The following is a 44144-nucleotide window of genomic DNA, read 5'->3' as shown; positions in this document are numbered from 1 at the left end:
ACATTTTCAGGTGAAAGCTATAGACTTACTAACGCTTTATCAAAATCCCATTAAATAGGTTTAAATTGGGTGGCAAAACTCTGCATTTTTCATTGCATTTTTCTGCACTTTTTTATTGCAAAATACACTAAATGAGCGAATCCAAAATCTAACTAATGTTTTTAGTATTTTACCTTTTCAATGAATCTGTATTCTATTAAGTTCAAGCATCAAAATTCAGTACTATTTATGAACTCATCCAGCCACCATCAACGCATAAAATATGTCCATTTACATAGTTAGACGCTTCTGACGCTAAAAATACAACAGCACCTTTTAAGTCTTCAGGTGTTCCCCATCTGCCTTGTGGAATTCTTGAGGTAATATACTGATTCCGTTCTTGATTTGCACGCAGCTGTGACGTATTATCTGTAATCATATATCCAGGAGCGATAGCGTTTACATTCACTCCCCTACTACCCCACTCATTTGCCAAGGATTTCGTCAGTCCTGCTACTGCGTGCTTACTCGCCGTATATGCAGGTACTCTCAACCCTCCCTGGAACGATAACATAGATGCAATATTTATAATTTTCCCAGAACCGTTTTCAAGCATATGCTTCCCTACTTCACGACACAATTGAAAAACAGAATGCTGGTTAACTTTAATCACTTCAAACCAATCATCATCAGAGAAGTTCTCAGCATCTGCTCGACGAATGATTCCTGCGTTATTGACTAAGATATCAATTTTGTTTGTTAATGATAATGCCTCAGACACTAACTGTTCAGCGGCATGATCGTTGGACAAATCAATTTTCACTTCATAAAAAGTTCCGCCAAATGATTCTATTTTCTTGCGTGTGTCTGACATATCACTCATTCCTGCCCCTATTACGACTGCGCCCATTTCAGCTAATCCTATGGCCATTCCCTGACCTAATCCACGGCTTGCTCCTGTTAATAAAGCAACTTTACCTCTTAAAGAAAAGAGAGATTCCATTCTGCTATCACCTCTGTACAATATGTAAACTACTTCTATAGCATATCTAGATCCATTATAAAGCGTAAATAATGAAACTTCATTAGGAGAGCTTCCCACTTCATCAAAAAGCGAAAATAATGAACAGCAGCAGATATTATAAATGTACGCTTTCCGTTATTATCCAGCATTTTTGATCAAATTGAACGATAGACAAATGGAACCCCTCCGTCATAAAGCATTCTTTTGCTGCTCAATAATTTCAAAATATACGAATAGACGATAATAATAAGATTGTGCTGAAAATTCTTACTGAAAATATCCCTTTTGCATATTAATTTATTATATTATAAAAAAATCCTTATCTGGTTAACGATTCTTACAATAATGTGATCTATTTTTACGTCTTTAAATAATTGAAAGTCTCTCTATTCTTATTGCTTCTCCGCTAAGAATGAAGTAAACTTTCCGTAACTTAATTAAATTATTTAACTAAGTTTGAATTTTCTTCTCTTAGGAGGCATTATGAAGGTTACAACTAATCTATCTCAAGTGTTTCAGTCTATTTTCGATACAGCCAGTACACCTAGAGTCTTTTTTGCTCCAGGAAGAATTAACTTAATTGGAGAACATACCGATTACAATGGCGGGCATGTATTCCCTGCCTCTATCTCTTATGGAACATATGCTCTTGCAGTAAAACGTAATGACGAAAAACTCCGCTTCTATTCTATGAACTTTAAAGAAAAAGGTATTATAGAAGCAGACTTAAAGGATTTAACATTCAAGGAAACTGACAACTGGGCAAACTATCCGAAGGGTATGCTTCTATATATGAAAGAAGCAGGCTTTGAGATCAACCAAGGAGCCGATATTTTGTTTTATGGAAATATTCCAAATGGAGCTGGCCTCTCCTCTTCTGCTTCAATTGAACTTGTAACTGGCGCATTATTCGATGGACTGTTTGAATTAAACATGGAACGAATTTCTATGGTGCAATTAGGGCAAAAAGTTGAAAATCAATACATAGGTGTTAACAGCGGAATTATGGACCAATTTGCTATTGGTATGGGCAAGAAAAATCATGCGATTTTATTAGATTGCCAAACGTTAAAATACAAATATGCACCAATCATTTTGAAGAATCATGTCATTATCATTATTAATACGAACAAACAACGAACGTTAACTGGATCTAAATACAATGAGAGACGATATCAATGTGAAACTGCTTTAAGTGAATTACAGGATAAATTAGCAATAAAAAGTTTAGGTCAGCTATCTCCTGAAGAATTTGAGGAAAATAAACATCTCATTTTGGATGATATCAATAAAAGGAGAGCTAAACATGCGGTTTATGAAAATGCCAGAACGATAGCAGCTCTTGAAAAGCTTCAACAAGGAGACCTTCATAGCTTTGGTCAATTAATGAATGAATCACATCGTTCATTGAGAGACGATTATGAAGTAACAGGACTTGAGCTTGATACAATTGTGCAGGCTGCTTGGGAACAGGAAGGAGTCATTGGTGCGCGTATGACTGGTGCAGGTTTTGGAGGCTGTGCGATTGCAATTGTTGATTCTTTTAAAGTAGATTCCTTTAATGAAAATGTAAATGCAATTTATCGTGAAAAAGTTGGCTATGATGCAACTTTCTATACGGCGACCATTGATGATGGTGTAAAAGAAATGACAGAGGAGTGCTAATCATGAGTGTATTAGTATTAGGCGGAGCAGGTTATATAGGATCACACGCCGTTTATCAGTTATTAGACGCAGGTGAACATGTTGTTATTATTGATAATCTTGAAACCGGACACAGAGAAGCCGTACATCCAAAGGCTGTCTTTTATAAAGGAGATATGAGAGATATTGAGTTTCTTCGCTCTGTATTTGAGAAAGAATCCATTGATGCGGTCATTCATTTTGCCGCTCACTCACTTGTTGGTGAATCGATGGAGGATCCAATTAAATATTTTGATAATAATGTGTTCGGGACGCAAGTATTGCTCAAGGTTATGGTTGAACATAACATAAAAAAAATCGTCTTCTCTTCCACCGCTGCTACTTATGGTGAACCAGAAACAGTGCCAATAACCGAAACCGTTCCAACAAACCCAACAAATACGTACGGTGAAACGAAACTTACCATGGAAAAATTAATGAAGTGGACAGAGCAGGCACATGGCATTCAATACGTTTCCTTACGTTACTTTAATGTAGCTGGTGCAAGGGAAACGGCTGAAATCGGCGAAGATCATCGTCCTGAGACTCATCTGATCCCAATCATTTTGCAGACTGCTTTAGGTCAAAGATCGCATATGACCATCTTTGGGGAAGATTATGATACTCCTGATGGAACTTGTATCCGTGATTATATTCATGTTGAAGATCTTATAAATGCTCATCTATTAGCGTTGCATTACTTAAGAAATGGTGGAAAAAGTGATATTTTTAACCTCGGCAGCAGTCAAGGATTTTCAGTAAAAGAAATAATTGAAGCAGCACGAAGAGTAACAGGTAAAGATATTCCAGCTCAAATAGGCGCACGCAGAACCGGAGACCCTAGTATTCTTATTGCTAGCTCTGAAAAAGCAAAACAAAAACTAGGGTGGAATCCAACTCGTACTTCCATTGAAAAAATAATTGAAGATGCATGGAGATGGCATTCTGCCCATCCAGAAGGGTATAAAAAGGATGTGTCGAAATGATTTATTCCTATATTGCTAGTCTTATAAAAAAAGCACTTGAAGTTGAGTTAATCGAAACAAGAGATCAAAATTATGTCCAAAACCAAGTATTAGGCTTGATTGGATTGGAAACTTTTCCCGATGAAGTTGAAGTTCTTGATGATTCAATCCCTAACTTGTTAGATAAAATAATCAATTTTGCGATTAAAACCAACATTATTCAAAATGTTTTTGACGAAAAGGAAATACTTTCTGCAAACATCATGAATTGCTTTGTTCCAAGGCCATCTGTCGTCAATTCAACCTTTCATCAGAAGTATAAAGAATCACCTGAATCCGCTACTAATTATTTTTTTAATTTAAGTAAAAACAGTAACTATATCCAGTTGAACCGGATCGCGAAAAATATCTCTTATAAGGCAGATACGGCGTACGGTCAAATGGATATAACGATTAATTTATCCAAGCCAGAAAAAGATCCTGAGCAAATTAAAAGAGAACGTGCAATGAAACAAATTGGAAACTATCCGAAATGTCTGCTTTGTGTGGAAAACGAAGGATATACAGGGAGAACCGGATACCCTGCCCGTGCAAATCATAGAATTATAAACATCCCGCTTGCAGAGGAAAACTGGTATTTACAATACTCGCCATATCTTTACTATAACGAGCACTGCATATTATTTTCCGAAGAACATCGAGTCATGAAAATCGACCGAACAGCTTTTGAAAGATTACTAAACTTTATAGCAAAGTTCCCTCATTACTTTATTGGCTCCAATGCAGATTTACCTATTGTTGGTGGCTCTATTTTAAGTCATGACCATTATCAAGGCGGAAACTATGAATTTGCGATGACTCGTGCCGAAGATGCTTTCTCGTTTCAAATAAAACGCTATCCTGACATGAAGGCAACTGTTATTAAATGGCCAATGTCTGTAATACGTTTGAAATCATCTAATATAGATACTCTTGTAAATGCAGCCGATCATATTTTACAGAGCTGGAAGATGTATTCGGATGAATCGGTTAATGTTGTAGCCTATTCAGGGAAAACACCTCATAACACGATTACTCCTATTGCTAGGAATCGTAATGGCGTTTTTGAGTTAGATCTTGTTCTGCGCAACAATCGTACAACGGATGAGCATCCACTTGGAATATTCCACCCACATGCAGATGTACATCATATTAAAAAGGAGAATATCGGACTCATTGAAGTAATGGGATTAGCGGTTTTACCGCCAAGATTAAAGGACGAGCTAAATGAAATTCGAGAAGCCCTCCTAGGTAATTCAAGTCATATTGAATTCTATCATCAAGAGTGGGTTGAACAGTTAAAGGAAAAGTATGGGGTACTAGCAGACCGAGAGGAAGCAGAAAACATTCTTCGGCAAGAACTTGCGCAAAAATTCGTAAGGTGTCTTGAAGATGCAAGTGTATTCAAGTCACGAGATGCTTTTGAACGATTCATTATCTACTTGAACAATACGGAGGTACCTTCATGCTATCAACAAGCGAAATAAACGGTAAATGGAAGGAGTACAGGCTATCAAACAAGAATGGAATATCAGTTAGTGTTCTTGATTATGGCGGGATTATTACAAAATTAATGGTACCTGATAAGAACGGTAATCTTGAGAACGTCGTACTAGGTTTTAAAGATTATCAAGAGTATGAATCGAATCCGTTTTATTTCGGGGCCATTATCGGAAGAGTTGCAGGTAGAATTCAGGGTGCTTCATTTTCCATTGAGGATAAAGCCTACCATTTAGAAGCGAACAATAATGCCAATCATCTGCATGGTGGACCTAAAGGCTTTCACCAAGTAATCTGGAACGTGTATCCGTTTGAGAATGAAGATGCTGTTGGACTTACTCTCACTCATACAAGTGCTGATGGTGACAGGGGATATCCTGGAAATGTAGATGTTTCGGTAACGTACACATTAAATAATCATAATCAGCTGATTCTTGATTATGCAGCATCAAGTGATCAAACCACTCCTTTAACCTTAACGAATCATTCTTATTTTAACTTAAGTGGAAATGCAAAGGAAAACATAACGAACCATTATGTTAAAATGGATAGCAGTAAGTTTGCGGAGTTAGATCATACGCTAATTCCAACTGGAAAATTAATAGATGTAACTGGAACTCCTTTTGATTTCCGTAAATATCAAAAAATCGGAACCGGTTTTAATTCATCCTTCGAACAAAATAGCTTGGTTGGAAATGGCTATGACCATTATTTTATATTTGATCATGCGTCTGAACATCAAGTTATAGTGGATGAACCGCACAGCGGACGAATTATGAAGGTAAAAACAAACCAACCAGGTATGGTTATGTACACTGCAAATAATATGGCTGAAGGATATGTGTTATTAGAGGGAACAACTAAAAAATACCAAGGTGTTTGTTTTGAAACCCAAGGCTTACCAGCGTCATTACACCACCCTGGATTCCCAAGCATCCTTTTAATGCCCGGGAAAAAATATAAGAAACAAACCGTATTTACCTTGAATATCATTAATGAATGATATAGAACTTGTCGATTAAAAATTAGGCTAAACCTTAAAAGGTTTAGCCAATTGAAATTGGATCAAAAAGTTCAATTAAGAGAAGTGATACAGCACCTAATAAAGTTGCATCTTGGCCCAATCGTGTGACAACGATCTCAGTCTGTTTTGCTTCATTCGTCAATGCTCTTTGCTGGATTGTATGAAGAACTTCAGGCAGTATAAACTTTTCACTTCCCATAACTCCCCCGCCTAGTACAATTTTTCTCGGGTTAACCAAATGAATGAGGTTTGTCAATCCAATTCCAATAATTTCTCCAGTTCTTTGAAGCAAATGAATACAAGATTCATTTCCTTCCTGAGCTAACCTGAAAATTTCTTCACCCGTTAATCGCTGACATTCCTTAATCTCTGTGGCAGCACGTTCTGCAATCGCTTCACCACTTACCAAGGTTTGTAAGCAGCCTTTATTCCCGCATTCGCAAGTTTTGCCGTTAATATCAATAATCATATGGCCTAATTCCCCAGCAATCCCTTCTGCACCATGAAATAGTTTTCCATTTAACACAATCCCGGCCCCTACTCCACGTCCGATATTAACAGCCACCATGCTTTCAACGTCACCGTGTCCTCCGAACCATGATTCACCTAACGCCATTGCCCGTGCATCATTTTCGATCTTTACTGTTAAGTTAAACTCTTCTTCTAAAACTTCTTTCAAGGGTATATTTCTCAGTTTCAAGATTGGCGCTACAAGAGAAGTCCCTGTTTCGACATCCACTGCACCGTGCATAGCGATTCCGATGCCAATAATTTTGTCTTGCCCAACTTCCATTGTATTGTATAAAGCGTATATATTTTCCTTTAATAGTGAAATAAATTGTTCATTTGTTAATGGTCTATTGATGGGGCCAGAAGCACGTTGATAAACCTTACCTGTTAAATCAGACAATATACATTCAATTTTTTGTGGCCCTGCATCAACACCAATGACGAAAAAAGAATCGGAGTTAATATGCAACATCGTTGGTTTCCGTCCCCCAGTCGATTCACCGAGCGTACTTTCTCTAACCAAACCTTGCTCCATTAATTCTTTCACAATGCTGCTGACTGTTGGAGGTGTTAAGTTAGTTTCTTTTGCAATTTGTGCTCTTGAGATTGGTTCACATGTGCGTATTTTATTGAGGACGATGGATTTATTAACCGATTTCATTAATTGAAATGTACCACGCTGCATGTAAAGCCTCCATTTAATTAGGTAATATGTGTTATTTTAACATACTTAATTAATTTAATTATAATTAAGTATGTTATGCACAGTAATGTGGAGGCCAATAGTACTGAAATAAAAGAGCAGCAGGACTCCCTTATTTAGGGCCAGCTGCTTCTTTTAAAACTATCTGCGCGACGCACTCAACGTGCCCCGTCTGCGGAAACATATCGACCGGCTGGATCTCAAGTGTTTTATACCCTCCATCTTCTAAAATACGCAAATCTCTTGCTAAAGTGGAAGGATCACACGATACATACACAACCTTCTTTGGTTTCATTTTTATGATGGTTTCTAATAAAGCTGCATCGCAGCCCTTGCGCGGTGGGTCAACGCAGAGTACATCTGCCCGAACACCTTCCTTATACCATTTCGGAATCACTTCTTCAGCTTTTCCGACCGCGAATTCGGTCTTTTCTTGGAGGCCGTTCAGCTCCGCATTCTTTTTTGCGTCTTCAATCGCTTCTGGCACGATTTCAACACCATACACTTTTTTAGCATTTTCAGCAAGAAAAAGAGAAATAGTTCCGATTCCACAATAAGCATCGATAACAGTCTCTTCACCTGTCAGTCCGGCATATTCGAGCGCTTTTCGATATAAAACTTCGGTTTGTTCCGGGTTTACTTGGTAGAAGGATTTTGCCGAGATAGCAAATTTAATATTTCCAATCGTATCGTAAATAACTTCCCTTCCCCAAAGTACACGTGTTTCATCTCCTAATATAACATTGGTCCGTTTTTCGTTGATATTTTGTACAACTGATTTCACACCATCAATATTATTCGTAATCTCTCTCACAATCTGCTTTCGATTCGGAAGATCCTTCGTTCGGGTGACTAATACCACCATTACTTCCCCTGTAGCATGCCCTACCCTTGCCATAATGTGACGGAGCGTTCCTGTATGCTTTTGTTCGTTATACGCTTGAATCCCGTGTTCACTGCATATTCGTCTAACAGCTTGAATGACCTCGTCATTCTTTTCTTTTTGGATAATGCAGCGATCCATATTGATAATGTCATGGCTCCTTTTTTGGTAGAACCCCGCAATTAATCCGCCTTCTCTCTCACCTACAGGAACTTGCGCTTTATTGCGGTACTTCCATGGATCCTTCATCCCTAAAACCGGATGGACTGGGACATCTGGCAGCTTTCCTATTCTTGCCAAGACATCACGAACATGCTTTTCTTTTGCTTTTAATTGACCTTCATAGCTTACATGCTGAAGCGAGCAGCCCCCGCAGAGATGGTACACTGGACATGGGGGTGCTACACGATCTGGACTGGCTTCATAGATCTCAATCAGACGCCCAAAGCCGTAGCCCTTTTGTACCTTTGTAACCTTTACCTTTGCTTTTTCTCCGGGAAGGGCTTGGGCAACAAATATCGGAAAACCTTCCACCTTAGCAACTCCGGCGCCTTCATGGGTTAAATCCTCAAAAACAACATCAAGATATTCATTTTTCTGAACCGGCACTTGCTGTTTACTCATCGTAATCTTCCTTTTATGTAAAATCAGGCGAAAAACCCCGTATCAGCTATTTAATATGTTTAGTTTAAACAAACGTTTGATTAAAAATCACGCAACCCATTGTACCATATAAAGTCACGAACATTCTATTTTCAGCCTCTCCCCCATTATAACCGAGACTCCATAAAAAAAGACAAAACTCGGGCAGTGCCTGTCACCACCCGATGTTTGTCGAATTAGCCATTAAAGCAGACGCAACCAACAATAATGAGAAGGATAAACAATACAACGATTAACACAAATGTGTTATTGCCGCCATAAGCTCCTGCTACGTTGCCGTTGTATCCATAGTTTCCATAACCACACCACATAGAATGTTCACCTCCCCAACCATTTCTACACTATCGTACGCATTATTTGGACAATTTGCGTCGGACAAACGTTGAATTTTCCCAAAAATAATAGGAAATTTTCATTTCGATTACCGCAGTTTGCAAACTTAGCCCGATCTGTGTATCTTGTTTCCCATTTATACGAAAGAAACCCACCCTAAAGGTGGGCCTTCTTCGAGGGGAGTTAGGAGTTCACGTCGTATAAGGCGGTGCAAGCCTTACTTTTTTTGATACCCGATCTTTACACAAAGGAGATGCCCCAAACCAATTATCACATTACAACCAGCGGTAGTTCGGTATTGGCATATACTATTAAGAAGAAAAGAACCACGAATTATAAACAATAAAAAGAGTGTTACGGTCTCGTTCAACTGGCTCGTATTTTTCAACACCCCTCTAAACGAGCTCACTATATCCTATTTTCATTTGGTACAAAGTGACCGAGACAAGCGTGGAAAAGTACAAAAATAGGCTAGCAGCCATTTTTCCAGCAAGAAGATAAATGATATGAAAGACTAAATAAATTGAAATATCTATCCGATTTCATTTGAACAACTCCGTGCTATACTTGGATGGAAGAAATCTTTGAAAAGGGGATATATACCTTGAGATTAATTGCACCATGGCTTCGTCATCTTACTGGAAAAACTCTAGTCTTAATGGCTCTTAGTGCTGTATTATTAGTCAGCTGCTCGACGATCGTATCAAGTCCTTCAAATGATCGGCCTGAAAATCTATTAATTGCAAAAGTAACCCGAGTTATTGATGGTGATACAGTAGAGGTCGAATTAGAGAGCGGTAAAGAAGAAACGGTAAGATTTATTTTAGTCGATACACCTGAAAGCAAAGGGAAATATGCGGGAGAGCCTCAGCCCTTCGGAAAAGAAGCTGAAGCTTTTACAAAGCAGCATTTAGAAGGTAAATCAGTTGGCTTAGAGGTAGGGGTCGAAGAGCGTGATCGCTTTGGGAGATTGCTAGCATATATTTGGGTGGATGACACTATGTTTAATGAAATATTGTTACGTGAAGGTTTAGCCCGTGTTGCGGTTTATCCGCCTAATACGAAGTATGTCGATCATTTTCGTGATATTGAAAATCAAGCTAAGCTTGAAGAAAAAAACATTTGGTCGGTTGAGAACTATGTATCAGAAGATGGATATGAAGATAATGTTACGTATGAAGAAACCGAAAACCCTGGCAGTTCAAACAGTCCTCAATCCAATGTTCAGGATCTTGATTGCAGTGATTTTTCAAATTGGGAAGAAGCGCAAGCTTTTTTTAAAGAAACCGGATCCGGAGATCCTTTTCGGCTAGACGGGGATGGCGATGGTATTGCTTGTGACAGCATCCGCTAGGCAAAACTGTCGAAAATAATTATTTCTTAGGAAATAAAAGATAAAAATTAGTTGAAACGTCGAATTATTGCTTTAATCATTTCAAGAAAAGCCTGCTTTACGAAAAAATAAAAGCAGGCTCGTATTTACTTTTTCCACTCTAGCACTTCAATCCGGTTTCCAAATGGATCATACATATATATTCGGTTAGCCCCTGGCAATCTATCATCTTTCATATACTCAAGCTCGTGTTTATCTAAGTGTTTGATAAATAACGCCAGATCCGAGATTACAAACGCAGGGTGTGCCTTTTTAGCCGGAAGGAACGGATCCTCCACACCAATGTGAATCTCAATCGTCCCCGTCTGGAACCAAACCCCGCCATTTTTCTTTAATTCCTCAGGTTTTTCCTTTTCCATAAATCCTAATATTCCATTGTAAAATTGTCTTGCCTGTTCCTCGCAGCCTTTAGGTGCAGCCAGCTGAACATGATCAATGCTTTCAAATTGAAAAGTCATTTTATCCCCTCCCATTCTTACTGTAATAAAGATTGACGGAAGTATATAGTATGGATTTATTATAGGAAGTGATAATCATTTCTTATTTAATTGCGGGATTGGACTCGATAGATTCTCTCCTGTTAACTAAACATAACCAAAAAAATTGCCTCCCAAACAGGAGGCCCAAACCATGTATATTATAGGGGGGATACATTGGTATTCTTACTTTTCCCCTTTTCCCTTTAATTTATACTAGTAATCTTAAATTTTTTTACAATCCTGTTAAATTAACCTTACTTCCTACTCTTTATCTCCATCATTGACATCCCCTGATGCAGCCATTTCCTCTGTTGTTTCTTTCATGGTAAAGCCATAGTCATTGAGTCTTGAAAGAGAGCGGTTTTTACCTGTAATGTTTTCTAACAGCTCCTTTACATCTATGCCAGATGAAGCCTTTAACGTTTCTTGTAAACTAGACATAAGGTTTGTCGCATAGCCTGTTACTTTATTGGCACCGCCATTGGAACCGCTGCTGCCTGTATCAACAACTGTGATTTTATCGATATTGGACAGCGGGCTGGCAACTTGTTTTGCATACTCTGGAATCATACGAATAATCATATCTAAAATAGCCGCTTGACCATAATATTCGAAAGCCTCGGCAATCTTACGCTTTGCTTCGGCTTCAGCCAGACCTTTTAGGCGTGTAACCTCTGCTTCGGCTTCCCCTTGTGCCCGTTCCGCTTCAGCTTTGGCAATCCCTGCAATTCGAACCTTTTCAGCTTCAGCTTTAGCCATTGCTTCGATTCGGTATTTGTTGGCATCCGCCTCTGCGATCTCTTTTAGCTTATTGGCTGCAGCAGCCTGCTCAACAGCATAACGGTCTGCATCGGCTTTCTTTTTCACTTCCGAGTCGTACTGGCGCTCACGTCGAAGAATTTCTTTTTCTTCCAGCTCAATTTGCTTTTGTCTCTCAATGATTTTGACTTGCATTTCTTGTTCTGTTACTTCTTGTCTGGCTCTTGCGGTTTCGAGATCATATGCTTGGTCGGCCCGAGCTTTCGCAATATCCTGCTCTCTGCGGAAATCAGCCATTTTCATCTGATTGATTTTTTCAGCTTCGGCAATTTCAGTGGCTCGTTCAAGCTCAGCTTTTTTTGCATCTTTATCGGCTTCCGCCCGTTTAATGCGGGTTTCCTTTTCAGCCTCTGCTGTAGCAATATCAGCATCCCGCTTAACTTGAGCAATTCTCGGTTTCCCTAATGATTCTAAATACCCATTTTTGTCTCTTACATCCTTAATTGTAAAAGATACGATAACAAGACCCATTTTCGCTAAATCTTGGGAGGCCACGCGCTGGACCTCTTGCGAGAATTTTTCTCTGTTTTTATAGATTTCTTCTACGGTCATAGACCCTAAAATGGAGCGAAGATGACCCTCCAGCACTTCTCTTGCTTCATTTTCTCGGTCTTGTTTCGTTTTTCCAAGAAACTGCTCAGCAGCCGTTGCAATCTCACTGATGGATCCGCCAATTTTTATAATCGCGGTTCCATCCGCCATAACTGGAACACCTTGCTCTGTATATACTTCTGGTGTACTCACATCTAATTTGCTAGAAAGTAAGCTTAACGGTTCTGCCTGTTGAAAAACCGGTAATACAAAGGTACCTCCGCCCCGAACAATTTTTATTTTATTCCCAGATTCATCGACATGCACATTTTTACTGCCTAAATAACTTCCAGTTACAATCAGAGCTTCGTCCGGTCCTGCTGTTTTATATTTTGATACAAATACACCAATTAGTGCTAAAACCAGAAATACGGCAACCCCTATGACAATCCATAGTATAGTTGTCATCTTCCATTCCCCCTACTATAAAATTTCATCAAAGGATTCATGCGGAGTAACATACAGTACTCCAGATTTCACATCGATCACCAGGACCTGACTCCCCTCAGGTATAGGAAGATCATCAAAGCTTGCTGCTGGTTTGGCGATATTTCCGCTATTGCTTTCAATCACTACTTCTCCATAACCGTCCTTGGGTACTGAAAGAATCACCTTGCCAATTCTTCCTTTTAACGATTCCTCCGTGTATACCAGTGATTCCTCTGCAGATGAAAGAGGAATCAAGACAAAGACATTTAAGAGCGTATCTAATAGAATGGCAATTAGGATAGAAATTGCGATGATTAATATGCTGTTAAGGGGAGTGAGTATCTCCCATAAGTAGCCACTAGCTGAAAAAAAAGTGAAAAAGGCTAAAAGTAATGTGGGGTTCAAAAAACCAGTCGCTTCCGTCAATCCCTCTAGAACATCGCCAAACAATATATACAGAACCGTAATGAGCCCAGAAATAATGAGTGCAGCTAAATAGATTGATTCAATGGGTGCGCCAAACAGTTCCATACTCCTTCATCCTTTAACTTGATTTTTTATCTTCTTGCAGCCTTTCTTTTAACCGCTCCAATTCTAATTCCACTTCACTTTTACCTGTTATTTCATTTAATTCCTGGTCTAATGATTTATTCATCATTTGCAAATCCTCACTGGTTTCTGCTTCTGCTTCTTGGCGCAGGACTTTTTCTTCCATACGCTCAAAACCCTTTTTTGCACTAGCTGTATTCGTTGTGGATAATGCACGATTGATGGAGGTTTTAGCTTTTGCTGCTTCCGCCCGCGCCTTTAAGGAGTTTCGTTTTAATTCCATTTCGCGGTATTCATTTTTCATGATTTTTAGCTTTTCCTTGAGGTCGACGACTTGGTGGAGTGCTTGAGTGTGAAGGTCTTCTAATTGTTGATGCTCTTTAGTGAGGTGGCTCTTATCTTCTAGAGCCCGCTTGGCTAAATCTTCGCGGTTATTTTTCAATGCCTCAATTGCTTGTAGTTCACGCTTTTCGATGAGTTTTTTCGTTTCTTCTACTTTCCGTGCCAGGAGTTTTTCTTCTCCCATCATTTTTGCTGTAGCCTTTTCAGCCTCGACAATCTCATGATTCATTTCCCTCATGTACTGGTCAATCATGTGAATCGGATCTTCTGCCTTGTCAATCAATGCATGGAGCTCAGATGCCACCACCGTTTTCACCCGTTTAAAAAGTTCGAACATGAAAATCCCTCCCTTTATAATGGCGAAAGCCAGCTGCTTTCTTCCTCTTTTACATACGAACGGGTTTTAGAAATAGTTTCATAATTTGGCAATTTTTTAAATCATATCCAAGAGAATATAAGAGTGCGGGATGCAGGAAAAATGCACCAAACTAGTGTATGATAAAAAATGGAAATAAATGCTTATACCAATAGATTTATCTCGTTCCCCTTCTAAAGCAAGGAGTCAACATGGAGAAACTATTAAAAATGATTCAATTCACATCTTGGCGGAGGCTGTAGCTGGTGATATTCCTGCATTTGAAGATGAAGCAAAAAAATGAACAAGTATGAAAATAAACGAGTGGCGAAATCGGGGGAGAATTGTTCTTTGGCAGGAATACGAAGAGAAAACCAGTTTTGAAGCAAAGATTACGATGTATTGGACAAGCTCGAGGTTCAGATCCAGCATAACGAAATAGACCTTTCCAGCTGGCTAGAAATCGAGCATGAAATGAGTTTTCTAATGGATCGCCCTGTTGAATTTGAACTTGTATGAATGGAGTTTAAAAATCTGATCGAAAAAGAGTCGGAAATAAAGCTGAGAGTGGCCAGGATAAATACGATATCTCGATTAATGGAAGGATTATAGAAAGGGGGAGTCTGTCCCCCCTATATGTATCAAAGGCTTGTGACAATTAATCTAGCTTCAAGCAATACACAGGTTCATCATGGTGGCCTTTCTCAATCTCTCCAGTTGGTTTAAAACCACGTTTTTCATAGACCTTGATCGCTCTATCATTATTATAAATCACTGATAAATAGATTTCTTTACAGTTATACATCTTAACCATTTCATCAATGACGGCATTTAAAACAGGAAGACCATAACCTCTGCCCTGAAATTGATGTCCAATCATTATACTGATTAATTCATATCTTTGATGCTCTTTTCTATAACCAAAAGACGTAAATCCTATTAAAGTTTGATTGTCGTATATTGCTCTTGGAACAAAACCATAAACATAACAAGCCCCCAGGAAAAAGGCATTAGACCCTACCCATCTCTCGAAGATTTGAATTTGCTGATCTTGATCCTGATCTGATTTTAAATTAATTACATCCCAAAATGTATCTTCTGTTACCTCAAGTAATTTTATATGCAGCTTTCATGCACCTCTCTATTTTATAGTTTATATAAAAACGTATAACTTTTCTTTTCATATCCCATTTTATCTGTATAAAAACGGTGGGCATCGACTCTTTGCAAGCCGGAAGATAGATACACACAAGAGCAATCATTTTCTCTGGCCAGGTCATGAATGAAACGAAGCAGCGTCTCACCATATCCTTTTGAACGTTCCGTCGATTTCGTAACTAAATCATGGACGTACATATTCCGAAGGTTGTAAAAGTTAGTGCATATTTGGACGCCTGTTACCGCTTTAATACCACCTTCATCCTCTAAAGCATATAATTGAAATCCCTGTTTTTTCATTTCCCCATACAATGAGAAAAAATCTTCTTCTGAAAGATGTGTACGAAGCTCCTTCAGGACAGGAAAAGCTCTCTTGAGTTCTGCTTCGGATTGACATTGAAAAATAGTTGTCATTGCCAGCTCTCCATTTCTATTTTTCTTTCATTATACATGAACAGCAGAAGGAGAGAGCCACTTTTAAACTAAAAGACTTAAAATCCAGGGAATTTCTGGAGTTTAATTAAACGTTTGTTTAATATTCTATATTCCTAAAGTTTAAGCAAAAGACTTGTGACCATTTGATGTTTTCGTATCCGATCTGTTTATAAAATTGGTGCGCCTCTTTTCTTTGACCGCCGGAACGCAGTCTTACTTGCGAAAATCCATAGTCCCTAGCCCAGTCTTCACATTGTTTCATTAATTTCGCGCCAATACCTTGTCTTCGCGATTGCTGATCGACAACTAGTCCGCCAATTTCGGCGTACTCTAACCCGATTAAAAGCTTTCCAAAAACATGGACCCAGCCTCCAAGCTTATTTTCCCCTGTCTCATACACAAACACAGCATGCTCCGGGTTATCCAGCAGACGTTCTAGACGTGATCTTCCTTGTTCGACCGAAACCGGATATCCCAGCTGTGAGGATAACCTTACTATTTCGGTTACATCCTCGAGCTTTGCTCTTCTAATCATTTTCATCCCCCACTTCTTTTATTTTTTATTAATACTCGCTAAATCTTTGATTTAATCGTTTTAATCGAATTTTTAAACAAACGTTTGTTTAAAACACAGGCTGGATAAAAAAATACCCCGTCCAACGACAGGGCTACATTTTTATACACGATCTTCTTCTCTGATCTCATCATACGGTACAAAAACCTCAATGTGGCGGTATAGATTGACGAATTCCGCTGGTACTTCTCCGCCGTATTCACCGTCGAGATTTAATAGCAATTTTTGCTCAGATGTGACCTTAATCCGATTTGCTTTTGTGTAAATAACGTGATCATCATTGATGTGATCCCCTCTTACGGCTAAAGTAACAAGCCTAACGAACTCAGCAAGGTTGGTTTTTTTCAAGATCAGCAAGGTGAACATACCGTCATTCAGGGACGCATCCGGGGCTAGCTTTTCAAAGCCTCCAACTGAATTCGTATTGGCAATTAGAAAAAGCATGATTTCCCCTTCAAATTCTTTACCGTCATATTCAATGCGGGTTTCTGTTGCCTTAAGTGATGGCAGCATCTCAATTCCTTTAAGGTAATATGCAAGCTGACCTAGTACAGTTTTTAATCGGCTTGGCACATCATAGGTTAATTCGGTTAAACGGCCGCCACCAGCGATATTGATAAAATATTTATTATTCATTTTGCCAATATCAATCGGGATGGTCTCCCCTTTCACGATGATATCGACTGCACGCTCAACAGATCTTGGGACGCGGATAGCCCGTCCGAAGTCATTTGTAGTTCCAACCGGGATAATGCCTAGCTTTGGCCGGTATTCCTTTTCTGCTAGACCGTTTACCACCTCGTTGATTGTGCCATCGCCTCCAGCTGCAATCACCACATCATATTTTCGCTCTACTGCGATCTCAGCAGCTCTTGTGGCATCGCCTTCTCCTGTAGTGGCATGGCAGGACGTTTCGAATCCCGCTTCTTCTAACCTTTGCAGAACTTCAGGCAGATGCCTTTTAAATATTTCTCTTCCAGATGTTGGATTATATATAATTCTCGCTCTTTTCATCTTCTCATCATCCTAATTTATTTGCATTGTAATTCCACTATTTAACATAATAACGATGGACGACGATGAAAGCAAATATAATTATATTTACAATAAAACACGGTTAAAATTTAGAGAATATATTCTTCTGTTATGTGCCGGGTATTTAGGGTGTTTGCTGAACATTCAGTGATGATGCGTTCACAATATATATCTGCTTTTTGGCATTTGTTTCTCCAAGAGATACATTTTTCCCATGCACTGTCTCAACGTCATATTCCTCTCCCATTTTTTCCTTCTGTGGCTGTTCTTCTTCAATCTTTAGCTCTTCTATATTACTTGAGACATCTTCGACACCAGTGGCTTCCATCGCTATAAGTTTATCTTTCTCTAAAAATAAAGAAACATAATTGCTATCTTTTACAATCCAATTACTTGCCATTGTACGGGGTTTTAATGTAACAGGAGCATAATCTCCCATTACTTCAAGCTTGAGATTCTGTGGAATCAGGACAGTTGCCTCCATTGATATATAGGCAGAAAAAGGTTCGGATGGCGCTGCTGGTTCCATAAGCGTAACATACAAAGTGTCTCCTTTGATTGTAGTGGAAAGATAGTCATCAACAGTTTCCACTCTTCCATCCTTTTTGCTAATCTCTCCTGTATAAGACCCAAATATCGAAAAGCCGGAAGAATTTGTAGACTCAATGGTTAATGATGTCTGGCTTGAATTTTGTATGACCACACGTTTGATTTCCTCTTGTAAAACCTCGTCATAGGCCGGCAATTCTAGAGTCTGATGTTCCCGGAAAAGCATGGCCTCAACCGAATCGGCAACTCCTATTTGTGAGAGGATCGTAAACGCGAGCCCAGTCATTCCCAATATACCGATTAAAAATATGCTTAAAACATCATACTTTAACATTTCCTTTCCAGACTTTTGCAGCCATAGATAGAGAATAACCTCAATCCCTAATACAATAAATATAAATGGCCACCAGCTAACTAAAATCTTGGTTATATTGAAGTCTGCAAATTGGGTAACAAGGAGAGCAATCCCTAAAAACAGCAGGGATGCTCCCATTGAAAATGTTCCAACTCTCCAGGTCCTCATTCTGTACCCTCCTCTTTCTTTTTACCGAATAAGAGCTTGATCCCTCCAGCAATAAGCAGTATACAAATGACCGTTGTTTGGAAGTATTGGTGGAACCAGAAGTAAAAATCAATCTGAAAAACTCTTTGCAAATAAGGAGCCAAACCAGGAAGCAGTATATTAGCCACAAAGTAGTAGAGACCGATCAAAATTAGTCCTGCCCCAACCCATTTCTGATAGTTGACAAAATAAGAGATAATTGGAGTATCTTCCTGAACCTCATGCGACCGTGAAGCTTTTTGCAGCCCATCAAAAAAGCTATAAAACCAAATAATCGGGATTAAAAACAGGAAGATGCCTAATCGCAGGACGTCTAATATATAAATCGCAAACAGGAAAGCTGCCATCAGCTGAATCCCGCGCCTTTGTAAACCTAAATAAAGGTGGCCCGCTCCCGGAAAGATTGAAAGGAAGGTCGCAATCGCCTTGCTCTTCTTCCCTTCTTCCCTTCTGTTCTCAAAATCCTCTAAAATGGTCCGGTCTACAAGTTCTTCACCACGGCGTTTTTTCTCTAATAACTGCATGGCATCAAAAAATCCGTAAAACCAGATAACCGGAAGGAGCAGCAGAAAGATAAGAAACTCACCACGATGAGAAAGGAAGGAAACAAAGAAAACCATAACGCCAAGTCCCAGGAATGCAGCAAGTAATGTAATTCCTCGATTCATCAGACCGAGCTGAAAATGCCCTAGTCCCGGTACAAAGGAAAGAATAATCGTGTAAAAGCGTTCAGAATCTGAATTTCGAGAAGGAGAGATCCCTTCTTCTTTTTGTTGATAGATTTTTGATGCTGTAATGGCTGTGTCAATCAGATTGATGATATAGAGCACGAGTGCTCCGCCAAATCCAAGAAAAATAAACTCGTTAATCCACGTGATCTCATTTAATATTACTCCTAAGACTGGGCCGCCAAAGACCCCAGCCATATAGAAAAGCCCTCTTAAAAACTTTCCTAGGTAGAGTAACCCCCCACCCGGGAAAAAGCCTAATAAAAATGCAATCAAAGGGTTTTTCACTTTTCCTTCGCCTCCTTGTTATCTTCTTCCCACTCATCCAGCCAGGATAAGGTTTTATTCATAACCGTTTCCGTGATGGAAGGTTCTTTTGCCTGCGCATTATTTTCAAATTTCTCTATTACCCCATACATAGACTGAAAGACGCCGCTAAACGTTAAAATGAGCGTAAAGCTGGCAGCTGTTGCATAATGAAACCAAACGGATTGGACGAACGATTTTTGCTTTTTATTTTTAAAATCGGTAATTTGGTCATTTCTTTCACTTTGTCTAATTTCTTTCTCAATCAGTTTCATCACATCATCCGCAAAATGTGAACTGGATAGGTTCGGCAGAGTATCTTCATGGAAAGAGATGGCTTCCGAATACAGTTCTAAACAGGCTTCACAATTAAATAAATGATCCTCATATAAGGCCCTTGTATCATCGGGAATTTCACCCTTTACATAGTTCAACCACTCTTCATACGAAAAATGACTCATACAAAATCGTCCTCCTTCCAGTTTTCTTTCATCCACTTGCGTGCTCTGTATAGCTTCATCTCAATCGTCTTCGTTTGGACATTCATCTCATCTGCTAATTCCTGATAGCTTTTCTCCTGTATGTAAAAACCATAAACCACATCGCGATAGCTGGTTGGGATTTCATCCAATCTGGAACGAATTAGAGCCAGGTGCTCTTCTCTAAAAAACACCTTCTCTACACTTTCATTTGAGGGAGCCTGATAATCCTCATAAACTGAGACTGATGCTTCCTCCCGTTTTCGGTAAGCTTTTCTTTTCATATCAATGGCATGGTTGGTTGCAATACGTGTAATCCATGTTTTAAATCCCTGATCCTCATAATGGGGGAGAGAAAGAAAGATTTTCAAAAATATTTCTTGGGCTGCGTCTTCCGCATCCTTTTCGTTACGTAAAATCCCAAAAGCTATATGGAAAATGTACCCCTGGAAGTGCTCTACAATCAGTCGAAAAGCATGCTGGTTGCCCTTTTTTACCTGATTTATTAAGTTTTGAACTTCTATGTCTCTCCCCCCTTTCTCTTCAAACAACCATACACACTACTTTAATAAACGAGCCAGAAAAAGAAAACCCTACAAGCTTTTAAAAAATAAAACCTCGTTTCCTTGAAACAGGAACGAGGTTAGTAAAATAATTATTCAATTAGGACTCTTGTTAATTTTCCTTGTTTGACAGATTGGAACACAGCATCCATCACAAGCTGCTGCCGATGTCCATCTTCAAATAATGGAAGGTCTGGATTTTTCCTTTCATCTGTCAAATATTCATACATCGCTTGAATAAAGGCATTAAAAGCATGATAGTAACGAATGGCCGGATTTTGAATCGCAATTGGAATGGGCTCCAGCTCTAGCTTTATTTCCTCTAGATTCGAATCTTCTTTGCCTACTAACAGTTTTGTATCATTGATTATATGTATAGTCCCTTTTGTGCCATAGATTCGCAGAGAAGAGCCCAGGCCATGTCTGACAGGTGTAACTGCCTGTAACGTAAAACTTGTTCCTTTCTCTGTTTCTCCGACAATTGTAAAGAGATCATCTGTCGTTCGTTTTTCAATGGTTTCTCCGTTATCATTCTTTAACTCTGGTATGGTTGTTCTAAGTCGGCCGAATACCTGTAATATCGTGGACCCTGTGAACCAGTGAACCGCATCCACCATATGAGAACCAAGAGCCCCAAACATACCGCCATATGACTTTTTATCCCCGAGCCAGCCCAAAGGTTTGGTTGTTAAAGGTATGTAGCTCGCTATACTGGATTCAAAATCAATGTGAATAATATCGCCGAGCACACCTTCTTCAATAAGCCTCTTTGCCTTTTGTCTTGCGGGCTGGAATCGCCACTCAAAATCTAAAAATCCGTGTCTGCCCCAATGCTTTTTCAGCTGAATTAATTGTCTTGAATCATCAGCGTTCGTCACAAATGGTTTCTCACAAAGAACATGATGATTGGTTACAAGAGCCTCTTTGGCCATTTCATAATGCTTTGCTGGAATAGAAGACACTACCACAAGATCGAGTTCTTCCTTCCGAAGCATCTCCTGCCAGCTCGTATACGCGCTAGTAATTCCCGTTTTATTTGTAATTTCCTCTTCTGTTTGCCCCGAAACCGAGCTGATCGCCTGGACTTTGTAGCCAGGATGCACATTAAAAATAGGTGCCTGAACGAGGCCACCAAAACCTGTACCAATAATTCCAACTTTAAATTCCTTCATACAATCCCTACTCTCAGAAGTATTTGAGGAAATGAATGTTATCTATTCGTTAATCAATATAGGATAATTTTCTAGTGATTATACCATATCGACAATCTTCCCGTTTACGCCTGCTTGACAGCCCGGTAATGTTTGTAACAATCGAAGTGGTTGATTTACGGGCAGGTTTTTGGAGCTAAGGTCAATTAGATCACAGTCATGCAACAATCTTGTGTCGTACTTAACAATTCCTTAACTATTTCACCGTGCCTCGCATACCCCGAGTTCACTGGAAATATGTCGAATTAAGTTTGATAAAAAAATCACAAGTTCAAGCCATTTATCATTATTCATTTTGGGAATCTTACAGTATACTAAAGATAAAATAGTCGTAATGGAGAGTTTTCATGAAGAAAAAGTACATCTGGTTAGGGCTCCTTGTAGCCGTTATTCTTTTTTTAATCCCATATAGTGTTACGTTAGTACTTGCCCTTCTGACTGCAATATTTTTGGAATATTTAGTCAGGTGGTTCACGAAACTGTTTAGGTGGAAGCGATTTTATTCGGTTTTATTAACGTTCATTTTGTATCTCGCCTTTCTCGCAGTTGCCAGCTTTTTTATTGTACATACGCTATTTTCTCAATTAGTTGGGCTAAGCGAAAAAGCTCCTGCTCTCTATGACGAGCTCTACAATACCGTAATTCTTCCGACTATGAGTAAATGGGAAACATTCGTCGAAACACTGCCGTCCGAAATACTTACCTCAATAGAAGCAGCGATTAAAAATGGTCTTGAATCATTAAGTCAGGTATTTGAGCTTCTTCTTGAAAATATCTTAAGCTTTGCAGCCGGTGTCCCAAGCTTTATGATTGAGTTTTTAGTGTACTTGATTGCTCTCTTCTTAATCAGCTTGGACTTGCCGAATCTGTTAGAGTCTGTGAAACGCCATTTAACCGATGAAACTTATAGTAAAGTAAGCCTTGTTTTTGGCCAATTAACTCAGGCGGCGGTTGGGTTTATCAAGGCGCAGGTTATTTTAAGTGCCGTTACATTCATGCTTGCCTATGGGGGTTTGTGGTTATTAGAGGTACCTTATACTGCATTAATTTCACTTTTGATCGTAATTGTCGATATCCTCCCGATTCTCGGAACCGGCTCAGCTCTCGTCCCGTGGGCCATTGTTTCTATTATCCAAGGCAATAGCGGACTCGGGATAGGCTTAATCGTTCTTTTCCTCGTTATTACAGTGGTAAGGAGAATACTAGAGCCAAAAGTCTTATCAACAAATTTAGGAATTTCGCCATTAGCCGTTCTCGTCAGTCTCTACATTGGTTTAAAACTAATCGGAGTTGCCGGTCTATTCCTTGGTCCAGCGGTTGTGATCGTATATAAAACGATTAAACAGGCAGGATTTCTCAATACGTCCTATAAAATATAAAAAGATTAGACTCCATAAAAATGGCCGCCAAGGATTTGGCGGCTATCTTTTTAATCATATTCGTAAAGCTACCTTACTTAAGCTCTCCCAAAAATTGTGCAAGTCTATTCCATGTTTGTGTTATTCCTGCGATTACTCCCATGTCGATTACTTTTTTGAGGTTTTCCGGTGAATCATAATGGGTTCTGCTTACAAGTAAAGTCTTTCCTTCTTTTTCCTTAAAAGTCATCGTAATTTGTGCGGCAGGCATCTCTTCAGCTATATTACCTTCTTCATCGGAGAAATAATCAACATATACAATTTGTTCTGGTTCCACTATTTCTTGGAAAACTGCTTTACCCCATGACTTTATTTTCCCATCAGGCGACTGCATACAATAGTGCCATACTCCACCTGGACGAAAATCGATGTTGCAAACTGGGAGTGTCCATCCTTCAACGCCAAACCAGCCTCAATAGACGTATTAATATCATTTTTTAGCTTGGCTTCTGCCATATCTTTTCTACCTCCTATTGATTTGTTAAAAAGTTTTTGGCAGGATTCAGATTACTGGTTACTACTTTTTCTCTCCTTCCTTTCTTTTCATTTCCTGCAGGTAATCATCTAAGCGGTCGAATCTCTCGTTCCACAAGCGGCGGTATGAATCAAGCCAGACTTCCATCTCTTGAAAAGGTTCAGGCCGTAATTTGTAATACCGCCGATTCGTAACTGCATGTACCTCAACAAGTCCAGCATCACTAAGAACACGAAGATGTTTGGAAGTTTGCGGCTGATTCAGGCCGAGACGATTTGCAATTTCCCCCACAGTCAAGGGGCCTTCACGCAAAAGTTCAACGATGTGTAGTCTGTTTGGTTCTGAAAGTGCACTAAAAGTTGAGTTCATGGTTATAATATAACCAATTAGGAATATTCCTGTCAAGGAATATTTTGATAATTTTTTTAACTTTTTGATATTGGCAAGGAAAAGAGAGTCAATATATAAAAAAAACCGCCTTCCCTAATTGAAGAAAGCGGCTTATCCTAAATTGCTTAATCTTATAAAACTTTATCTTGTAAAGTAGTCAATATACTATAGGAAACCTCATCCCAAAGTGCAGCATCCTCTACATAGCTTTTCGTTAATTTCCTGAAAGACTCCTTTTGTTTTTCTGTGAAGGTTGGATCTTCTTTGTCTGGAAGGCCTGCCCTTACCTCATCTACAAGCTGCTGCAGCTTCGGTGCCCGCGGGCCCCAGACAGCTTTTTCAGAACCTTTATTGTCAATAAAAATAAAAATTGGAATCGCACGTGACGTTCCATTTGTTAAATACTGGTCCATCAATTCTAGGTTTTGGTCACGTAGAAGGAAGCGAACATCTATCTTTGCTCTCTCTGCAATTTTCATAAGAATTGGAACGTTTAACATTGCGTCCCCGCACCAGTCTTCTGTCAATACGATGGCTCTTAGCTGCTTCTCTTTTAATTGATCAATCAGTTTTAAATCGTCTTTCTCCAGTTGAAACCTTTCCAGAATCGAGAGCATGTTTTCCTTATTAACCTTCATTAATTCCTTATACTGTTCAAACGTTAGCCCCTTATCAAACCATTGTTCTAATGCCATTTTAGATCACCTCAACCTTTATGTACTTGCTATAAAATTTACCAAAGATACTATCAAAAAGCGAAAAATCAGCTTAGAAAAAAGAGACTGCTCGCGATCAAAAACGAGCCGTCTCCATACAAAGCATTTTATCTTTTATTGATTTCCTCGACTAACAGTTTATTAACTAATGGCGGATTTGCCTGTCCTTTCGTCGCCTTCATAATTTGACCTACCAAGAAAGCTAACGCTTTTTCTTTTCCATCCTTGTAATCTTGAATGGACTGAGGATTGTTGTCTAAAACTTCTGCAATAATCTTTAATAGCGTGCCTTCATCAGAGATTTGGACAAGTCCTTGTTCTTTCACAATCTTTTCAGGATCTCCCCCGTTTTCAATCAATTCTTTAAAAACCTTCTTCGCAATTTTAGAGGAAATCGTGCCATTTTCAATTAATTTAATCATCCCTGCAAGACTTTCAGGCGTTAGTGCAACATCCGCTAACTCTTTGCCTTCTGCATTTAGGTAGCCTGACACCTCACCCATCAGCCAGTTAGACGCTTGTTTCGGATCAGCGCCTGCAGCGATTGTCGCTTCAAAAAAATCAGACATTTCCTTCGTAATCGTTAGCACCTGCGCGTCATAGGCAGGAAGCGAAAGCTCTTCAACATATCGCTTTTTCCGCTGATCAGGCAATTCAGGAATTTCAGCACGGATTCTTTCTTTCCATTCATCATCGATAAAAAGCTCTACAAGATCTGGTTCCGGGAAGTAACGGTAGTCCTCTGAACCTTCCTTCACCCTCATTAAGATGGTAGTGTTGGTCGCCTCATCATATCGGCGGGTTTCCTGACGGATTTCTCCGCCAGCCATAACAATCTCTTTTTGGCGGTTTGCTTCATATTCTAATCCTTTTCTGACAAAGTTAAAGGAGTTTAAGTTTTTGAGCTCTGTTTTGGTTCCAAATGCCTTTTGCCCGACTGGACGGATGGAAATATTCGCATCACAGCGAAGACTGCCTTCCTCCATTTTACAATCGGAAACCCCTGTGTATTGAATGATTGACTTTAATTTTTCTAGATAGGCATAAGCTTCGTCAGGGGTGCGAATATCTGGTTCGGATACAATTTCAATTAATGGAGTCCCTTGGCGGTTATAGTCCACAAGCGAATATCCATTTGGCGAATGGTTCAGTTTTCCCGCATCTTCTTCCAAATGAAGTCTTGTAATGCCAATCTTCTTCTTTTGTCCGTTCACTTCAATCTCAATCCAGCCATTTTCCCCAATCGGTTTGTCAAATTGAGAAATTTGATATGCTTTTGGATTATCTGGGTAAAAATAGTTTTTCCGGTCAAACTTTGTTATAGTAGCAACTTCACAATTTAACGCCATCGCTGCTTTCATTGCAAACTCGACGGCCTTTTTATTCAGTACAGGCAAAACACCTGGGTAACCAAGCTCAATCACGCTCGTATTGGTGTTTGGCTCGTCCCCAAAGTTGTTTGGACTGCTTGAAAATATTTTCGACTGTGTTTTTAATTCAACGTGTACTTCTAAACCTATTACCGTTTCAAAGTCCATGACTTTCCCCCCTTTACAGCGCTGGCTTTTCTTTATGATAGGTTGTGGCTTGCTCAAAGGCATGAGCTACCTTATAAACAGTCGCTTCATCAAAGTGCTTTCCGATAATTTGCAGGCCTAATGGAAGTCCATTTGAAAATCCGCAAGGGACCGAGATTCCAGGTACACCCGCCAGGTTAACCGGAATTGTTAAAATATCATTGGCATACATCGTTAACGGATCATCTACTTTTTCACCAAGCTTAAAAGCCGGAGTTGGTGTAGTTGGTCCAATAATCACATCATATCTTTCAAAAACATCTTCAAAATCCTTTTTAATTAAAGTCCTTACCTTCTGCGCTTTTTTATAGTACGCATCATAATATCCGGAACTTAAAGCAAAGGTTCCAAGCATAATCCGGCGCTTTACTTCATCTCCGAAGCCCTCTGCTCTAGTTTTTTTATAAAGCTCCATGAGATTATCAGCATTCGGGGAACGGTAGCCGTAGCGAACCCCGTCAAATCTGGCAAGGTTGGCTGATGCTTCAGAAGAAGATAATAAATAATAGGTCGCGATTCCGTATTTTGAATGTGGGAGTGATACCTCCTCCCAAGCAGCACCAAGTCCTTCTAGCACTTTTAAAGCATCAAGCACCGATTGTCGTACTTCTTCGGAAACGCCTTCACCAAGATACTCTTTAGGAACAGCAATTTTTAGGCCTTTGATATCTCCGGTAAGTGCACTTGAAAAACGCGGAACCTCAACTTTCGCTGAAGTCGCATCCATTGGATCAAGCCCTGCAATTGCTTCTAATACATAGGCATTATCCGCAACGGTACGTGTTATTGGCCCAATCTGATCCAAAGAGGAGGCAAAAGCGACCAGTCCGAAACGTGATACACGTCCATATGTAGGTTTCATCCCAACAACTCCACAAAATGAAGCGGGCTGACGAATGGAACCACCTGTATCGGATCCTAATGCATAAGGAACTTCCCCTGCCGCTACTGCAGCTGCAGAACCTCCAGATGAGCCGCCTGGGACTGCCTCTAAATTCCAAGGGTTCCTTGTTTTCTTCACACTTGAATTTTCCGTAGAAGATCCCATTGCGAACTCATCCATATTTAGTTTTCCTACTGTAACAGCCCCTTGTCCTTCGAGCTTGTCCATTACGGTTGCATTATAAATCGGATCAAAGTTTTCCAGAATTTTACTTGCGCAGGTTGTGCGGAGACCTTTCGTTACGATATTATCCTTAATGCCGACCGGGATTCCAAAGAGGACATTGCCTTGGCCCTGTTTAATATGGGCTTCTAGTTCTTTTGCCTTTTCCTTCGCCTTTTCTTCATTTAAGGTTACAAAGGCTTCTACTTTAGAATCAACTTCCTCGATTCTTTGAAAAGATTGAGAAACTAAGTCTGAAACGGATATTTCTTTTTTATGTAAAAGCTCATGTAAATCTGCTAATGTATGATCAAATAATGACATCTTCTCATCCCCCCTAGTCTAAAATGGATGGTACTTTAATTTGGCCGTCTTCATGATCAGGGGCATTTTTCAGTACCTCCTCGCGCGGAAGTCCTTTTTCAGGAATATCTTCCCTCATAACATTCTTCATATCTAAAACATGGGATGTCGGTTCAATATTCTCTGTATCTAATTCATTTAATTGCTCAGCATAACTGATAATAGCATCTAATTGTTTTGTAAACATTACAGCTTCTTCTTCGGTAATTTCCAATCTGGCTAAATGGGCAACATGTTTTACCTCATCAAGTGAGATCCGAGACATACCATCTTCACCTCCATAAGAATTCGAACTACTTCACAATAATATTGATTCTATCAATTTTCAATAGGTCAGGCAACAATCGGACACAAGGTGTACCAGTTGTGCAAGGAAGTTTGCCGCAGCAAGGAGCCATTGTTAATTTTTCCAAGCATAGATTCATTCCAATCATAGCAATTTAATACCATGAAAAGAAAATATCGACTTTTTGCTTTGTCACTATTATCAATGGGAATGACCCTGTCAGCCTGTGCACATAATCAAACCGATCAGGGAGGAGGAAATCAAGGGCAGCCTATTTTTTATCAGCCAGAAAACAATCAGCAGGCTACAGGAAGACAAATTTGGCTCAACTTTGAAGAAGCAAACCCTCGCGGACAAGCAGGTGAAGCCCCTAACTTGGAACTGCAGCGCGGACCAGTGAAACTGATTGAAAGAGAAGCTGTTGAATGGACTAACCGCGAACGGCAGAGACACGGACTAAAGCCCTTAAGTTTAAATGAAAAAGCCTGTGACATTGCACGCCTAAAATCACAGGATATGCGGGATACACAATATGTTGCCTATATCAGTCCAACCTACGGAACACCCCTTGAAATGATGAGGAATTTCCACTTACAATTTCGAATTGCTGCGGCTAATCATGCTGCCGGTCCAAAAACAGCAGAGATGGCTGTACGGGGATGGTTGGAAAGCCCTGAGCATCGGCAGCACATCCTGAACCCCGAATTTACTGAAATTGGGGTTGGCTATGTGGAGGGCGGAGCATTGGGAAGCTACTGGACACAGCTGCTGATTGATCCGAGGTAATGGGATGAAATTAGGCAGCATCACTTCGCATTGATTCCTAAAAAAAGGCTGGCTCTTCATAAAAAACCAGCCTCTTCCCCCTTCATTTTTTTTGCCTGATAAATGGCCTGGGCAAATTCTTGTTTCTTGTTTCATCCCTTTCTTTGGGCCTTTTCCCACAAAACTAAATACAATAATTGCTAGTGACGCTAAAATAAAGACTGGTGTTTAGAGCTACAAGTACAGGAACCATCTATCAGCCTGAAGGATAGATGGTTCCAAATGTTGCTTAAAAACATCGTTATTCTTTTATTTAAACTTTCTAAAACTATAAAGTTGTTTAATTGTTAGAAAGCGAATAATAAAAAAACATACTCCCAACAATATAGTTACTTGTTAAAATATTGTTGGATGGTTGATACAAATTCTTTCGTTGCATCTTCATTTTTCAAATTTAAATTTAAAACTAAATTTCCTAAGTAATCGTCTGTTTCAAACAGTTCTTGGTTGTTTTGATAAATATTTAACAATATCGGATATCGTTTACCTGCCTTTTCCATCTTCGTTTGAATCTTATATTCCTTTGTTCCAAATCCAAGCGAAGTATAAATAGCAATAAATACGTCAAACACTAAATCGAGAATGATCAAATTTCATCAAATCCTAAATTAATTGGTTCTAATGGTAATTTCCCTTGTGCGAGCATATTTGTGGATGGAACAGTCTGATCTACCTCTTCAAAAACAAATCCATCTGCCCACACCTTTCCTGTTCCAATTAATAAAACACCAAAGTGTATTGAAACACTTTCTTCAGGCACATCTAACACAATCGAATAATAATTCCAATCGGTTGTACCTTGGATTGAACGATTGTCCATATTATCAAACTGAATCATATCACTAGAGGCATTATCAATTCGGCACCATGCCCCACACTTCACAACTTCTTCAGTTTTTAAGAAACAGGAAACTTTCATACGTTTTCCTTTCCACTTTTCTGCCGAAAAACTTTGCATCATTGTACCAAATTGTCCTTCCCCTGCTTGCCCTATAGATGCAAGTAATCCTGAACTTGTTCCCGTGTGAAATACTTGACTGTCAGCTTTCATTTCATAAAAGCTTGGGTGTGAGCCACTTAAAACCCACCCTTTAATCAATTTTTGTTCACCCATATATTCTTCCTCCGTTCTTTGCAATGTTCGCATCAATTTGCGATATTTTCCTGGTGGCATCTGATATACTTCTTTAAAAGAACGAGTAAAAGCTTCTTGGGATTGAAATTGCAATTCAAAAGCAATCTGAATTATAGATTCATCTGAATATAATAAGTACTTCGCAGCTGTTGCTAATCGACGTTTACGAATATATTCTCCAATGGTCATTCCTATTTCTTGTTTAAAAACTCTAGATAAATGAAATTTTGAATAACCAATTTGAACTGCATAATCCTCTAAGTGCCATTCTTCTAATAAATGTTCTTCTAAAAATGAAATAACGTTTCTAGTTACTTCGCTATACATCTATGCTCACCTCACTTACTAAGTTTAGAGGATGTTTAAAATTTATTTTTGATAATAATTGCTATTCTCGCTTATTCTTAACTAGTAGAATATCAAAATATTCATGTCTAATAGCTTCATTTATCCTCGATTTTGATCAAGAAAACTGACTAGCGCTTTAGACTAGGCGCAGGCGATTGCAAGCCCGCACTTATCACGTATTCCTAAAAAATTTTGACTGCGCCGAATTTACTTCTTTGCTAAAATTTTATACTTTCTTTAAGTACAAAAAAAGACTGGAAACAAGTCCCAGTCCTTCATATTTCTTATAACAATTCTGAAGTTGTTTTGGCCTGCATGTGAAGCAGCAGGTAATCTGGTCCGCCTGCTTTTGAATCGGTACCAGACATATTGAATCCGCCAAATGGCTGATATCCCACAATGGCACCTGTACATCCACGGTTAAAGTATAGGTTTCCTACGTGGAAATCTTCTCTCGCTTTTTCAATATTTAAACGGTTGTTGGAAATAACAGCTCCTGTTAGTCCATATTCAGTATCATTTGCGATTTCGATAGCTTCATCAAAATCTTTTGCTTTCGTAAAAGCAACAACAGGTCCAAAGATTTCTTCTTTCATCACACGCGCATTTCGGTCTACATCTGCGACCACAGTAGGCTTGATAAACCATCCTTTTGAATCATCACCTTCACCGCCGGCTACGATTCGGCCTTCACCCTTGGCAATTTCAATATAGGACATGATTTTATCATAAGCTGCCTGGTCAATAACTGGTCCCATATATGATTCTCTCTTTGCAGGATCACCTACTGTTAAGGCGTTCGTTAATTCTACCACTCGATTTAATACTTGGTCATAAACATCCTCAAGCACAACTACACGTGAACATGCAGAGCATTTTTGACCTGAGAAGCCAAAGGCAGACGCCACAATAGAGTGAGCTGCCAATTCTAAATCGGCTTCTTTATCAACAACAATCGTGTCTTTTCCGCCCATTTCGGCAATAACACGTTTTAGCCAAATTTGGCCTTCATTTAGCTTGGAGGCACGTTCATAAATACGGAGACCTACATCTCGGGAACCTGTGAAGCTGATGAAACGTGTATGGGGATGATCGACTAAATAATCGCCCACCTCAGACCCGCTTCCAGGAATGTAGTTAAGTACACCCTTTGGCAGTCCTGCTTCTTCCAGAACTTCAACAAATTTAGCTGCAACCACTGGTGTAGCTGATGCAGGTTTTAATAACACAGTGTTCCCTGAAACGAGTGCAGCCACAGTTGTTCCTGCCATGATGGCAAAAGCAAAGTTCCACGGAGAAATAACAACTCCGACTCCAAGCGGAATATAGTTATAACGATTAATCTCTCCCGGACGGCTGTTTACAGGAACACCATCTTTTAGACTAATCATTTGGCGTCCGTAATATTCCATGAAATCAATTGCTTCCGCCGTATCTGCATCTGCTTCGTTCCACGGTTTACCCGCTTCTTTTACTAAGAGTGCAGAAAACTCATGCTTGCGGCGTCTGACAATCGCAGCAGCACGGAACAGAATATCCGCTCTCATTTCTGGCTTTGTTTTTCTCCATGTTTTAAAAGCTTCAACTGCCGCTTTCATAGCTTGCTCTGCTAAATCTCTATTGGCTTTAGAAACTCTTCCAACGATTTCTTCTTTATTAGCAGGGTTCACAGAAACAATTTTATCTTCTGTTGAAACTCGTTCTCCGTTAATGACTAAATCATAATCTTGTCCTAAATAACTCTCTACTAATTTCAGACCTTCCTGAAAGGCAATTTGATTGTCTTCATTCGAAAAATCAGTGAAAGGTTCGTGCTGATAAGGTTTAACCATATGAATCCCCTCCTTATGTATTTGAACAAAACCGTTTACACTACACGTCCATTCTACCATGAATCAAAATTATTCTTCAAATTATTCCGAATGGAAAAATAGCCTAATAGGAATAGCTGGATGATATCCAGAAGTAAAATTTTTAACCGATTACAGCTTCAAACCATTCCACATGGCTTTACTGCCAAAAAATAAGACCTGCCGACCGGCAGATCTCCAGTACCATTTTAGTAAATATACACATACGGTTCATCAGCCTTCCGATCTTTTACAATCAGAGCTTCGGGACCGCTAACGGAGAGCACATTGACCTCAACTTTAAGTTCTTCCCCAAAATATTTCATGACTAAGCCGGCAACGTATTGGGTAAAACCAATGACTTCTGCTTCTCCGTTAAATTGAATATTGATATCTATGTCAATGGAGTTTAACTCATCATTCACATAAAATGCTTTTCCGACGACCCCATTAAAGTCAGGGAAGTAGCTTTCAACGTCAGTTTGAAAGTTAAGGAATGTAGTGGCATCTTCCCGGTGGGACTCCATTGCATCATTTGACGGAAATAAAACGTAATCCTCATTAACATTGGTCCATTCTTTAATATTGCTTTCCCCTTGACCTACATGGGTGTAAGCAATAAAGTTGCCAGGAACAACAGAATTTCGTTTTTCCTGCTTAAAAAGGGCAATCGTAATCGGAACCTTGGACAGCTCCTCCATCCCTCTGAGTCTGGTTAGGACCTCTGCTGCAATTTTCTTTCCTTCTTGTACCAGTACATCAGGGTCAATATTAGTATTATAAGTGGTACCATATTGTTCAGTCTGGTAATAGTGAACAGAGTTTAAAGCTAAACCAATCACTACTCCGCCTAACTCAACGGTTTCATCATCAACTCGCTTGAGATAGTTATGTTCCATGATATGCGCTAAATAAATCGGACTATTTTTATTAGCTTTATGCGGGTCATCTCCTGCCACTAACGGCGGGTTTAGCCCAATATTGTCTTCAGGCTCTACCCCTGCTGCCTGTGCCTGTTCATCCGTATACTTCCGTTTTAGCCAAGCACTTACAAGATCACGGCTGATATATTGTCCGCCGCGAAACAGATAGTCCTCTGTCGAATATTTCGTTTTCGCGATCCTCATTAAACCTTGCTCAAATTCATCCATATCTACTCTCGTATTTAGATTGGATACGACCATTCCGCGTGCGGGAGAGGATTCAAAAGGGAGGATTGTTTTGTAATAATCGTCAGAGATATTGTAGCTTGGAATGATCCCTGTCGTTTTATTTTCCTCATCTACAGCGTCCTCTTGAACAACTTCTCCTTCTTTCTCAAGACTCGGAATACAGCCGGTCAGTAATAATATGCTTGTACAGAATACAGTTACAAGCTTTTTCATGTTATACACCTCTTACTGATTAAGTTCTTCCAAGAATCTCTCCTCATTCCAAACTTCGATGCCTAATTGTTCTGCTTTTGTGAGTTTAGAACCGGCATCCTCTCCTGCAATGACTAGATCTGTCTTTTTACTGACACTTCCGGTTACCTTTCCTCCGTATAGTTCAATCTTTTCTTTCGCTTCATCCCGAGAAAGCTGTGATAACTTTCCTGTAAGAACTATCGTTTTTCCGGCAAAATAAGAATCTACATCTTCAAGCGCTAATTTCCTTGGCCCCTTATATTCCATATTAACTCCTAGTGATTTTAATTCCTCAATCACCTCTATGGCTTCCTCTAAATGAAAATAGGTATGAATCGAATCAGCCATTTTTTCGCCAATTTCGTTGATGTTGCGTAATTGCTCCACAGTTGCCTGTCTCAATTGATCCATCGTGCCAAACTCTTGCGCCAATATTTTGGCGGCTTTAGCTCCTACATGACGTATGCCTAAGCCAAATAAAAGCTTTTCCAGCGAGTTTTCCTTTGATTTTTCAATTGCATCCAGTAAGTTCTGTGCTGATTTTTCACCCATTCTTTCCAGATTGACAAGCTGCTCAAATTGAAGACGATAAATATCCGCTACATCTTCTATTAAATTTTCTTTAAATAACTGGGTAATTACTTTTTCACCGAGACCGTCAATATTCATCGCATCTCTAGATACAAAGTGAATAAGGCCTTCCCGGATCTGTGCAGGACATTTTGGATTGATACAGCGCACGGCTACTTCTCCGTCTAAATGGACAAGTTCACTGCCGCATTCCGGACATTCTTTAGGCATTGAAAATGATTTTTCTTCACCTGTTCTTTTTTCAGCTAATACTTTAACGACCTCCGGAATGATGTCACCCGCTTTTTTAATGACCACATAATCTCCTATTTTTATGTCCTTCTCACGGATCAGGTCCTCATTGTGAAGAGAAGCCCGTTTTACAGTTGTACCCGCTACTTTAACAGGCTCTAAAATAGCGGTGGGTGTTACCACCCCTGTTCTTCCTACAGTTAATTCTATATCGATTAGCCTGGTGACAACCTCTTCGGCCGGAAACTTATAGGCAATGGCCCAGCGCGGACTTTTCGCAGTGGTTCCGAGTTCCTCTTGCTGCTGAAGAGAATCTACTTTTATCACGATACCATCGATTTCATAGGCTAATGAATTCCGCTTTTCTACCCAACTGTTGACATACTCCAGCACATCATCAATCGTCGGACAGATCCTTCTTTCCTTGTTCGTTTTGAAACCAAGTCTCTCAAGCAGTTCCAAGCCTTCACTATGAGACTCAACCCCGGTCGTGCCAACATCCCCGATCGCGTATAAAAAGATGTCCAGATTGCGTGAAGCAGCTATTTTCGGATCTAACTGACGCAATGAGCCGGCAGCAGCGTTCCGAGGGTTAGCAAAAGGCTCTTCTCCATTTGCTTCTTTAATTTCGTTGAGCGTCTGGAATGATCGCTTTGGCATGTATGCTTCGCCTCTTACTTCAATAGATACAGGCTCCGTTAGCTTTAATGGAATGGATTTAATAGTACGCAGATTAGCGGTAATGTCCTCGCCTACTGTCCCATCTCCCCGGGTCGCGCCTTGTACAAATTGACCGTCTTCATAGCGAAGCGATACAGCTAATCCGTCAATTTTTAATTCACATACGTATTGAAAGCGATCACCTACCGCCTGTCTGACTTTGCGGTCAAAATCTCTTAAATCTGCTTCGTTAAATGCATTTCCAAGGCTTAGCATCGGTGTCCGGTGCTGAACCTTTTCAAATGCATCCAATACATCCCCGCCTACACGCTGAGTAGGGGAATCAGGAGTTTTTAAATGAGGGTATTGTTCTTCCAATTGAAGCAATTCCTTTAATAAACGGTCATATTCACTGTCTGGCACTGAAGGTTTATCAAGAACATGGTATTCATAATTATATTGATTTAACAGCTCCTGAAGCTCTTTAACCCTTTTTTCAGCTTGTACCTGCTCCATATACGCTCCTCGCTTTCTTCAACCCTTATACCCTTTCAATCGGTGCAAACGTCGCCAAAAGCCGCTTCACACCCTGACTTGGGAAGGCGATATCTAATTCCTTCCCTTCCCCTTCACCTTTTACACTGACAACCGTGCCGGGACCCCATTTTTTGTGGTTGACCTTGTCGCCTACCTTCCAGTCAAGCTCATCATTTCCTGTCTTTTGCGGTCTTTGTACCGGCTTAGCGAACGGAGAATTGATTTTATGATTAGATACACTTGAATAAGAAGAACCTGTTTTTTCATTGATATTTAAAGGTTCGATTAATTCATCCGGGATTTCTTTAATAAAACGACTCTCCGGATTAAAGTTGGTTCTCCCAAATAACGTCCGCATTTCAGCACTTGTTAAATAAAGCTGCTCCTCAGCCCGTGTTATACCAACGTATGCCAAGCGCCGTTCTTCCTCCATTTCGTCTTCTTCCATAAGGGATCGGCTATGAGGAAAGACGCCTTCCTCCATACCAAGGAGAAAGACAACAGGAAATTCAAGACCTTTAGCTGAATGTAGCGTCATTAACGTAACGTTGCCTTCGTTCGTGTCCTGTTCATCCAAGCGGTCAATGTCCGCTACCAAAGCTAAATCGGTTAAAAAGGCAATCAAACTCTTATCGTCTTCGTTTCTTTCTTCAAAGCTTTTTGTTACAGATAAAAATTCTTCCAGGTTTTCTAAGCGGCTTTGGGCTTCAAGTGAATTTTCTGCTTTAAGCATTTCCTCGTACCCTGTCTTTTGAATAACCTCTTCCGTTAGTTCTGTTACCGATAAATAGTCCTGCATGTTGGAAAACTGTCTGATAAATTGATGAAAATCCGCCGCAGCCTGCGTAATCTTCGGGGAAAGACCAATAAAATCAACTTCGCCTAACGCCTGATACAAACTCATGTCACGTTCTGCCGCGTAATTAGCGATTTTATCAATAGAACTGGCACCAATTCCTCGTTTCGGGACATTGATAATTCTCTCGAGACTTATATCATCATCCGGATTTGAAATTAAACGTAAATAGGCCAAAATATCCTTAATCTCTTTCCGATCGTAGAACTTTGTTCCGCCTACAATGGAATAAGAAATGTTTGATTTTAAAAGTACTTCCTCCATCACACGCGACTGAGCATTCGTTCTGTATAAGATAGCAATATCAGAACTCGAATACTGGCCTGACTTTATTAGTTCATTAATTTTACCGGCAACAAATTGGGCCTCGCCCTGCTCATTAAGGGCTTTATAATAAACAATTTTATTCCCTTCACTATTTTCAGTCCAAAGATTTTTGGGCTTCCGATTAAGATTGTTCGCAATAACCGCATTGGCAGCCTCAAGGATTCTCTTTGTCGAACGGTAATTTTGTTCTAGTAAAATGACCTTTGCCTTCGGATAGTCCTTTTCAAAGGATAAAATATTTGCGATATCTGCACCGCGCCAGCGATAAATCGACTGATCCGAATCTCCGACCACACAAAGATTTTCAAACTTCTGGGCTAATCTTTTTACCAGCATATATTGAGCACGGTTGGTATCCTGGTACTCATCAACATGGATATACTGAAACTTACGCTGATAATATTCTAAAACCTCAGGTACACGGTCAAATAGCTTAATCGTCATCATAATTAAATCATCGAAATCCAGCGCATGATTTTTTCGAAGCCGCTTTTGATACTCCTTATAAACCTTTGCCACCAGTTCGTCGTAGTAGCTACCCTGTTTTTGTTCAAAGGTTTCGACGTCAATCAGTTCATTTTTCGCTGATGAAATCGATCCAAGCAGCATTCTTGGATCAAACTTTTTCGAATCAATATTTAAATCTTTTAGAACTCCCTTAAGAACAGAGAGCTGATCTGTTGTATCCAAAATTGAAAAATTCCGGTTATAGCCGATGCGGTCAATATCACGGCGAAGAATGCGGACACACATAGAGTGAAAGGTTGAAATCCACATTTCATCAGCAGCTGATGCCACGATTTTTTGTAATCTTTCTTTCATTTCACGAGCTGCTTTATTCGTAAATGTAATAGCTAAAATGTTGTAGGGGTTTACCGCTTTTTCCACAAGTAAATAACCGATGCGATGGGTTAAAACTCTTGTTTTCCCACTGCCGGCCCCGGCCATAATTAATAAAGGCCCTTCTGTTGTTTTGACCGCCAGCTTTTGTTGCTCGTTCAAACCTTCTAACAGTCGATTCGTTAAAAATTGCATCTATTCTTCCTCCAATTAAAGGAACATTTGTTCTATTGCTTAACTATATCATACCGAAACACTCAGTTGAATGCTTTCCTTTTTTCAAGTTTTTGAGTGGTTTTCACAGCGTTCACAGTTTGCAGAGCAGCTTCCGTATTTTCGTAAATAAGATTCCCAACTACGATCACATCAGCTCGTTCTGCCATCTCCTTAGCCTGTGCAGAATTTTCAATTCCCCCGCCGTAAAATAGCAAGGTGTTCTCTAATTTCTGATAGACCTGTCTGACCAATGCAGGGTCCCCGTACATTCCGCTATACTCGATATAAAAAATCGGCAAATGAAACATTTTTTCAGCGATCATCGCATATGCCAGAACATCTTCATTATCAATCAGCTTAGAATCAGTTGCCTGAAACGCTTTACTATCAGGATTAAGCATACAATAGCCTTCCACCAGCATTTCATCCCAGTTGATAAATTCACCATAGCTTTTGACTGCTTCTCTATGTAAGTCAGTCATCCATTTAGGATTAGTGCTATTCAAAACTGTAGGAACAAAGAAAAAATCGAACCCAGGCGTAATCGATTCTAAGTTGGAAATTTCTAAAACACACGGAACTGAAAATCTGCGAATTCTGGCTAACAGATTTAATGTATTATCAAGGGTGACCCCATCTGTCCCGCCTACCAGGATAGAATCAGTCCCCGATTCACATACGGACTCAAGCTGCTCATCACTAATCGCTTTATTAGGATCGAGTTTAAAAACATGTCGCCATTCACGAATGTTATACATGAATATGCCCCCGTTTCTGCTCACATGAAGTCATTATACCATTGTCTGTCCTATGACTAAAGCAATCTCCAATTTGCCAAATGTAAGAAAAAAAGCCCGTCAAACAATGATGACGGGCCTCCTGTTTTATGAATTTGTTTCTTCTTGTTCCTTAATTCGGTTTAATGCCATGACATATGCATCGTTTCCATAGTTTAAACAGCGTTTCACCCTTGAAATCGTAGCTGTGCTTGCGCCAGTCTCTGTTTCAATTTTGTGATACGTTTTTCCTTCTTGCAGCATTCTCGCTACCTCTAATCTTTGTGCTAGAGATTGAATCTCATTCACTGTACAAAGGTCATCAAAAAAGCGGTAGCATTCTTCTAGATCCTTTAAAGAAAGCACAGCTTTAAATAATTGATCTAATTCTCTTCCTCTAAGTTTATCTATTTGCATATTCGTTCTCCTTCTTTTAAGAAGTAATCGCTTCAAAAGATACGGATTGCATTAATCCTGGATTATCGGGAACAACATTGATCCATGTTTTCCCTTTAACTAGCTTGGCTGGCTGCCCATTTTCATAGGGAAGGATGCGCCCATCGACATTTTTCCATTCGATTTTCTTCCATTTTCCTTTTTGGACTAAATAAGCCTCACCGCCAGAGCTAAAATCTATATCTCTTCTGCCCTTATTATCAGCTATCTGATGAGGTGCTTCCAAAATCACAATATTATCAATCAGTACCGGTTCCCCAGTCTGATAATCAACCGTTTGTTCACCATTTGTAAATCTCTTGTACTTTTCTGAATCCAGATCATATTCATAAATTACGTCATAAAGCGGTGAATTATAAGATACCATTAAATTCTTAGCTGTTTCCCCGCTGATTGCGTCTTCCTCCGCATCAGTCATAAAGGACAGACCTGGAGGCAGTTCTGCCATATCATACCCAAGATCTTCTGCACCTTGCGCAATATTCTCAAAGGTTATATAAGAATTATGGGGAGCCCGTCTTTCTGAGGAGCGATAAAACAAAGTCCCATCATAATACATCCCATTAATATTATCGACATACCCATTGTCAGACAGAACTTTTGCTTCTGTACTAAAGCCATGAGCAATATATAAGCTATTGAATCCTTTTGCAATATCCATGAAATAATCTCTCGCACTGCGAACAGGTCCCACTTCATTCGGCTGGTCACTTTGGAAAATTGCTAAAAATCTAGTGATGTTTCCTTCTGTCAAAATTTCGTAGACAAGATCCGCTTCAGGCAAACCCGTCTGCGGGCGTGCACGAATATCATTGTTAATCATAACGGCAACAGAACGACCCTTAATTTCTTCATCAGTCCCAAGCCCTGTTAGAGGGTAGTGAAATGCATATTCTTTTGCTTCGTGATCTGATGTATTTTCGGACTCCTCCTGTTGGGCGGGGGGAGAGGCTTCCTCATCCGGACCAGCCTCATCTTTACTGCATCCGGCAAGTAAAAATCCAACCCCTATGGCAATTCCTGCAGCCATCTTTTTCCATAACACCTTTATACACCCCTAAGTTGATTTTTTGCATTTTTGCCTTCATCTTCGGTGTCTGTGTTCTAGGCGCAGCAAAAAACATTTTAGTTCTGTAAAGTTTTTCATTATTACTATTTTAACGCATTACGCTCGGGAAGAGTACCATTTTTTTCATAACATCAAATAATCCTTGCTGCGTAATCCGAATATATGGGAGATGAGTAGATGAGAAGAATAATAAGGTATAGATTGGATCTCCGAATTTATATCCTCTCTCCTCTAATAAAACTTTAAGCTTCGTTTCTTCCTCCATAACTTCTTCCATCGGTTTATCAGAAATGACACCATTTAAAGTAAGAGGAATCTCATGAAGCACCTTGCCGTTTTCCGTTAATACGATTCCGCCGCCAAGCTCTTTCAGTCTTCTGCATGCAAGCAGCATATCTGTTTTATTTTTGCCTATTACAACAAGATCCCCGCTTATCGAAAAACTTGAAGCAAAACCGCCAATCTTATCAGCAAAACCTTTTAAAACGGTATTGACTTTCCATCTGCCTTTTCTGTCCACAAGCATAAAGAAACATTGATCATGGTCATGGGAAAGGCTATCAACTGATAAATCTAGGTTAGCTGAATAGGGCTTGGTGATGACTGCATTGATCATTTCAATCCCCATAGCCATCGAAAATTGAAGGTCATCCATTGTCAGTTCCCAATTACTCTCATATGGTTTTAGCCCATATTTTGACCAGCTAATCGAGTAATCTCCAAATGTATTCTCACCATGTCGCTTTACCCACTTGCCCTTAGCTAAAACCGAATGAGGTGTCGGATCATTTTCATCATGAAGGAAGTTGATATTTGCCACACGGCCAGTTGTAATACTTCCATAAAGGTCATCAATTTGATAGTATCGTGCGACATTAAAGCTCGCCATCAAATAGGCCTCGATTGGAGGGATTCCCTCTTCAAGAGCCATTTTGATCATTAGGTCTATCATTCCCTCTTTATAAAAGCTTGGGGTTGATCCATCCGTTGTAAAAAATACTTGGTCAAAATGTTCAATGCCTAATTCTTTCATTTCCCTTAATAGAATGGGCAGATCAGGACGGATTGAGGAATATCGAAGAGCGACAGCATACCCATGCTGGAGTCGATTCCATACCTCCTGTCCGGTCATAGACTCATGGTCGGCATCAGCACCAAGTAATTTGAGCTTCACCAAGGTTTTTTCAGAAGCACCTGGGAAATGTCCTTCTATTCTTTTTCTATTCCTTTTTATCTCTTGTATCCAATGCAGCAATGAATCATCGCCTGCCATTAATCGTGGCCAACTCGTTAACTCCCCACCTTGAATCACATCTTCTCTCTCAATCCATGCCTGAACCGTTTCATGAGAGAAAATAGTTTCTTCTCTAAAAAGCTCGGTTTGTGAATCAAAACGACACCACCAATACATGGAAACTGGCAGTTTTTTAAATTCATCAAGCAAAGAAAACGCTTTCTTTTTATCGTTCAATAAAACCAGATTAAGACTGTCATTTATCAATGTTGTCGTCCCTGTTTGTGATGCATAGTTAGTTAGGGAAAGGGGATTATAAACTTGAAAAGGATGTGCATGAGGTTCAATATATCCTGGAACAAGCAGTGAATCCGTACAGTCTATTACTTCACATTCTTCTATGCGTTCAGGCATTTTATCTCCAACATAAACAATACGGTCCTGATAAATCCATATATGACCGCTTAACCATTTTCTAAAATATGGATGCAAATACCGAGCGTTTTTTAATAAAAGGGTGGGGGATTTCAATCCATCAATGATAGAGGTATGTTCTCTTTGTTGCTTAATTCTCCAGTTGTAAGTTTGATACATTTTCTTTCTTCTCCCCCTTTTGGCTTATAGCTTTAGTCATATACTATCATATTTTGAATATTAACGCATTAAAGAAAAGAAATTTCTTCTAAATTAAGGAAGGTGAACGACTATGTTTCAAATTAAGCCAAATATCGGTATTCTTAATGCACTTGTTCGCATCACCTGCGGTTTAACCCTATTATCATGGGTAACAGCAAAATTAGTGAAACAGCCATGGAGAGAGTCTTATTTAATCGTTGCTCTTTTAGCTGCAATGAAGGTTGGAGAAGGAATCGTTCGCTATTGTCCAGTCACCGAGCTTATTAAAAATGGAGTGCAAGCTGGAAATGAGAGGGATAAGCAAGAAGACTATGTCATTTAAAACAGTTGAAATTAGCTGGATTTAACATTGGACAGACTTATTCTAAATAAGGGGATGTTATCAAATGTTTTGGGAGTATTTAATGGATATGTCCTTTGTATTAATTTCTATAATAGGCGGAATTGTAGCTTTGCTTTTTGTCTATATTCACAGGTCAAGAAGACGAGCCAGGCAGTAATTTCCACGACATGAAACGGCTGTTCAGCCATTTTTAATGGTGACACAGCCGTTCTCTCTTTATTGATCTGCTAGTTCACCTTGAAACTGGATTTCTTGATTCACCGGTTTCACCACTTTATTGCCATTTTCAAAGATTTCCTCAAAAATCGGCTTTTCCATCCGCCGAATCGGTACATATCCTTCAGCGGCCATCCGCTTTAGGCAATCATCAACCGTTTCATTTTCTAGTACTGTAAACCATTTCTTTTTTTTGGATTTACTCATTTCCTAATTTTCCTTTACGCACACTTTTCACCCAAAATCCCCCGTAAATCGTCTTCGGTTCATATGAAATAATAAAGGCTTTTGGATCTAGCTCTTTTATCGTTTGATAAAGACGAAGTTCATACTTTCGCGGGGTAAGAATTTGCATAGCCAGGCGGTCTCCTTCCCTGCCATTTGCCATCCAATGCGTTACCCCAAACCCTTCTTTACGTAATGCATTTGGCAAATCTTTGGCTTCTTCCGTTGTAATGACATTAACCGTGATATATCCTAAAGCCAGTTTTTCTTCAAGCTTCATTCCAACTATGACACCTATGCCATACCCGACCGCATATGCAATTAAATTTTGAATTTCATTTAAATTTTCAAGAACCAGTCCTAAACCGACCACATAAATCAACACTTCAAACATGCTTATGACAGCAGCAAAATACCGTTGGCCTTTAAGAGTTAGAATCATCCGAATCGTAAAGAATGATACATAGACCACATTAATTATTAAAATAATCGCCACCATCACCAAGCCATTTTCCAACAATCTAAACCCTCCTTTACTACTCCCGTTCAATATCGCAAAAGAACATTGACTTCTAATTTTACTAAACTTATTTCTGTTTGCGAAGGGTTGGCAGGAGAAAGGCTCATGGTAATTTTTCACTTTATTTAGTATATCCTACTGCGAGTGAAAAACTTAAGAAGGAAAGTTTAAAAATAAATGAATCCGGTTTTTATAACCAGCCTTTTAAACAATTCATTTTCTATACCTTTCAAGTGGAAAATTTACAAGTAACTTTTATTTCTTGCTGTCCATTCAAACAGCTGGTTTCTTATCATTATTGTTGAACATATAATTTTGTGATTTATCAATGACTTTTTTGGTTTTATCAATGACTTTTTACTGTTTATCAATCGATTTGCTGATTAATCAATGGATTTTTAGAATATATCAACAAATTTTTAAATTTATCAACGAATTTTGCTAATTCATCTATATTTTGATTTACGGGTAATCATCATGTTTAGAAATTAATCATTTTCTTACAAAAAAACAACCTAGGATTCAATACCCTAGGTTGTTTTGCTTTGCCTGGCAACGTCCTACTCTCGCAGGGGGAGAGCCCCCAACTACCATCGGCGCTGAGAAGCTTAACTTCCGTGTTCGGGATGGGAACGGGTGTGACCTTCTCGCCAT

44 protein-coding genes, 1 rRNA gene and 1 pseudogene are annotated in these 44144 nt (G+C 39.5%); 9 read left to right on the top strand and 37 right to left on the bottom strand.

Going from position 1 to position 44144, the window contains the following annotated elements; translation table 11 throughout:
* Positions 1-226: 226 nt before the first annotated feature.
* A complete protein-coding gene (gene kduD, locus MLE14_RS16650; RefSeq protein WP_243299543.1) occupies positions 227-982 on the bottom strand; it encodes a 2-dehydro-3-deoxy-D-gluconate 5-dehydrogenase KduD in 756 nt (251 codons plus the stop codon).
* Between the two features lie 504 nt (positions 983-1486).
* Between kduD and MLE14_RS16645 the strand changes: the two genes are divergently transcribed.
* The 4 genes from MLE14_RS16645 to MLE14_RS16630 are packed head-to-tail and all read left to right on the top strand — an operon-like array spanning position 1487 to position 6193.
* Positions 1487-2668: a galactokinase gene (locus MLE14_RS16645; protein WP_243299542.1), complete on the top strand. Its 1182-nt coding sequence runs from the start codon at positions 1487-1489 to the stop codon at positions 2666-2668.
* 2 nt (positions 2669-2670) lie between these two features.
* The gene (gene galE / locus MLE14_RS16640; protein ID WP_243299541.1) at positions 2671-3672 is read left to right on the top strand and encodes a UDP-glucose 4-epimerase GalE; all 1002 of its coding nucleotides are present in this window, start codon (positions 2671-2673) and stop codon (positions 3670-3672) included.
* The gene (galT, locus tag MLE14_RS16635; protein ID WP_243299540.1) at positions 3669-5177 is read left to right on the top strand and encodes a UDP-glucose--hexose-1-phosphate uridylyltransferase; all 1509 of its coding nucleotides are present in this window, start codon (positions 3669-3671) and stop codon (positions 5175-5177) included. The genes galE and galT overlap by 4 nt, the downstream gene beginning before the upstream one ends.
* The gene (locus MLE14_RS16630) at positions 5156-6193 is read left to right on the top strand and encodes an aldose epimerase family protein (protein ID WP_243299539.1); all 1038 of its coding nucleotides are present in this window, start codon (positions 5156-5158) and stop codon (positions 6191-6193) included. Before galT ends, MLE14_RS16630 begins: the two co-directional genes overlap by 22 nt.
* A gap of 43 nt (positions 6194-6236) precedes the next feature.
* On the opposite strand, the gene MLE14_RS16625 is transcribed toward MLE14_RS16630, so the two are convergent.
* The 3 genes and pseudogenes from MLE14_RS16625 to MLE14_RS16615 all read right to left on the bottom strand — a co-directional run.
* Positions 6237-7409 (bottom strand): ROK family protein, encoded by a 1173-nt coding sequence (locus MLE14_RS16625; protein WP_243299538.1) that lies wholly within the window; start codon positions 7407-7409, stop codon positions 6237-6239.
* A gap of 130 nt (positions 7410-7539) precedes the next feature.
* Positions 7540-8934: a 23S rRNA (uracil(1939)-C(5))-methyltransferase RlmD gene (rlmD, locus tag MLE14_RS16620; protein ID WP_243299537.1), complete on the bottom strand. Its 1395-nt coding sequence runs from the start codon at positions 8932-8934 to the stop codon at positions 7540-7542.
* 215 nt (positions 8935-9149) lie between these two features.
* Positions 9150-9293, bottom strand: a pseudogene (locus tag MLE14_RS16615) (YjcZ family sporulation protein); the annotation flags it as partial.
* 617 nt (positions 9294-9910) lie between these two features.
* Here MLE14_RS16615 and MLE14_RS16610 point away from each other — a divergent pair.
* Positions 9911-10660 carry a thermonuclease family protein gene (locus tag MLE14_RS16610; protein WP_243299535.1) on the top strand — a complete coding sequence of 250 codons (750 nt, stop codon included), beginning with the start codon at positions 9911-9913 and terminating at the stop codon, positions 10658-10660.
* Between the two features lie 125 nt (positions 10661-10785).
* On the opposite strand, the gene MLE14_RS16605 is transcribed toward MLE14_RS16610, so the two are convergent.
* From MLE14_RS16605 to MLE14_RS16545, 13 genes are all read right to left on the bottom strand, one after another.
* Positions 10786-11157 carry a VOC family protein gene (locus MLE14_RS16605; RefSeq protein WP_243299534.1) on the bottom strand — a complete coding sequence of 124 codons (372 nt, stop codon included), beginning with the start codon at positions 11155-11157 and terminating at the stop codon, positions 10786-10788.
* Between the two features lie 282 nt (positions 11158-11439).
* On the bottom strand, positions 11440-12996 hold the full coding sequence (locus MLE14_RS16600; RefSeq protein WP_243299533.1) for a flotillin family protein: 1557 nt from the start codon (positions 12994-12996) through the stop codon (positions 11440-11442).
* Between the two features lie 15 nt (positions 12997-13011).
* Positions 13012-13548, bottom strand: a complete 537-nt coding sequence (locus MLE14_RS16595) for a hypothetical protein (RefSeq protein ID WP_243299532.1) — start codon at positions 13546-13548, stop codon at positions 13012-13014.
* 13 nt (positions 13549-13561) lie between these two features.
* Positions 13562-14245: a PspA/IM30 family protein gene (locus MLE14_RS16590; RefSeq protein WP_243299531.1), complete on the bottom strand. Its 684-nt coding sequence runs from the start codon at positions 14243-14245 to the stop codon at positions 13562-13564.
* 676 nt (positions 14246-14921) lie between these two features.
* Positions 14922-15341 (bottom strand): GNAT family N-acetyltransferase, encoded by a 420-nt coding sequence (locus MLE14_RS16585; protein WP_313897773.1) that lies wholly within the window; start codon positions 15339-15341, stop codon positions 14922-14924.
* A gap of 68 nt (positions 15342-15409) precedes the next feature.
* Complete coding sequence (locus tag MLE14_RS16580; RefSeq protein ID WP_243299530.1) at positions 15410-15835, bottom strand: GNAT family N-acetyltransferase; 426 nt, start codon at positions 15833-15835, stop codon at positions 15410-15412.
* A 118-nt stretch (positions 15836-15953) separates the two neighbouring features.
* Positions 15954-16391, bottom strand: a complete 438-nt coding sequence (locus MLE14_RS16575; protein ID WP_243299529.1) for a GNAT family N-acetyltransferase — start codon at positions 16389-16391, stop codon at positions 15954-15956.
* A 141-nt stretch (positions 16392-16532) separates the two neighbouring features.
* Entirely contained in the window at positions 16533-17444 is a 912-nt protein-coding gene (locus MLE14_RS16570; RefSeq protein ID WP_243299528.1) for a diacylglycerol kinase, read from the bottom strand.
* 145 nt (positions 17445-17589) lie between these two features.
* Complete coding sequence (locus tag MLE14_RS16565) at positions 17590-18537, bottom strand: hypothetical protein (RefSeq protein ID WP_243299527.1); 948 nt, start codon at positions 18535-18537, stop codon at positions 17590-17592.
* A complete protein-coding gene (locus MLE14_RS16560) occupies positions 18534-19592 on the bottom strand; it encodes a hypothetical protein (protein ID WP_243299526.1) in 1059 nt (352 codons plus the stop codon). The genes MLE14_RS16565 and MLE14_RS16560 overlap by 4 nt, the downstream gene beginning before the upstream one ends.
* Positions 19589-20071, bottom strand: coding sequence for a hypothetical protein (locus tag MLE14_RS16555; protein WP_243299525.1), 483 nt, complete (start codon positions 20069-20071; stop codon positions 19589-19591). The genes MLE14_RS16560 and MLE14_RS16555 overlap by 4 nt, the downstream gene beginning before the upstream one ends.
* Positions 20068-20640, bottom strand: a complete 573-nt coding sequence (locus tag MLE14_RS16550; protein WP_243299524.1) for a sigma-70 family RNA polymerase sigma factor — start codon at positions 20638-20640, stop codon at positions 20068-20070. The genes MLE14_RS16555 and MLE14_RS16550 overlap by 4 nt, the downstream gene beginning before the upstream one ends.
* 104 nt (positions 20641-20744) lie before the next feature.
* Positions 20745-21824, bottom strand: coding sequence for a Gfo/Idh/MocA family protein (locus MLE14_RS16545; RefSeq protein WP_243299523.1), 1080 nt, complete (start codon positions 21822-21824; stop codon positions 20745-20747).
* Between the two features lie 386 nt (positions 21825-22210).
* On the opposite strand from MLE14_RS16545, the gene ytvI reads away from it, so the two are divergent.
* Positions 22211-23242 carry a sporulation integral membrane protein YtvI gene (gene ytvI, locus MLE14_RS16540; RefSeq protein WP_243299522.1) on the top strand — a complete coding sequence of 344 codons (1032 nt, stop codon included), beginning with the start codon at positions 22211-22213 and terminating at the stop codon, positions 23240-23242.
* Positions 23243-23315: 73 nt separating this feature from the next.
* Here ytvI and MLE14_RS16535 read toward each other — a convergent pair whose 3' ends face one another.
* The 7 genes from MLE14_RS16535 to gatC all read right to left on the bottom strand — a co-directional run bounded on the left by MLE14_RS16535 (position 23316) and on the right by gatC (position 28172).
* Positions 23316-23651, bottom strand: coding sequence for an SRPBCC family protein (locus MLE14_RS16535; protein WP_313897772.1), 336 nt, complete (start codon positions 23649-23651; stop codon positions 23316-23318).
* On the bottom strand, positions 23591-23737 hold the full coding sequence (locus MLE14_RS16530) for a hypothetical protein (RefSeq protein WP_243299520.1): 147 nt from the start codon (positions 23735-23737) through the stop codon (positions 23591-23593). Before MLE14_RS16530 ends, MLE14_RS16535 begins: the two co-directional genes overlap by 61 nt.
* A gap of 61 nt (positions 23738-23798) precedes the next feature.
* Entirely contained in the window at positions 23799-24125 is a 327-nt protein-coding gene (locus tag MLE14_RS16525) for an ArsR/SmtB family transcription factor (protein ID WP_243299519.1), read from the bottom strand.
* A 152-nt stretch (positions 24126-24277) separates the two neighbouring features.
* Positions 24278-24841, bottom strand: a complete 564-nt coding sequence (locus MLE14_RS16520; protein ID WP_243299518.1) for a thioredoxin family protein — start codon at positions 24839-24841, stop codon at positions 24278-24280.
* A gap of 128 nt (positions 24842-24969) precedes the next feature.
* Positions 24970-26400, bottom strand: coding sequence for an Asp-tRNA(Asn)/Glu-tRNA(Gln) amidotransferase subunit GatB (gene gatB, locus MLE14_RS16515; protein ID WP_243299517.1), 1431 nt, complete (start codon positions 26398-26400; stop codon positions 24970-24972).
* A 13-nt stretch (positions 26401-26413) separates the two neighbouring features.
* On the bottom strand, positions 26414-27868 hold the full coding sequence (gatA, locus tag MLE14_RS16510; RefSeq protein WP_243299516.1) for an Asp-tRNA(Asn)/Glu-tRNA(Gln) amidotransferase subunit GatA: 1455 nt from the start codon (positions 27866-27868) through the stop codon (positions 26414-26416).
* A gap of 13 nt (positions 27869-27881) precedes the next feature.
* Positions 27882-28172: an Asp-tRNA(Asn)/Glu-tRNA(Gln) amidotransferase subunit GatC gene (gene gatC, locus MLE14_RS16505; protein WP_243299515.1), complete on the bottom strand. Its 291-nt coding sequence runs from the start codon at positions 28170-28172 to the stop codon at positions 27882-27884.
* A gap of 183 nt (positions 28173-28355) precedes the next feature.
* Here gatC and MLE14_RS16500 point away from each other — a divergent pair, with 183 nt between their 5' ends.
* Positions 28356-28979 carry a CAP domain-containing protein gene (locus MLE14_RS16500; protein ID WP_243299514.1) on the top strand — a complete coding sequence of 208 codons (624 nt, stop codon included), beginning with the start codon at positions 28356-28358 and terminating at the stop codon, positions 28977-28979.
* A gap of 368 nt (positions 28980-29347) precedes the next feature.
* Here MLE14_RS16500 and MLE14_RS16495 read toward each other — a convergent pair whose 3' ends face one another.
* The 10 genes from MLE14_RS16495 to MLE14_RS16450 form a co-directional block, all read right to left on the bottom strand.
* Positions 29348-29608 carry a hypothetical protein gene (locus MLE14_RS16495; RefSeq protein WP_243299513.1) on the bottom strand — a complete coding sequence of 87 codons (261 nt, stop codon included), beginning with the start codon at positions 29606-29608 and terminating at the stop codon, positions 29348-29350.
* Positions 29605-30480, bottom strand: coding sequence for a helix-turn-helix transcriptional regulator (locus tag MLE14_RS16490; protein ID WP_243299512.1), 876 nt, complete (start codon positions 30478-30480; stop codon positions 29605-29607). The genes MLE14_RS16495 and MLE14_RS16490 overlap by 4 nt, the downstream gene beginning before the upstream one ends.
* Positions 30481-30785: 305 nt before the next feature.
* Positions 30786-32333, bottom strand: a complete 1548-nt coding sequence (gene pruA / locus MLE14_RS16485) for an L-glutamate gamma-semialdehyde dehydrogenase (RefSeq protein ID WP_243299511.1) — start codon at positions 32331-32333, stop codon at positions 30786-30788.
* A 227-nt stretch (positions 32334-32560) separates the two neighbouring features.
* Complete coding sequence (locus MLE14_RS16480) at positions 32561-33736, bottom strand: CamS family sex pheromone protein (RefSeq protein WP_243299510.1); 1176 nt, start codon at positions 33734-33736, stop codon at positions 32561-32563.
* A 12-nt stretch (positions 33737-33748) separates the two neighbouring features.
* Positions 33749-35755 (bottom strand): NAD-dependent DNA ligase LigA, encoded by a 2007-nt coding sequence (gene ligA / locus MLE14_RS16475; protein ID WP_243299509.1) that lies wholly within the window; start codon positions 35753-35755, stop codon positions 33749-33751.
* A 25-nt stretch (positions 35756-35780) separates the two neighbouring features.
* Positions 35781-37994 carry a DNA helicase PcrA gene (gene pcrA / locus MLE14_RS16470; RefSeq protein ID WP_243299508.1) on the bottom strand — a complete coding sequence of 738 codons (2214 nt, stop codon included), beginning with the start codon at positions 37992-37994 and terminating at the stop codon, positions 35781-35783.
* A 62-nt stretch (positions 37995-38056) separates the two neighbouring features.
* Positions 38057-38773 (bottom strand): heptaprenylglyceryl phosphate synthase, encoded by a 717-nt coding sequence (locus MLE14_RS16465; RefSeq protein ID WP_243299507.1) that lies wholly within the window; start codon positions 38771-38773, stop codon positions 38057-38059.
* A gap of 126 nt (positions 38774-38899) precedes the next feature.
* Complete coding sequence (locus MLE14_RS16460) at positions 38900-39208, bottom strand: YerC/YecD family TrpR-related protein (protein ID WP_243299506.1); 309 nt, start codon at positions 39206-39208, stop codon at positions 38900-38902.
* A 16-nt stretch (positions 39209-39224) separates the two neighbouring features.
* Complete coding sequence (locus MLE14_RS16455) at positions 39225-40292, bottom strand: DUF3048 domain-containing protein (RefSeq protein ID WP_243299505.1); 1068 nt, start codon at positions 40290-40292, stop codon at positions 39225-39227.
* A gap of 112 nt (positions 40293-40404) precedes the next feature.
* Entirely contained in the window at positions 40405-42144 is a 1740-nt protein-coding gene (locus MLE14_RS16450; RefSeq protein WP_243299504.1) for an adenine deaminase C-terminal domain-containing protein, read from the bottom strand.
* A 112-nt stretch (positions 42145-42256) separates the two neighbouring features.
* Between MLE14_RS16450 and MLE14_RS16445 the strand changes: the two genes are divergently transcribed.
* Entirely contained in the window at positions 42257-42508 is a 252-nt protein-coding gene (locus tag MLE14_RS16445; RefSeq protein ID WP_243299503.1) for a YgaP family membrane protein, read from the top strand.
* 64 nt (positions 42509-42572) lie between these two features.
* On the top strand, positions 42573-42686 hold the full coding sequence (locus tag MLE14_RS22770; protein WP_390629060.1) for an EYxxD motif small membrane protein: 114 nt from the start codon (positions 42573-42575) through the stop codon (positions 42684-42686).
* Between the two features lie 59 nt (positions 42687-42745).
* Here MLE14_RS22770 and MLE14_RS16440 read toward each other — a convergent pair whose 3' ends face one another.
* From MLE14_RS16440 to rrf, 3 genes are all read right to left on the bottom strand, one after another.
* Entirely contained in the window at positions 42746-42952 is a 207-nt protein-coding gene (locus tag MLE14_RS16440) for an NETI motif-containing protein (protein WP_243299502.1), read from the bottom strand.
* The gene (locus tag MLE14_RS16435) at positions 42945-43490 is read right to left on the bottom strand and encodes a DUF2179 domain-containing protein (RefSeq protein ID WP_243299501.1); all 546 of its coding nucleotides are present in this window, start codon (positions 43488-43490) and stop codon (positions 42945-42947) included. Before MLE14_RS16435 ends, MLE14_RS16440 begins: the two co-directional genes overlap by 8 nt.
* A gap of 547 nt (positions 43491-44037) precedes the next feature.
* A 5S ribosomal RNA gene (gene rrf, locus MLE14_RS16430) occupies positions 44038-44144 on the bottom strand; the annotation flags it as partial.

The organism is Bacillus litorisediminis (genome assembly GCF_022808645.1).
Classification (GTDB): Bacteria; Bacillota; Bacilli; order Bacillales; family JC228; genus Bacillus_BF; species Bacillus_BF litorisediminis.
Note: the sequence above shows the minus strand (reverse complement) of the source record. Positions and strands in the feature narration are given on the sequence as shown.

Bases quoted from the DNA above. Each gene is read 5' to 3' on its own strand.
- galT (WP_243299540.1), top strand. From the start codon at position 3,669: ATGATTTATTCCTATATTGCTAGTCTTATAAAAAAAGCACTTGAAGTT.
- gatB (WP_243299517.1), bottom strand. From the start codon at position 26,400: ATGGACTTTGAAACGGTAATAGGTTTAGAAGTACACGTTGAATTAAAA.
- MLE14_RS16545 (WP_243299523.1), bottom strand. From the start codon at position 21,824: ATGAAGGAATTTAAAGTTGGAATTATTGGTACAGGTTTTGGTGGCCTC.
- MLE14_RS16500 (WP_243299514.1), top strand. From the start codon at position 28,356: ATGAAAAGAAAATATCGACTTTTTGCTTTGTCACTATTATCAATGGGA.
- MLE14_RS16520 (WP_243299518.1), bottom strand. From the start codon at position 24,841: ATGGCATTAGAACAATGGTTTGATAAGGGGCTAACGTTTGAACAGTAT.
- MLE14_RS16465 (WP_243299507.1), bottom strand. From the start codon at position 38,773: ATGTATAACATTCGTGAATGGCGACATGTTTTTAAACTCGATCCTAAT.
- MLE14_RS16450 (WP_243299504.1), bottom strand. From the start codon at position 42,144: ATGTATCAAACTTACAACTGGAGAATTAAGCAACAAAGAGAACATACC.
- MLE14_RS16630 (WP_243299539.1), top strand. From the start codon at position 5,156: ATGCTATCAACAAGCGAAATAAACGGTAAATGGAAGGAGTACAGGCTA.
- rlmD (WP_243299537.1), bottom strand. From the start codon at position 8,934: ATGAGTAAACAGCAAGTGCCGGTTCAGAAAAATGAATATCTTGATGTT.
- ligA (WP_243299509.1), bottom strand. From the start codon at position 35,755: ATGGAGCAGGTACAAGCTGAAAAAAGGGTTAAAGAGCTTCAGGAGCTG.
- MLE14_RS22770 (WP_390629060.1), top strand. From the start codon at position 42,573: ATGTTTTGGGAGTATTTAATGGATATGTCCTTTGTATTAATTTCTATA.
- kduD (WP_243299543.1), bottom strand. From the start codon at position 982: ATGGAATCTCTCTTTTCTTTAAGAGGTAAAGTTGCTTTATTAACAGGA.
- MLE14_RS16490 (WP_243299512.1), bottom strand. From the start codon at position 30,480: ATGTATAGCGAAGTAACTAGAAACGTTATTTCATTTTTAGAAGAACAT.
- MLE14_RS16480 (WP_243299510.1), bottom strand. From the start codon at position 33,736: ATGAAAAAGCTTGTAACTGTATTCTGTACAAGCATATTATTACTGACC.
- MLE14_RS16445 (WP_243299503.1), top strand. From the start codon at position 42,257: ATGTTTCAAATTAAGCCAAATATCGGTATTCTTAATGCACTTGTTCGC.
- MLE14_RS16590 (WP_243299531.1), bottom strand. From the start codon at position 14,245: ATGTTCGAACTTTTTAAACGGGTGAAAACGGTGGTGGCATCTGAGCTC.
- pcrA (WP_243299508.1), bottom strand. From the start codon at position 37,994: ATGCAATTTTTAACGAATCGACTGTTAGAAGGTTTGAACGAGCAACAA.
- galE (WP_243299541.1), top strand. From the start codon at position 2,671: ATGAGTGTATTAGTATTAGGCGGAGCAGGTTATATAGGATCACACGCC.
- gatC (WP_243299515.1), bottom strand. From the start codon at position 28,172: ATGTCTCGGATCTCACTTGATGAGGTAAAACATGTTGCCCATTTAGCC.
- MLE14_RS16595 (WP_243299532.1), bottom strand. From the start codon at position 13,548: ATGGAACTGTTTGGCGCACCCATTGAATCAATCTATTTAGCTGCACTC.
- gatA (WP_243299516.1), bottom strand. From the start codon at position 27,868: ATGTCATTATTTGATCATACATTAGCAGATTTACATGAGCTTTTACAT.
- MLE14_RS16580 (WP_243299530.1), bottom strand. From the start codon at position 15,835: ATGACAACTATTTTTCAATGTCAATCCGAAGCAGAACTCAAGAGAGCT.
- MLE14_RS16645 (WP_243299542.1), top strand. From the start codon at position 1,487: ATGAAGGTTACAACTAATCTATCTCAAGTGTTTCAGTCTATTTTCGAT.
- MLE14_RS16625 (WP_243299538.1), bottom strand. From the start codon at position 7,409: ATGCAGCGTGGTACATTTCAATTAATGAAATCGGTTAATAAATCCATC.
- MLE14_RS16575 (WP_243299529.1), bottom strand. From the start codon at position 16,391: ATGATTAGAAGAGCAAAGCTCGAGGATGTAACCGAAATAGTAAGGTTA.
- ytvI (WP_243299522.1), top strand. From the start codon at position 22,211: ATGAAGAAAAAGTACATCTGGTTAGGGCTCCTTGTAGCCGTTATTCTT.
- MLE14_RS16525 (WP_243299519.1), bottom strand. From the start codon at position 24,125: ATGAACTCAACTTTTAGTGCACTTTCAGAACCAAACAGACTACACATC.
- MLE14_RS16605 (WP_243299534.1), bottom strand. From the start codon at position 11,157: ATGACTTTTCAATTTGAAAGCATTGATCATGTTCAGCTGGCTGCACCT.
- MLE14_RS16600 (WP_243299533.1), bottom strand. From the start codon at position 12,996: ATGACAACTATACTATGGATTGTCATAGGGGTTGCCGTATTTCTGGTT.
- MLE14_RS16555 (WP_243299525.1), bottom strand. From the start codon at position 20,071: ATGAGTCATTTTTCGTATGAAGAGTGGTTGAACTATGTAAAGGGTGAA.
- MLE14_RS16440 (WP_243299502.1), bottom strand. From the start codon at position 42,952: ATGAGTAAATCCAAAAAAAAGAAATGGTTTACAGTACTAGAAAATGAA.
- pruA (WP_243299511.1), bottom strand. From the start codon at position 32,333: ATGGTTAAACCTTATCAGCACGAACCTTTCACTGATTTTTCGAATGAA.
- MLE14_RS16460 (WP_243299506.1), bottom strand. From the start codon at position 39,208: ATGCAAATAGATAAACTTAGAGGAAGAGAATTAGATCAATTATTTAAA.
- MLE14_RS16570 (WP_243299528.1), bottom strand. From the start codon at position 17,444: ATGAAAAGAGCGAGAATTATATATAATCCAACATCTGGAAGAGAAATA.
- MLE14_RS16530 (WP_243299520.1), bottom strand. From the start codon at position 23,737: ATGGCAGAAGCCAAGCTAAAAAATGATATTAATACGTCTATTGAGGCT.
- MLE14_RS16565 (WP_243299527.1), bottom strand. From the start codon at position 18,537: ATGAGGACCTGGAGAGTTGGAACATTTTCAATGGGAGCATCCCTGCTG.